This window comes from Labrys sp. KB_33_2 (genome assembly GCF_052114505.1).
Classification (GTDB): Bacteria; Pseudomonadota; Alphaproteobacteria; order Rhizobiales; family Labraceae; genus Labrys.
Window position 1 is genome coordinate 1 of the sequence record NZ_JBFREW010000011.1, and the last position, 57,671, is coordinate 57,671.

The window sequence follows — 57,671 nt, forward strand, 5'->3', positions numbered from 1 at the left end:
TCAGGGCGGCAGCCAGATCGGACGCCGGGAAGGGATAGGGGAACAGATATTCCACGCCCGCAAAGCCGTTGCGGGCGGCTGCCGCGAAGCGCTCCATGAACGGCACTTCATTGAACAGCATGGTCAGATTGGCGGCAAATTTAGGCATGAGGGTCCTTTCTACCCTCCCCTGGAGGGGGAGGGTCGGCCCGTAGGGCCGGGGTGGGGTGGCAGCCCGGCCGTTGATGAATGAGCCGAACTCCCCCTGGAATGGTTTTGGTTAGGGCAGCACTTCCCACCCCACCCCGACGCTTCGCGTCGACCCCAGATCATTCCAAGAGGAATGGTCGACCCCTCCAGGGGAGGGTAAAGAGCCTCATTCGGCCGCGACGGCTTCCGACCGGATGGGCAGGTCGAGGATGTCCTCGAACTCGGTCACCGCGTCGATCTCCGGGCCCATGGCGATGTTGGTGACACGCTCCAGGATGAACTCGACGACGACGGGCACCTGATAGTCGCGCATCCATTCGCGGGCCTTTTCAAAAGCCTGCCCGAACTCGTTGGGACTGCGGACCCGGATCGCCTTGCAACCGAGCCCCTCGGCGACGGCGACATGATCGACGCCATAGCTTTCGAGGTCCGGCGCGTTGATGTTCTCGAAGGAAAGCTGGACCTGAAAATCCATGTCGAAGCCGCGCTGGGCCTGGCGGATCAGGCCGAGATAGGCGTTGTTCACCACGACATGGATATAGGGCAGCTTGAACTGGGCCCCGACCGCCAGTTCCTCGATCAGGAACTGGAAGTCATAGTCGCCGGACAAGGCCACGATTTCCCGGTTGGGATCGGCCGCGCGCACGCCGAGGGCGGCGGGAATGGTCCAGCCCAGCGGGCCAGCCTGGCCGCAATTGATCCAGTGGCGCGGATGGTGCACACGCAGGAACTGGGCGCCGGCGATCTGTGACAGGCCGATGGTGGAGACGTAGCAGACGTCTCGGCCGAAGGCGGTGTTCATCTCCTCATAGACGCGCTGGGGCTTGAGCGGCACATTGTCGAAATGGCTGCGCCGGAGCAGGCTGCTTTTACGCCCGCGACATTCGGCGGCCCATTCGGAGCGGTCCCTGAGCCGGTCCTGCGCCTTGAGGTCGCGGGCAACCTCGAGGAAGAGGTCGAGGGCGGCGCCGGCATCGGAGACGATGCCGAGATCGGGATTGAAGACCCGGCCGATCTGGGTCGGCTCGATGTCGACATGCACGAATTTACGGCCCTTGGTGTAAATCTCCACCGAGCCGGTGTGGCGGTTGGCCCAGCGATTGCCGATGCCGAAGACGAAGTCGGAGGCGAGCAGCGTGGCGTTGCCATAGCGGTGGCTGGTCTGCAGACCGACCATGCCGGCCATCAAGGGATGGTCGTCGGGGATCGCACCCCACCCCATCAGGGTCGGGATGACAGGCACGCCCGTCAACTCGGCAAAGGCGACGAGCTTGTCACAGGCATCGGCATTGATGATGCCGCCGCCGGCCACGATCAGCGGGCGCTCGGCTTCTTGCAGCAGCGCGATGGCCTTCTCGGCCTGAAGCCGCGTCGCCTCCGGCTTGTAGACGGGCAGCGGAGCGTAGACCTCGTCGTCGAACTCGATCTCGCCCAACTGCACGTCGAGCGGCAGGTCGATCAGCACCGGGCCGGGGCGGCCCGAGCGCATCAGATGGAAGGCCTGCTGGAACACGCGCGGCACCAGAGCCGGCTCGCGCACGGTGACCGCCCATTTGGTGACGGGCTTGGCAATCGCCTCGATATCGACGGCCTGGAAGTCTTCCTTATAGAGGCGGGCGCGAGGGGCCTGGCCGGTGATGCACAGGATCGGAATGGAGTCGGCCGCCGCTGAATAGAGGCCGGTGATCATGTCGGTGCCGGCCGGGCCGGAGGTGCCGATGCACACGCCGATATTGCCGGCCTTGGCGCGCGTATAGCCCTCAGCCATGTGGGAGGCGCCCTCGACATGGCGGGCAAGGTAATGGTTGATCGAACCGCGCGCCTTCATGGCCGAGTAGAGTGGGTTGATCGCAGCGCCCGGCACCCCAAAGGCGCACACCACACCCTCGCGTTCCAGCACCCTGACGGCAGCGTCGATTGCGCGCATTCTGGCCATGGATGTTCCGCCCTCTTTGTGGTCTTCTGGTATACAAGATGCCAGCAAATGAGAGCGTGTCAACCGCTTTATGCAACCTGACCTTTGCGTTGGCCGCGGCCGATTGGCGCAAATCGCCCTCGAATCCGCTGGGCTGACGGAGCGAAGAGTCCCTTTCTGTTGATGGTTGATGGGGGCGTCGTATTAGTCCGATGCCCGCAGCTGAAAATTGTGAGAGGCTGCCCGTCCTTCGTGATCGCCATGCCTATCGAGGAGAATGACATGCGGCTGCCCAGCCTGATACGAACCATTTTGATGGGACTGGCAGTCCTCTCCGCGGCAGGACCGGCCCTTGCGGCCGGGGACTGCGCCAATGCACCAGACGAGGCTGCACTCAACCAATGCGCCGGCAAATCGTTGAAGGCGTCCGACGGCGAGCTCAACACGCTCTACAAGCAGATCCAGAAACGCCTGAACGACGATGCGGACAAGACGAAATTGCTGGTGGCGGCGCAAAGAGCCTGGGTCGCTTTTCGCGACGCCGAATGCAATTTCTCGAGCGCCGGGGTCACCGGCGGCACCCTCTATCCGTTGGCGGTGACGCAGTGCCGAGACGGCTTGACGAAGGATCGCATCAAGACCTTCAAGACCTATCTCAACTGCTCGGAAGGTGATTTGAGCTGTTCGGTGCCGGCGGCGAATTGAGCGCGCGCTCCATCCCTTCGCCTGTATTTCTGACATGATCCACGTCGATAGGTTTCCTGCAGCCGCTCTCTCGGAGCAGGTTCGTATTGTCTCATCCTCTCCCCGAGGATGTGCGCGGCCTGCGTTGATCACTGGCGGCTGGAACTTTATAAAGCCCCAGGATTCGACCGAAGAATCACACAAACGTCATGATGAGGAGACAGGAGTGTCGACATCAATGACGTAACGCTGTCGCTCTGACACTGAAACTGTCGTTCGATCAACTGATGCCGAACGTCTTATGGAGCGCAGGAAACTTATCGCAACGTATACGGATCATGCCATGTCCCGACCGACCCTAGCCGTCATCCTCGCTGCAGGTGAAGGCACCCGCATGAAATCATCGCTGCCGAAGGTGCTGCACGCCATCGCCGGCCGTTCCATGCTGGCCCATGTCCTAGCGAGCGTGAAGCAGGCCGGTATCACCGACGCGGCCGTCGTCGTCGGACCCGGCCGGGAGGACGTCGCCAGGCTCGCGCAGAAGGAACTGCCGGGCTGTGCCGTGTTCACCCAGGTCGAGCGCAGGGGCACCGGCCACGCCGTGCTGGCGGCGAAGGAGGCCCTGGCCGACGGCAAGGATATCATCGTCCTCTATGCTGACACGCCGCTGGTGCGCCCGCAGTCGATCGAGACGCTGAAGGCGGCCTTGGCGGATGGCGCCAGCGTGGCCGTGCTCGGTTTCCATGCCGCCGATCCCGCCGGCTATGGCCGCCTGATCATCGAGGGCGATGTGCTCACTGCCATCGTCGAGGAAAAGGACGCCACGCCCGAACAGAAGACCGTCGGTTTCTGCAATGGCGGCCTGATGGCCCTCAGCGGCGAGCACGGCCTTGCCTTGCTCGAAGCCATCGGCAATGACAATGCCAAGGGCGAATACTACCTCACCGACGCAGCCGAGATCGCGCATCGGCAGGGACTCCGGGCCGTTGCCCGCCCGATTGCCGAGGAAGAAGTGCAGGGGGTAAACGATCGCCTGCAGCTGGCAGCGGCGGAGGCCGTCATGCAGTCGCGTCTGCGCACCGTCGCCATGCGCGAAGGCGTGACCATGATCGCGCCCGAGACCGTCTTCCTGTCCCATGACACCCGCATCGGCAACGACGTGGTGATCGAACCCAATTGCTGGTTCGGCCCGGGCGTGACCATCGAAAGCGGCGCCGTGATCCATGCCTTTTCCCATCTGGAAGGTGCGCATGTCGGCAGCGACGCCTCAGTCGGCCCCTTCGCGCGGCTGCGGCCCGGAGCCAAGCTCGCCGAGGACGTCAAGGTCGGCAATTTCGTCGAGGTCAAGGCGGCCAGCGTCGAAAAGGGCGCCAAGATCAGCCATCTCAGCTATATCGGCGATGCCCGGGTGGGTGCGGAAGCCAATATCGGCGCGGGCACCATCACCTGCAATTATGACGGCTATCTCAAGCATCGCACCGATATCGGCGCGGGCGTGTTCGTCGGTTCCAATTCCGCCCTCGTGGCCCCGGTGACGATCGGAGACAACGCCAATATCGGCGCCGGCTCGGTGATTACCAGGGACGTGCCAGCCGATGCCCTGGCGGTGGCCCGCGGCCGGCAGGTTGGAATCGATGGCTGGGCCAAGGCCTATCGTGCCAAGAAGAAGGCGGAGAAGGAAGCCAAGTCCAAGGGATGAAGATACGCCGGGAGCGCGGACATCTCGCGACATGCTAGCATGTTGCGGTGTCCGCTGCTTCGGCCGTGAACGCCGGGCTTGGCATGCAAAAATGCGGACAGGATGTCCGCGGTCCGAGAACGTCCTCGGTAAACAATGAAAATAGCCGGCTAAAAGCCGGCTATTTTCATCAATGCATCCTTGAAACCATCTCAGATGGCAATCATCCCTCCGCCCGGAGCAGCACGACACCAGATCGCGGTTTGAGTTCGATCGGGCCGCTGACCGCCTGGCCGGACAGGTCGCGCCAGCTGCCCGCAGGTGGCTGGATCGTGGCCGATTCCCGGTCCGAGAAGTTCACGGCGGCGTAACCGCGCTGGTAGTTGCGCCAGGCGAGCGTGCCCTGAAGCTGTGAGGCGCCGACCGGAGGGCCGACGGGCGGATCGAGATTGGGATATTCGACCCAGCGCCCGGTGTCCTTCTGCGGCAGCACGGCGAGATAACTGCGATTGTTGCGGTTTACCAGGAAGCTGGCGACGATCCAGGACAGTTCGGCGTTGTCGGGGGGCGCGGGGGCGTTCGTGCAGGTGTAGTTGATCGAGACATAGGCCCGATCCTTGCGCTGCTGGATCAGCTCACGCTTGAGGCGCCAGGCATCGTCGGTGATGCGGCGCCGGCAACTGTCGCTGAAGCCGCCTTCATCGACCCAGATATCGGCAAGGTTGATCAGGGCCTTGGTCTCATCGGGTTGCTTGGGGTCGATCTTGGCATTCAATGCGATCAGGCCGCCGCGTTGATGGATCTCCTTGGCGAGCCAGCCGATATAATCGAGCTTCTGGGCGGTATGAGCCGGATCACGCGACTGCCCGCTGAAAAGTTGCACCCATTTGCCGTCGCGCCAGACACCGCAACGCTTGTCCGTGTTGGGCAGGGCGACATTGTCGAACGCGATGGAATGATAACCCTTGGCCAAAGCCGGCTCGATATAGGTCTTCAGGAGATATTGGCGCACCTCGGGATTGCTGGTGTCCAGCGGCGCATAGGCACCCCAGGAATAGGTGTAGCCGAAGGAGGGCGTCTGCTGGTCGCACTGATAGGTGATCCAGCTGGGATGATTGGCCTTGTACCATTCCGCCGTGTGGGCGCGGTTGAGATCGCGCTGATTGGGATAGTAAAAGCTGTCGATAACCTTGTTCGAACGCAGGGGTGTCTTGGAGCCCCAGACGAAGCCGACATTCGGCAGATTGCCGGGTGACTGCATGTGATTGTTGAAGATCTGGGCGCGCGGAATCCGGTCCACGGTCTCCGGATGCGCCACGCTTTGCTGCCCCAGGGCCGCGGTCGCAGCAACGAGGGAGACGGTGACGGCAATGCCGAAACTCAGATGTTTTTGCAGCATGGCTCTTCCGTTGATCTGTGTGCGTATGCGCCGCGTCCCGACCTCGCCGAGAAGTTGACAGCCCCCAGCGGAGCTGGAGGCTGACGCCTATTCCCGGCCCGGCAGGAGGTGATCCAAGAGAACCAGGGCGGTGGGATCCTCGTGGCGCAAAGCGAGGGCATCGAAGCAGGCGCCGATGGCGTTTTCGATATCCTGGCTGGCTCGGCAGGCACGCGCCAGCTGGACATAGTCGTCGGCCGTGGCAGCGCCTTGGGCGGAAACAGCCTGAAGCAGTGTCTTGGCCTGCGCATATTGCCGGTTGGCGATCAGGGCGCGCGCATGCAGGCTACGGGCGGCACCGTCCTCCGGATAGTCCTCGAGCAGGGCGGCCGTGTGCTTATGGCTGTCCGGCTCCTTGGCGACCAGCGCCTTGCGCGCTTCGGCCAGCCTGCGCGCCTTGATGCGCTCGGCGAGGTCGCCGGCCGCTGCATCCAGGCCGAGCCGGCTGCCCGCCTGCAGCCATGCATGGGCTTCCTGCCAGGCCTGGTCCCGGAAGGCTTGCCTGGCGCGGTTGCCGACATCGCGAGAGAGGGTTGCCGAGGCATCGGCCAAGGCGGCGGCATCGGCAACCAGCCCGGCATTGCGGGCGAACTCGCCGGCTTCTCCAGCGGCGGCGAGCAGGCGCAGGAAATCGATGCGAAGGGCGACGCTGTCCGGGGCGAGGGAGAGCGCCATTTCGAAGGCCGTCACCCGCTCCTGAGTCGGGTTCTGCTTTCGCAACGCCTGCTGGCGCAGCAGCGTGACGATGCGCGGCAGCACCTCGGAATCGCAGGACTGGATCCTGACCGGTGACACCGTCGCGACACGCGCGGCCGCCTGTACCTCGCCATGGCGCAGCAGGCCGCGGATGCCGGCTACGACCTCGTTGATCGAAGACGGCAGGAGATTGGTGAGGGCGGCGATGGTGCCTTCGATATCGCCCAGGCTCAGAGTGCTGCGCGCCAGGGTGCGCAGGGCAATATTGTCATCGGGCGTGATCGCCAGAGCGGTCCGTGCTTCCTCGGCAGCTTCGGCGAAGCGTTCAAGCTTGAAGAGTGCCACGCTGGCGCGTGTATGTGACTCCGCTGGAGAGGCTAGGGTCATCTTGACAACTCGGCGTTTGCCCCGGGTCGGGGGAGGTGGATCTGGCATCCGGCTCGTCGCGGAATTCCTTTGCGGCGAGCCGGGCCGGTGGCGTGCAATCGAGGTCGGAGCTCAGCTCAGACCCGGTAGTAGGAGCGGTACCATTCGACGAAGTTCCTGACGCCGACATCGATCGTCGTCGTGGGCTTGTAGTCGATCAGCTTCTCCAAGAGATCCGCAGCCGCGAAGGTCGCGGGAACGTCACCCTTCTGCATGTCGAGGAAATTCCGCTTCACCGGCATTCCCAGGCATTTTTCGACGGCGTCGACATAGTCGAGCAGGCCGACGGGCTGGCCGCCGCCGATATTGACGACACGATAGGGGCCGGCCGGTGACAGGGAATCGATGTCGCTGACGGGCTGGCCCTCGATGGGTGGCACCTGGGTGAGGCGCGCGATGGATTCGACCAGGTCGTCGACATAGGTGAAGTCGCGCTGCATCTTGCCATGGCCGTAGACGTCGATCGGCTCGCCGGCCAGCGTCGCCTTGACGAATTTGAACAGGGCCATGTCAGGCCGGCCCCAGGGGCCGTAGACCGTGAAGAAGCGGAAGGCCGTGGTCGGGATCTTCCACAGATGCGCATAGGAATGCGCCATGTCCTCGGTGGCCTTCTTGGTCGCCGCATAGAGCGTGAGCGGATGGTCGGTACGCTCGCGCTCGTTGAAGGGCATGTCCTTGTTGGCGCCGTAGACCGAACTCGTCGAGGCGAACAGGAAATGGCCGACGGAATGAGCCCGAGCCAGTTCCATCACGTTAAAGGTGCCGATCAGATTGGCGTCGACATAGGCGCGTGGATTTTCGAGGCTGTAGCGTACGCCGGCCTGGGCGGCGAGATGGACGATGACATCGGGCTTCTCGTCGGCGACGACCTTTTCGAGCGCGCTGAAATCCTCCAGCATGAGGATGTGTTCGCGGAACGCATTGGTCTTGGCCAGCATGGCGTGCCGGGCCTGCTTGAGCGTGACGTCGTAATAGGGCGTCATGCCGTCCACGCCCGCCACGAAGTGGCCGTCGGCCAACAGGCGGCGGGCAAGGTGGAAGCCGATGAAGCCAGCCGTGCCGGTAATCAGAAAGCGCATAAAGGGTCAGTCCTTTCATAGCGTTTTGCGATTTGGCGGTATCGCCGAGAATCGCAAAGACGCGTCACAATAAAGAGCTGGAGCAGAGCGGCGGTCGCACCAAAACGCGCTTTGCTCCGAGGTGGATAAAGCCGACGCGGCGGACCGTCAGGCCGCCAGGTCGGGAATGGCAGAAACATTCGGCTTGATCACGCGGTTGAGCAGATACCAGCCATACATTTGTTCGAAGCCCGGATCGTAATGGTCGAGATCGGCGCCCTGGCGTTCGAGGGCACGCGTGCGGCCGACGGCCTCGATCACGCCGCGCGGCTCGAAGACGGGAATGCCGAGTTCGGTGCCGACCTTCCTCACCCGGGTGATGAAGGCCTCGCGGCTCTGCAGGACGCGTCCGTCCTGGAGCGGCAGGCCGACATGCGACACCGCGGCCATCGGCTTGCCCCAGAGCTGCTTGAGCTCGATCAAGCCCTGGCGCAACGCATCTTCGTCGGCAAGTTCGCAATGGGCATCGCGCAGGATCCGGGCGTCTGCCTCGCCGAAGCCGGCCTCGGCGAACTGCTCGGAAGCGATGACTTTCTTGGCAGTCTCGGCCGAGATGCTGCGTTTCTGCAGCATTTCCTTCCACCACACTTTGCCCCCTTCGCCCAGGGGACTGAGCAAATGGCGGTGAAGATAGTTGAGCTGGAGATAGATGCCGTCGCAGATCAGCTCCTTCTCGGAAGCGACCTCCACGAGGAGGAAATCGGCCTTGGCCTGTTCCTTCTGGGCATTGGCAGAAAGCCTGGGCACCCGCTCCGTCGAGAAGACATAGGGCGCCATACCGTCGGGGATGACGCATTCGCCGCGCATCCAGCGCAGGCGCTGGACGGCTTCGCCGACCGAATGCAGATAGGCGCGTGAACCGCCGTCATAGTGGCTGCAACGGCCCGTGGCCGCGATCTCTTCCATCGGCCTGTGCAGACGGCAGGACCCCAGAACGAATACCTTCATCGCGCGTCACTCCTTGCATGAATGGGATAGCGGGAGAGTTGGAGAGTTGAACGGCCAAAGCCAAATTTCATCGCCAAACCTCATCGGCCTGAGATCGCGTTTCGGATCAGGCCGCCGGCCACCGAAGTGAGAAAGACCAGCGCCAGGCCCACCAGCAGGGAGGAGCCGAGAGCGGTCAGCTTCTGCGGGTAGGTCGGCGTATAATCGGCCTTGGGCTGGGCGATCGGCGAGACATAGCGCTGCTGGCGCAGGATTGCCACGCGCGCCTGGTCGAGGGACTGGCGGGCCGAGGCCAGATTGGTGTCGGCGAAGTCCTGCGCGATCTTCAGGCTTTCATAGGTGGAAAGCTGCTTGGCCACCGTCTCGCTGCCGCCACCCAGCCGCTGGCGGGTATCGTCGATCTCCTTGCGGAGGGTGACGATCCGCGTCTCCACGCTCTTGCGTCGCGGATTGTCGCCCTGCGTTACCTTGAGCTGACCGAGATCGGTCTGGGCTGCGGCCAGCTGGGCTTCGAGCTGCCCGATCAAATTGGTCAGCACGGTCAGATCGCCTGTCGGATCGACATTGGCGTTGCGGTTGCGCCAGTTTGCCACCCCCAGGCGGGCATCGGCTGCGCGCTGTTCGCTGCGCGAGACCTCCTCCTGGGCGACCTTGAGGGCATCGTTGAGGGCGCGCTGGTTCATGTTGTTGGCGAAGGTGTCGGAAAGATCGATTAGCGCATTGGAGATCTTGACGGAATCTTCCGGGGTGAAGGCCTCGACCTGCAGGACGACGATCTGCTCGATCATGTTGTAGCGCACGGTGATCAGCGATTTATAGGCTCGGTAGAGATCGTCGGGCGTCGGATCGTCTGGCAGGCGCACCAGTGGGTCGGCCGGATGCTCGGTGAGCATCTTGGTCAGGTCGATCTTCTTGGCGAGCCCGTCCATTGCTTCGCGAGACTGCAGGAAATCGCGAACCGCGTAGCCATCGACGAAGCCGGTGACACCCATGCCGGACGAGCCGGGGGTGAGCAGGCCGCCGACGCCGGCCTGTGGCTGGACATCGCCGCCCCGGATCGCAAACCGCGACTCCGCAGTATAAAGAGGCGTGGCGAGAACGAAGACATAGAGCGCCGTCAGCGCCAACGGTAGCAAAGCCAGCGTCAGTGCGATCAAGGAAAAACGCCGCCGCCGCCGCCGCACCTTGTGCTGGTAGCGCAGAAATGCCGCACTCTCCTCCGGAGCGATCTCGCTTTTAAGCGAATTGATCGTCGACAAGGGGCTCGGGTTGACCTCGTCCAGTGTCGTTGATGTCGGGACGGAGAGGGAATTTGCGGATGACTTCGTCAAGTTGGCTCTCTATTTCGATCAGACCCTGATTGAGGATGAGGGCGGTGTCACAGAACTCGTCGACTTCGGTTTTTCGGACGGTCGACAGGAGGAGCATCCGACCGGCAATGCGCTGCTCGAAAAGGGCTCTCCACAACAAGGTGAAGCGATCTTTCCGATAGGGGAATGTGCCGTCGACGACGTAAATTTCAAATGTCGGCAGGAGCGGCAAAATATACCCGAATTCCTGACGCGCTGTGGCCGGCCAATGCTCTACGAACTCGTCGAGATATTCCGGCAGAGTCAACATCGACTCGACGAGGTATATACAGAATCTATAGTCAAGATGATACAAACGGGAGATTAAGGCTACAATTTGTCTCCCGCTCAATTTACCGCGAACAAAACCCGCGCGGCCGATGGGCCAGGAGCAACTGCCACCGCGGACAACATGGCCGCTGCTGGGAGGGCGCAGGCCGGCGAGCAGGTCGATGGCGGGCTTGCGCGCGATCGGATCCGGCGAGACGACGGCATAGCGTGCTGTCGGCAGCGTCATGGTGATGTCGAGTGCCACCGGGTAGGGCGAGCCCCCCACCAGCGGTGTATCCACAACATGTTCGAGCGCAATCATGGTCCTCACACGGGTTGGATACGAGGCCGCGCGTGCTTTTCGGCCAGGAGGCCGATGCCCAACACGGCAATCAGACACAGAAAGAAATAGGTCGGGTTGGCGTCCGAGGAGGCATAGCCTGGAAAATAGGCCGCCCGCAGAAGCTGCATGCCATGAGAGGTCGGTGACCACAGCACATAGCCGCGATATTCCTCGGGCAGTTGCTCGGTCACGAAGAAGACCGACGAGAACAGCTGCAAGGCGCGTTCGAGCACCGAAGCCAGGCGCAGGAAGAATGGCCAATGCACGGCAATGGCGCCGAAGATGAGACCGATCGCCAGCCCGTAGAGCCACATATTCACGACATAGCTGATCACCAGGGGCACGTTGGCCGGCAGGGTGATCATGTTGACTAGTCTTCCGCAGGACAGCAGGATCATGAAGACGACGGCATAAATGATCAGATATTGGACCGCATAGGCGAGCGCCTGATGGATCGGCCGGACAGGCGGCAGATTGATGAAGACGCGGTTGTGCGCGACGGCGGTGCTCACCCGGAAGATCACCTGGCGGACCATGATCCAGGTCGTGCTTCCGACCAAAGCGAAGGTCGGGACGTCCATGTTCATGATGAACTGCGTCTGAAGAATGAAGTAGACCAGCGAGATCAGCGTCAGCAATACGGCGGGCTGAATCAGCATCCAGAGGATGCCGAAGCGGCTTTCGGAGGCGATGAGCTGGAACTGGACGATCAGAATGGCGCGGATCACGCCGATCGCGCCGGCGACCCGCGTGCCACGGCCGTTCTTCCCGCGGGCAGGATCGGCGAGAAACAACCCGTTGCTGAGATGGGCGATCAGCTCCAGATCCTGGCGGCTGGCGCGGCTGAGATAATCCTCCTGGACGCCGCCCTCGACCAGGCGTGCCTCCCGGGCGGCGGCGTCGCGCTTACGGGAGCGCCTGAGATCGCGCGCTTCGGCCAGCTTGATGGCGGCTTCGCGCAGATCCGACGGTGCATAGCCATCGTCGAAGACGTCGATATCGGCCCGGATGTCGTTTTCGAGAATCCGGATCGTCGTCCTCAGCAGACGATGGTGATAGTCGTGATCTTCGGCATCGGTCCCGCCGTCGTCTTCGTCAAAGATCTGCTTTTGGGTCTTTTCGGCATGATTGTAGACGGCCCGCCGCGTCTTGATGTTGTTGTCAGGCAGATCGCGTAGCGCATGGCGCAGGAGGGTGAGATATCCGTCCCAATCCTGTTGAAGAACGTTAGCGGAGGTCATCGGCCATGATCCTTCTGTCTGCCATGGGCCGGTGACGGCAGGAACCGCGAAGGAGCTGCGCACTCCTCGTCACGGCATCGACAGGGGCACAACGCCTCGACCCCGCGCCGGATCGGCGCAGGGAGAGGCAAAGGCCTGTGCCCGTCCCCCAAGCGGGGGACAGGCGAAGCGCCGAAGCGCCTATGGTCTGTTGGGCGTTCAAGGGCGCGAGGTCACAGCCGCCAGACTGTGACACCCTCCGGCGCGGTCGCGCGATCGAGCACACCCTTGACGTCCATGACCACGCCCGTGCCGTTGCGCAGGCGCGACTTGATCAGTGGCCAGCCCTTGGTGGCATATTCCTTGTGGGGAACGGCCAGGATGATGGCATCCGCTGGTTCGACGTCGTCCAGCTCGGAAAGCTCGACGCCATATTCGTGCAGCGCCTCCTCGTTGGAGGCCCAGGGATCGTGCACCGCGGTCTGGATGCCGAAACGGTTGAGCTCCTTGAGGATGCTTGCCGCCTTGGAGTTGCGCAGATCCGGCACGTCTTCCTTGAAGGTCAGACCGAGCTGCAACACGTTCTCGACCTTGCGGCCCTCCTGCAGCAGCAGGCGCACGCATTCGCGGGCGATGCGCTCGCCGACGGAGTCGTTGATGCGCCGGCCCGACAGGATGACCTGGGGATGGTAGCCGGCCTTCTCCGAACGATAGGTCAGGTAGTAGGGGTCGACGCCGATGCAATGGCCGCCGACCAGACCCGGCTTGAAGGGCAGGAAGTTCCATTTGGTGGAGGCCGCTTCGAGCACGTCGCTGGTATCGACATCGAGGAGCTGGAAGATGTGCGAGAGCTCGTTCATGAAGGCGATGTTGATGTCGCGCTGGGCGTTCTCGATCACTTTGGCGGCTTCGGCAACCTTGATGGTGGGAGCGACATGCACGCCGGCGGTGATGACGGAGCCATAGACGTCGGCGACGATGCCGCGGGTCTCCTCGTCCTGGCCGGACACCACCTTCTTGATCTTGGTGAAGGTGTGCTCCTTGTCGCCCGGATTGATGCGCTCGGGGGAATAGCCGACGGTGAAGTCGACACCGCTGGTGAGGCCGGAGGCCTTTTCCAGCACGGGTACGCATTCTTCCTCGGTCGCGCCGGGATAGACGGTGGATTCATAGACAACGATGTCGCCGCGCTTGAGGGCGCCGCCGACGGTGCGCGATGCTGCGCGCAGAGCGCCCAGATCGGGCTGGTTGGCGCTGTCGACCGGGGTCGGCACGGTAACGATGAAGAAATCGGCCTTGTTGAGGTCGGCCGGGTTCCAGGAGAAGATCGGCGGCGTTGCCTTCAGCTCTTCGCTGGAGATCTCACGCGTCCGATCCTCGCCGGACTGCAGTTCCTTGACGCGGGCCTGATCGATGTCGAAGCCGATCGTCTCATAGCCATGCTTGGCAAAGGCTACCGCGACCGGCAGGCCGACATAACCCAGCCCGATGACTGCGATCTTGCGTTTCTGACTCAAGACATAACTCCTTGCGGTTTGTCATTGCGACGCCCTAAGGGCGGTTGAGTGGGTCGATCGCCGAAGCCGGCGGATCGTCCGTACGTCACCGTCCTCCTGCGGGAGGCGGACAGGTTTTCGAAAAAGGCGAAAATGTATGGATCGGGACCATCAGCGGATGCCTCGCCAGATGCCGCCGCTGAGCCGAAGGTTTTCGGGGCCGCGCAGGATCTGCCGCTCGACTTCCCTGAAGAACGCGCCCTGATAGGCTTCGGCGAAGGCCGGGAATTCCTGGCCCTCCTGCTTGGCGGGCATGGCCTCGACGTGGAACTTCACCCGGCGCTCCTGCCAATAGGGAATGGTGATGAAGCTTGGAACGCCGAGGCGGTGGACGAGCCCGGCGGCGAACTGGGAATAGGTCACCTGCCGGCCTTCCCAGCCGACCCGAGGAGCCGAAGGGCTCATGGCACCGTCGATGGCGATAACAACCGCACTGCCCTGGCGCAGGGAGGTCATCACCTCGCGCGTCACCTCGAGTTCGGAGTGCTCACTGGTGGAAATCAGGGAGCCGACATGCGGGAAGGAGGCGATCTTGGGGGCAGAGGCGAGCCATTTCATCGGAATGTCCGCCATGTGCAGCGCCAGGGGCCCGGCATACATCGGTCCCATATGCGGGCTGATCAGCAAGGCGCCCTTGCCCTTGTCCAACCCCTCGCGGATGCTGGCCACGGCCGCGTCGATGCCATCGAGGATTTCAGCCACTTCGCCGGTCCGCTCGGGCGCGCATTCGAGCCAGTCGAGCAGCAGCAGGTCGGCGAGGCAGCCCCACCGCGCCCGATCGTCCCAGGCCTTGCGATCCCAGGCCTTGCAATGATTGGGCTCGCCGCCGGTAAGACGGGTTGCGAGCGACCAGGCAAAATCGAGCCTGCCCTTGGGGATGGGCGCGCTGGCCAAGTTCTCGTCGAGACGGGCCAGGGTATCGGCGAAGGAGTCCTTGAGATAGGCCCGCTTGCGGCCGACAAGGTCGGCATATTGCCCCTGGGCTTCTTCCTTCAGGCCCGCTTGCAGCAGCGTCGAGATGGTGTAGCGCTGCAGGGCCGGCGAATGAGGGTCTTCCTGAGCCAGCTTGCGCAGCAGCGTGGCCGCCTCGTCATAGTGGCGGGCCAGTCGCAGGGCACGCGCCAGCAGCATCTTGAGATTGCGCAGATCCGGTGCGAGCTCGCTGGCCTGCCGGAGGACGTCGACCGCCTCCTCGTTCTGCCGCAGCCTGAGCAAAGTCTCGCCGAGTGTGCGCAGCAGCAGCACGTCCTTGGCGGCCTTGTCGCGCGCCTGGCGCAGATGCTCGAGGATCTCAGCGTCGTTCCTGCCGAGCGACAGCATCGCATTGGCGACGACAAGATGCAGCCTCGGGGATTCCCCGCCCTGTTCAAGGGCCTTGCGGCCGATGGCCAGCGCCTGTTGGTGGCGCCCCGCCAGTTGCAGGACCTGGGCGACTTCGAGGGCGAGATCCGCCGTAAGGTCGGTCCGGTCCTGCAAGCGCTCGACGATGACGAGACTGGCATCGAGCTCACCCGCCCGCGTCAGGGCGATCAGGCAGAGCTGGGCCAGCCGCGCATGCTCCGGACTGCGCTCGGCATAACGGCGTGCGAAGTCGCGGGCGGCATCGAAATCGTTCGCCTGGACCAGGGCCTGCAGCCTTACCGCCGCGATAGCAAGATTGTCGGAGTCGAGTTCTCCGGCCCGTTCGATATGCGCCTGGCCGGCATCGCGCTGGCCTGAGCGCATCATCACGCTGCCGAGCGTGAGGAGGTCGTCGCTGGAAGAGGGATTGGCCTCGACCAGACGTTCCAGGAAGTTGCGGGCCGTGTCGAGTTCGCCGGCGCGCATGGCCGGCGCGACGACGAGGCGCCGGACCTGGTTGCGATTGCGCGGCACGGCGGCCACGGGCAATGTCAGCAGGGCGAGGGCGTCCTGCATCCGACCGCCCCCGGCCAGAGCGAGGACCTCGTCGATCGCCTGCCTCGAATCCGTGGCCTTGGTGTCTTGTTCGGTCATTCGCTTCATGCGCTGTCGCCTCGCGAATTAGCGGTCGAGATAAGCATCGACGGTCAGCTCCAGCATGCGGCGCATGGAAAAGCGCTCGCGGGACCATTGCGCCACATTGGTGGCGAGTTCCGCGCGCTCCTGCGGGTCGCGGCGCCAGGCCAGCACCTGGCTGGCGATGGCATCCGGTTCCAGATTGTCGATCGAGGGCAGGACGGTGCCGCTCACCTTGGGCACCAGCGTCTCGGCGGCGCCTCCGGCCGGCGTGGTGACGACCGGAACCCCGCTGAACTGCGCTTCGATCAGCACGTTGGGTAGGCCCTCGTGCCGGGACAGCAGCAGAAACACGTCCATATGCGATAGCCAATGGCCGACCCGAGGCGAGCGCCCGGTGAACAGCACGCGATCGGCAATGCCCAGCTCCTCGGCATAGGAGGTGGCCTTGCCGAGCAGGGGCCCATCACCCACCAGGATGAAGCGGGCATCGGGCACGCGTGCGGCCAGGCTCGCCGCGGTTTCCAGCCAGAGCAGCGGGCGCTTGTTGTCGTCGAAGCGCATGACCGAACCGATGGTGAAGCCGGCCTTGACGTCGAAGCTCTCGAGCTTCTGGGTCAGGGCCAAGGTCTTCTCGTCCGTCGCCGTGCTCAGGGGATCGAGCCCGTTGGGGATGATGCGCACCGATCCGCGCGGTAGCTTGAGCCAGGCCTCGTAGCGCTCGCCGGCGGCCTGCGAGTTCGCCACGATGGCAACGCCCCGAGCCGAGAGCAGCGAGCGATAGACCGCTTCATATTCCGGCTTGTTGCGTTCGAAGCGATCTTCGGGCGGCAGCGTGCGCACGCCGAGCAGGATGCGAGGCACGCCCGCCAGCAGGGCGGCCAGCCCAGTGGCGAGGACCGAGCCGTCCTGCCAGATATGCACGATGTCGGGGCTGATATATTTCAGTGCGTCGGTGAGCCGGATCACGCCTGTCCGCATCTGCGTCGGCAGGTGATCGAGGAAGCCGATCAGGTCCTTGACGCGGGAATAGCGCGGACGTCCGCCATATTCGGCAAACAGCGAATATTCGTGGATCGGCAAGCCCGCTTCCACAAATTGCGGCACGAAGAAATCGGCGCCGGCACGCGAATGCAGCGAGCTGCAGACCACATGGATGGGGCCCATGATGTCGGCATCGGCAATAGGGCTCGCCGCATGGATGGCGCGATTCAGGCCGAGCGCCGTGTTGGTGAACTGGCGTTCGGCACCGCCCGATCCCAGGCTGCCATTGATCAGCACGACCGGTCCGACGAAGCGGCGCGGCTCGAAGGTCGTGTTCGCCTCGCGCTGGGCGATAGCCATCTCGAACACGCGTTCGATCACCAGATTGGGCAGATGGTCGTCGCTGTTGGCGTGATCGGGCACGAGTTCGCTGAGACTGCGCAGATCCTGTTCGATCCGTGCCTGCGTCTGGGCGATGTGCTTGGTCTCACCGAACTTGTCGCGCGCAAATTCGATGATCTCGCGGGCCCGCATTGGCTGTCCCAACGAGACATAGAGACGTCCGAGCGCAACCAGCACCGATTCGGGCGTCGAGTCCATCTCGACGAGCTGGCCGAAGGCCGCCTCGGCGCCATCGAAATCCTTCAGCTCGATCAGGCCGCGCCCGTAGATCAGCAGCTGCGAGGGATCTTCCGGTTCTTCGGCGAAGCGATCGGAATGGAGCGTCCTGCCGGCATCGACGCCGTCGATGCGGATGGTCCAGCGCAGCACGCGAAAGAAGGCCTCGCGCGAGGTCGGAAAACGCTCGTCGATGCCGCGCCAGACCAGGAGGGCCCGTGGATCCTGCACGCGTTCCAGGGCCCGGGCGACCAGTGCCTGAAAGCGCTCCTCGCGTGGGTGCTTGATCACATAGGGAAGCAGCTTGTCGAGAGCTTCGGACAGTTCGGGCAGCCGGCGCATCGCGCCGGAGATGTCGCGGGCCTGGTTGACCTCGGCGGTGGTCACGCGTTGCGCGCCATTGCCTGCGCGCAGGCCGCTGGCTACCGCGGCCGAGACGATGTCACGGGCCGAGGTCTCGAGGGGAGGCGCCGGCGTGGCGTCGCTCGCCCCGGCGTCATCCACCGGCTGTACAGCAGACTGGGTGCGGAAAGCCATCATGACGATGAGACCGCCCGCGCCTTGCGAAGCCGTTCGACCAGGGCCCCTGCGGAGGACAGCGAGCGCCATTCCTCGGCGCGGCCGGCACTCTTTTCCTGCTGCGCGCTACGCTGCGAGGCGTCGCCGGCGAGCTGGTTGAGCGTTTCGACGAGACCATTCTCGCCTTCACCGATCCAGACCGCTGCGTTGCCCAGGATGGCGCGCGCCACCGGCCCATCGGATGCAACGATGGTCTTGCCATGCAGGAGCGCGTCGACGAGTTCGAACCGGGTCCGCTCGGTTCGGCTCGAACCTGCGAGCGTCGGGGTGACGAAGATGTCGATGGTCTTGTAGGCTTCGGCGATCGAGCCGACCTTGGGACGGCCGGGGAAGAGCACGCGCTCGCCATGGCCCATATGGCTCAGGCGCTCATGCAGCTTGAGGAAGCGGGAACCGACACCGAAAACCGCCAGTCCAACATCAATGCCATTGGCGACGAGCTTGTCGAAAGCATCCCCGATACCTTCCAGATCGAGGTCCTCATAGGGATCTCCGACATAGCCCAGGACCAGCCGGTTTCTGAGGGCGGGGTCGCTGCGCCAGGCGGGGGTCTTCTCATCCGCCTTGAAGGCGGGCACGCTCTCTCCGAGCATCAGCAGCTTGACCGGCGGCACCTTTCGGGCGGCCACGGCATCCGATGCGCCGGGCCAGCGGGTGAGGACGAGGCCCGCCTCCGCGATGAGAGCATCGTCAGCCTGGCGAAGCAGCGTTTCCTTGTCGTTCGCCGACGTGGTGTCGGTACCCGCCGCGACACGCTGGCAATCAAGCACCAGAGTGGCGCCCGACATCCGCGCCGCGATGGCGGCCGGATAAGCCGCCTCCAGATCGGTGGCCACCACAATGATATCGGCTTCGAGCGTCCTGGCAGTGCGCCCCAGTGCGACGCCGGCGTCGCGGCCGTATTGATCGATGATGGCCGGTGCGGTCTCGATCGGGGCCATACGGTGATAGGCGATGCCATCGACCATGTCAGGCCCGGATTTACGGGAAGCCCCGGTGTTGCGCACGGGATATCCGGGCTGGGTCACCACCCGCACCGAGCAGTCATGCTTGGCCAACTCCTGGGCCAGGGCATGCGTACGCATGCTGATGGAGGACCAGTGATAGGGCAGGGATTGCGGCACATAGAGCAGCACGTTGAGGCGTGCTCCTGGTGCCTTGCGCGAGACCTGTTTGGGCAGACGGATGCCTTGGTCCTTGAAGCGCTCCAGCGCCATCAGTTCCTCATAGCGTCGGATTTCCGTCGCATTGAGGGCCGCACCGGCGCGCAGGGCTTCCTGGAGAATGGCGCTGGCCTCATCGATCGAGCCGGTGTCCATGAGCGTGAAGGCCAGGAGCTTGACCCGTCCCTCGTTCGGATCGGCTTCGGCAGCGGCCTTGGCGAGCGCGACGGCGGTGGCCGGATCGGCGGCGCGGGCTTGCTTGGCGAGATCGAGCAGCACGCGCGACAGCACGCTGCCACGCGGGCGCTGGTCCTGGATCCAGCGTTCGGCCGCTGCCAGGCCATCCTTCTGCGCCTTGGCGAGGGCGATCTCGGACAGTTGCAGATATTCGGGGGCCGCGCCGGTCGGGATGAGATCGGCCGGCAGCGAGAGCGAATGGCGATAATCACGATACCATTCGGCGATGCGGGCCGGCAGGCGCATGCTGTCACGCCAGCTCGAAAATCCGGTCATCATCACCTGGCCAAGCCGGTAGGTATGGCCTTCGCGCAGCTTGGTGATGCGTTGCTCGGCATGCTTCCAGACACTGCGCGTGTCGAGCACGGCGAGTTCCGCACTGCGTTTGGCCTCGCGATAGACGTCGAGGTCACGTTCCAGCTGCTGCAGGCGGGTGGTGAGCGCCACCTTGTCCTCGGCCAGTGAGCGCTCGGCCAGTTCGGCTTCGAGCTCCCTGATGCGCCGTGTCGCAGCCGCTTCGCGGTCGAGCGCAGCCTGAAGCTCGGTACCGGAGGAAGCAGGCGGCGCGGAAACGGCAGCAAGCCTGGTTTTACGGCGGTCGGGGGAGTTGGAATCGTGCAAGCCGCCGTCCATGGTAATCGCCGCCCCTTCGAGCTGACGGTCGTCGAAGGGCGTCGTCCTGGGACTCACATGCTCCGCCGTTCCATCACCATTACGATGCAGCCTGGGCGCTTCGGTCACTCTGCTCACCTTGATCTCCGGCTCCTCGGAACAAGGCGCGTTCAGGCAGAACGCGCCTTTGCTCCAACTTTTCGTGCGGATGCGTCATGCGAAGCCTGGTGCGGACACCGGATCGCAAGACGTTTTGGGCTCAGCTCGCCAGCTTCAGGTTCAGCAAGCCTTCCAGGTTCTTGCTGGCGCTGTTGTCCGGGGCGAGTTCGCGGCTGCGGGCGACCGCGGATGAGGCCGTGGCAAGATCACCGGCCCGATGGCTCGCGCGAGCCAGATGCAGCCAATGGGTGGCTGAGTCAGGCTTGAGCTCGAGGACGCGCTGGTAGTAGTCGGCCGAGTCGGTGAAAGCGTGCGTCTGGTAGAGATGATGAGCCACCGCTGTCAGAGCCGGCACGTTCTCCGGATCGATCTGGAGCAGGAGATAAGCAATCTCGGCAGCCTCGGCAGGCCGCTTCTCGCGGCGATGGGCGCTCAACTCCTTGGAGAGGATGGCGGCGACCTTGCGGCGGAGCAGTTGCAGTTCGTCGTCATCCTGGCCAACCTTGGCCAGCAGCGCCAGGTGAAGCGCTGCCTGGCGGGCCTCGCCACCGCGCAGGGCAAGCTTGCTGGCACGGCGGACACGCTGGATCAGGCGGCCGACATAGTCGACCTCGGGTGAAGCCAAGCCGGCCTGATACAGGGTCACCAGACCCGTATATTCCAGTTCTGCTTGTCCGGCGGCCCGGGCGAGGCGCTTGGCGGCAACCTGATCGGTGGGATCGATATCGAGCAGGCGCGACCACAATTCCAGCGCTCGTTCCGGGGTGCCGGTGCGCTCGGCGGCGGTCGCCAGGCGCTTGGTCGCCGTAGGATGGCGGGGATCAACCTTCAGGACCTGTTCCCAAGCGGCCGCGAAACCGGCGGGATCCTGCTCGAGATCGGCCTGCTTGGCCTGGTCCACCACGTCGTTGCGCAGGGCGATGATGCGCTTGCGCAGGATCGGATCGGCGGGCGCCACCGCGTTGCCGAGGCGAAGCACGCGACGATAGCCGTCCTGGTCGCCAGCCCGATCGAGCTCGACGGCGGCCTTGGCGAGATTGCTGCCGACCCGCGCGATGATCTCCTCGAAACCTTCGATCGTGCCGGCGTCGGCATGGCGAATGGCGATCAGGACCTTGGCTGCGTCTTCAATCTGCTGGCCGCTCAGGAGCTTCTTGGCGGCCAGGAATGCGGTCGAGGGATGCGCTTCGGCTGCAGCGACGGCTGATTGCGCGACCTTGTCGAGCACGCCGGTATTCATGGCCGCTCTCAGACGCATCTTCAGCGCATTGGCGTGGCTGGGCGAAATCGCCAGTAGTTTGTCGGCTTCCGCGATCACCGCGTCCCAGTTCGAGGCCTGCCAGGCATCGCGCATGGTTTCGAGATGGCTGCGCAATTCCGGTGCCGAAGGCGACATACGCCGCTTTGGCTGGGTCCAGCTTGCGGGGCCGGGAATGACGCTATGGCCGAAGGAGGCGTTCGAGAGGGCGTCGTTCGCAATATCCATCTTCTATCTCACTCGTCATATTTGCCTGGGCAGGCACTCGGCGATCACCACATGTGATCAATTGATCTGATCACTCGGAGATGATCAGAAGCGTTCTGTAGGAATAAATGTGTATTTTTGATCTTGAAGCCAGTACAGCATCTGAATTTGGCGTTACGATGGCAATAATTAAATTTTAGTAAACTATATTATATTTCATATACTTAGGGATGTTGATCCTAATTATTACAACGAACGCATTTTACTGCAGATTTAATTTTTTATGGCTCGATCTCTGGTGCTATCAGGTCCCATGTCGTCGGTATCGTCGACAGCTCGCCTCCGGCTGTGGCGTTCAGCGGGCGCGGGCCCTCTTGTATTTCCGTGGTTGCTCGGCTGGAGGATCTGCCGCCGGCGGACTTGCCAATAAATCCACGGTTCGCTGCACCATCAGGGTGGTGGAGAAGCGTTCGGAAGCGATCTGCCGGATGCGATCCGCAAGGCTTGGATCGGAGCGCCGCCAGTCGACGACGTGGGCCACCTTGGCGCATAAGGCTTCGAGATCGACCGCCTCGACCGTGTCGGTGGCCAATCCCGTCACGCCCGGCGTGAAGGTTTCGCAGGCGCCGCCGGCCGGGGTGCTCACCACCGGAATGCCGGCGAGCTGGGCCTCGATGAGCACGTTGGGCAGGCCCTCGAAGCGCGACAGCAGCACGAAGGCATCCATCTTCGCCAGCCAATAGCCGACGCTGGCCGAACGGCCCACGAACAGGATTCGGTCTGCTATGCCGAGTTCGGCGGCACGTTGGCGCACCCGGGGCAGCAGCGGCCCGCTGCCGACCAGGACGAAGCGGGCGTTGGGCCGGGCCTCGTGATAGGCGCGGGCGAAATCGATCCAGAGTTCCGGGCGCTTGTCGACATCGATGCGGAACACGCCGCCGATCGTTTCGGTGGCATCCGCCGTACGGCGCTCGAATTTCTGCCAGCGTTCTTCATCGGTCTCGTTCGGGTCGGGCGGCAGATGCTCGACACCGTTATGAACGATGTTGAAGCGCTCCTGCGGCAGGCCGAGCCAATCGCAATAGGCCTTGGCGGCTGCATGGCTGTTGCTCATGAACTCCACGCCTGGAATTTGAGCCAGGGCCCGGTACATCGGCTCATATTCACCCCGGAACAGATGGGGGCGCAAAACCGGCGGCAGGCCGCGCGCATTGAGGACGATACGTGGAACACCGGCCACGAGCGCTGCCAGTGCGGCGAACAGCACGGCACCGTCCTGCCAGATATAGGCCACGTCGGTGTCATGGCGGCGGAAGTGCTCGACCAGGCGCTGGGCGCCGAAGGCGGCATGGGCCGGCACCAGGGGCAGCAAATGCCGAAGATCGCTGTCTTCCGCCACGAGGTCCACCGGGCGGGCCGGCGTCATGTTGTCGATCTGATAGGCCTCGACCTGCTCGCAGGCGATCATGGGCAGAAAGAAATCGTGATTGTTCTCGCGGCTGAGCGACTTGACCACGACCTGAATCGGACCGCGGATCTGCCGGCCGGAGATGCTGCCGCTTTCGCGCCGGGTGCGCTCCAGCCGCGCCGCCGTGCGGGCAAGCTGCCGTTCCGCGCCGCCGGTGCCGAGGCTGCCCGTGATCAGCGAGACGGAGCCGAGCCGGCCCGGCGCCACCGGACGCACGGATCGGTTGCGGAAGATGTCGATGGCCGTCCTCAGCACCACGATGCGTGCAGGTATGCCGCATGTCCGCCAGTCCGGTGCGTGCCGGTCGAGGACTTCCATGCCCTTGCGCAGTTCCTCGGCCATCACCGAGGCATTCTTGGGCGCCTGTTCGGTTGCCAGAAGCCGATCCAGGATCGCCAGGGCTTCGGTCAATTCCCCCCATTCGCGCAGCCGCTTGGCGTAGATGAGCGACGCGTTCTTGGAGTCCGGGAAATCGGCCAGGGTTGAGACGAACAGTGCCTTGGCAGGTGCGATTTCTCGCAGTTCGACGAGGAGTTCGGCCTTGTTGAGGCGCCGATCCGCGTCGGAGGGCACGCCGGGATAATGGCGCTCCAGGATTTCGAGGCCTTCGGTGGTGCGCTGATGCCGTGACAGCCAGCGCAACCGATATTGCAGGGCTCGGTAATTGTCGGGGAATTTTTCGTGGACGTCAGTCCATAGCTCCAGCATGCCCTCGCGGACACGGGTCATCTCGGCGACGAGTGCGTGGGAGAGATTGACGTCCAGCTCCCCCGGGAAGCGGGAAAGCAGATATTTCAGGCGCGGAAGCGCAACCTGGGCGGTTTCGACATTGTCGGCACGCTTGACCAGATCGGCGCATTCGGCGCGCACGGCTTGCGAATAGACGTCGACGGTAGAAAACCAAGCGTGTCCACCCTCATGGACCGAGAGTAAAGGCGCGTCGGCGGTCTCCGACGATGGAAATCTGTTAGGTTTCAATAGTGCCTATCCCGTGGTTGCCCATGTATAGATTCCATACTCAATCATTAATTCCATAAAGATCAGATAATCTTTACAAAAGAATGACGCAAGTAAGGCAACTATTTGGTTTTCAACTGATGATTTTCTAGGCGTCTACAGCAAGAAATGTGGGTCGCTTCTTTGAACGATTCCAATTTCTTTTGTTTTCCCCTCGGGCGGCGTCATGTCCGTTTCAAGCAGTCGGTTGCAGCGGGTGGCGGTGGACCGACATGCGCAATCACGCCGAACGTTCGCCCCACACGAGACCTGCGGATATTGCAATGCAGCAATGTCCGCGCAGCCGAACGGAGCGCCGGAGCTCTGGCGAATGGATGGGCAGCGTGAGCGAGTGGAACTGCTGCGCCCAGAAACATCGATAGCGCACAGGCCTCTTTCGCCATCCGTCCTCCGATTCAACCAATGCCCCATACGGCACGATTCATCAGTACCTATGGCATTGCCAACCTCAGCGAGTCGGCTTTTTAGACTCATCGAAAATGGATTGCAAGCTTATAATGTTTTCTGCTTGGTGAAGCCAATTTTGAATAACCATAAATAGGCTGATCAAACCCCATTTTGTTCATCAATATGAACGTGATGGGTATAACAGAAGAAATGTGCTGTATTTACACTGACCATATTCTGAACATATTGTGTATGTTGAGTTCACGGGGCTGACTGTAGATGAATCTTTTATGACCGGGGTGCGATCAGTTGCGAGGCAGGGAAGTATGGGGCGGTTCGATTTCGGGCCGCCATTCCGTGCGTTTTGGCGCTGTGTCCGGACCGGTCGCCGCAGGGTGGGCAATCCAACACCAGCCTGTCGCGGCAAGGGATTTCGACGGTTGACCGTCAATCTCATCACAACAAATCGGCAGGGGGTGGCGGGCGCCTTGTAAGGTGCCGGAAGCTTGCTCGAATGTCTGGCCAACCCCGTCATGCGGCTTTGCGCCGAGATGGGTGGCGGCCGCCTGCCGTTACAAAACATAGGGCATTTTGAATATGCCTACTATCCAGAGTTCCTTAATCGAAAACATCATTGTTTTGATTCGGACCAAGATAAGGTAGAGCACATGTGTGGTATTGTTTGTGTTCTTGGCAGCGAATCAGTGGCCATGCCGCTGGTGGATGCGCTGCGAAGACTGGAATATCGGGGGTATGATTCCGCCGGTATTGCAACCCTGGAGGGCGGAGCCATCGTCCGCCGGCGCGCCGAGGGCAAGCTGGTCAATCTGGAAGCCAAGCTCGGTCGGGCACCGCTTAGCGGTACCAGCGGTATCGGCCATACCCGTTGGGCGACTCACGGCAGGCCTACTGAAGACAATGCCCATCCGCATGCAACCGAGCGGGTGGCCGTCGTTCACAACGGCATCATCGAGAATTTCCGCGAATTGCGCGACGAATTAAGGGCCGATGGCGCCAGCTTCCAGTCGGAAACCGATTCCGAGGTCATCGCGCATTTCGTCACGCGAGAGCTGGAAAAGGGCCTTACGCCGATCGAGGCCGTGCAGGCATGCCTCAAGCGTATTCGCGGTGCCTTCTCGCTCGGATTCCTGTTCGCGGGGGAGGATGATCTCATCATCGGTGCCCGGCTTGGGCCGCCACTGGCGGTCGGCTATGGCAATGGGGCGATGTTCCTGGGATCGGACGCTATTGCTCTCGGTCCACTGACCAATACTTTCGCTTATCTTGAAGACGGCGATAGCGTCGTGATCACCCGCTCTACCGCGACTATCTACGATGCGGGGTTCAATCAAGTCGATCGCCCCATCCAGAAGGCAGAGATTTCGGCGGCCATCGTCGAAAAGGGCAATTATCGCCACTTCATGGCCAAGGAGATCCATGAGCAGCCGGAGGTGATTTCCCACACCCTGGCTTCGCTGATCGACATGACCAGCGAAACCGTTCGTCTGCCGGACCTGCCTTTCGATTGGAAGAACCTTAGCCGCCTTACCATCTCGGCTTGCGGCACGGCATCCTTCGCCGGACAGGTGGCGAAATACTGGTTCGAGCGCTATGCGCGCCTGCCGGTCGAGGTCGACATCGCTTCCGAGTTCCGCTACCGCGAAGCGCCGCTCGAAAAGGGCGGATTGTCGCTCTTCGTCTCGCAGTCGGGCGAGACGGCCGATACAATGGCAGCGCTGCGCTATTGCCAGGAGCATGGCCAGCACACGCTTGCCGTCGTCAACGTGCCGACCTCCACGATGTCGCGCGAGGCGGACGCCATGGTGCGCACGCTTGCCGGCCCTGAGATCGGCGTTGCCTCCACCAAGGCCTTCACCTGCCAGTTGGCGGTGCTTGCCTGCCTGGCGATCGGTGCGGGCAAGGCCCGCGGCACGCTGACCGTCGAGGCAGAAAAGGAGCTGGTGCGGGCGTTGATCGAAGCGCCGCGCCTGATGACGGAGGCGCTCCGGCTTGATCATGAGATCGAGGCCTGCGCGCGCGACCTCACCAAGGTCAAGGATGTGCTTTATCTCGGCCGTGGCACCAGTTACCCGCTCGCCCTGGAGGGTGCGCTGAAACTCAAGGAAATCAGCTACATCCATGCGGAAGGCTATGCCGCTGGTGAGCTCAAGCACGGCCCGATCGCCCTCATCGACGAGAGCATGCCCGTGGTGGTCATCGCTCCCTTCGATGCGATCTTCGAGAAGACCGTCTCGAACATGCAGGAGGTTGCCGCCCGTGGTGGTCGCATCATCCTGATCACCGATGAGAAAGGCGCCGAGGCCGCTTCGCTTTCCGGTGCAAGGACGATCGTGATGCCGGCAATGCCGGAAGTGGTTTCGCCCCTGGTCTATTCGGTGCCGATCCAGCTGCTCGCCTATCACACAGCGGCGCTCGTCGGGGCGGATGTCGATCAGCCGCGCAATCTCGCCAAGAGCGTGACGGTGGAATAGGCACCGGATCGCCGAAGCGCCCTGCGATTTGACGGCATTACCTGGAATCGCAAGGGCGCTTTAGCCAATCCGTTGGATTGGCTAGGAAACAAAGCGTTGGAGCAGACGGGCGTTCAGCCATGAACGCGCCTTGCTCTGTGAGATTGCAGCATCGGGCCGGAACCGAGCCTCAAGACGGCAACTGGGCCGGCCCGATGCTGGTGCAAGCGGCGCAAGTAACGCGGAAACAATAATTGAGGCTCTGCAGTCAGGATGCTGCAGCCATGCCTCGAAAGCTCGGGGTTATCACATGAGTCGCAAATATTTCGGCACGGACGGGATCCGTGGCCTGGCCAATAGTGTCATTACGCCAGAACTGGCGATGAAGGTCGGCATGGCGGCCGGCCTTGCCTTCCAGCGCGGCGAACATCGCCACCGGGTGGTGATCGGCAAGGATACCCGACTGTCGGGCTATATGATCGAGAACGCCCTGGTAACAGGCTTCACCGCCGTGGGCGTCGACGTGATGCTGCTGGGCCCGATGCCGACGCCCGCCGTGGCGATGCTCACCAATTCACTGCGGTGCGACATCGGCGTGATGATCTCGGCCTCGCACAATCCCTATGAAGATAATGGCATCAAGCTGTTCGGCCCCGACGGCTTCAAGCTGTCGGACGAGACCGAGCGCGCCATCGAGGCCCTGATCGATACCAATCTGTCGTCGCGGCTGGCCGGTTCGCGCGATCTCGGCCGCGCGCGGCGCATCGACGACGTGCATGCCCGCTACATTGAATTCGCCAAGCGCACCTTGCCGCGCGGGCTGCGTCTCGACGGCCTCAGGGTCGTGCTCGACTGCGCCAACGGCGCCGCCTACAAGGTCGCGCCCGAGGCACTTTGGGAACTCGGCGCAGATGTGATTACCATCGGTGTCGAGCCGGATGGTTTCAACATCAACCGCGATGTCGGCTCGACCGCTCCGAGGGCACTCGCCCAGAAAGTGCGGGATCTGCGTGCCGATATCGGCATCGCCCTCGATGGCGATGCCGACCGCGTCCTCATGGTCGACGAGAAGGGGCGGGTCATCGACGGCGACCAATTGATGGCGGTGGTTGCCTCCGACTGGAAGGAAGAAGGCAAGCTGACACAGCCCGGCATCGTCGCCACGGTGATGTCCAATCTCGGCCTGGAACGCTATCTCGGCGGGCTCGGCCTGCAACTCGAACGCACCGCGGTGGGCGATCGCTACGTGCTCGAACGCATGCGGGCGCAGGGCTACAATGTCGGAGGCGAGCAGTCGGGCCACATCATCCTGTCGGATTTCGCTACCACCGGCGATGGTCTGGTCGCCGCCCTGCAAGTGCTGGCGGTGCTCAAGAAGACCGATCGCCCGGTCAGCGAAGTCTGCCATCGCTTCGATCCGCTGCCCCAGATCCTCAAGAATGTACGGATCCGCCGCCGCAAGGTGCTGGATGATCCCAAGGTGGCCAGTGTGATCGAGGGCGCGCGCAAGCAGCTCGGGGATGGCGGCCGCCTGGTCATCCGCCCCTCCGGCACCGAACCGGTGATTCGCGTCATGGCCGAGGCCGACGACCGCGCCAACGTCGAAACGGCCGTGGACGAGGTGATCGACGCCATCACAAAGGCGGCGGCGTGAGGTTTTGGTGGCCGGGTCCCGGGACCCGACCACCAAAGATCGCGATCAGGTTGCACAGCGTGGCAATTCAACCTTGCATGAACGCAAAGCTGGATTGCTTCGTTGCTTCCGCAAGGACGGTCGCCATTCAACCTCTCAACCGGCGAATTTGCGGATGAGCGAGACGAGCTGCGGCTCGTCGATCAGCAAGGCGGCGTCTTCGGGCGAGAGCCATTTGCGCAGGCGTTGGGCTTCTTCGGGCCAGCTTTCAAGTTCGTTCTCGACCTTCAATGGATAGACGTCGACCTCGACCATGCCAAAATGGCTCTTGAAGCGCTTCCAATAGCGGTATTGGCCGATAGGCTTGCGCTTGATCTTGCCGAGGATCCCGGCTTCCTCCAGCGCTTCGCGCTCCGCCCATTTCCAGGTCTTGGGGCCTTCGGCCCAGCCCTTCGGGATGATGAAACGACGGGTCTGGCGCGAAGTGAGCACCAGCACCTCGATGCCGCCGCCCTTGCGCCGGCGAAAAGGCAGGGCCGCGACCTGACGGAGCGCAGCGCCGCTCGTCAGTGACTTCTGGTCCCTGGCCTTGATCTTCGCCATTGCCCGCCGTTCCCGCTCAGGCGCCGTGCTTGCGGATGGCGGCCGAGATCTGCGCCAGGCCTTGCTTCAGTTCTTCCTCGAGCGGATAGGCAAAGCCGATGCGCAGATGGTTGCGCGGCATCTCGAACCAGTGCCCGGGCCCGCCATAGGTTCCGAAGCTTTCCAGCAGGTCCTTGTAGAAGGCATCGAAGTCGAAACCGGGCGGATGGCGGAAGCGCGGAAAGCAGACCACGCCTCCCTTGGGTTCGACCCATTCGAGCTTGGGATCGCCCGCGATCCACTCGCGCATGATGGCAAGGCGATCGGCGATCAAGCCCGCCTGCTCCCTGAGGAAGGGGCCGCGCCGTTCGAGCACGCTGCCGGCGATCCATTCGTCCACCACGCTTCCGCAGATGCCGATCTGCTCCTTGGCGGCAAGGAAACGCTCCTGCAGTTCGGCGTCGCGCGTGATGATCCAGCCCACGCGAATGCCGGGCACGCCGTAGGCTTTGGAAAGCGAGGAGACGCTGATGGCGCTCGGGCTGAGCGAGGCCGCCACCGGCAGGACCCCACCATGACTGAGGTCGCGATAGGTTTCGTCGACCAGCAGCTTGCAGCCGGCCTGCTCGACCAGGGCGACCAGCCCGTCGAGATCGGCCCGGCTGAGCATGGTTCCGGTTGGATTATGCGGGCAGGTCACGCTGACATAGCGGGTTTCTGGCCTCATGGCCTCCGCAACCTTGACGAGATCGAGCGCGAAGCCGGTCTCGAAATCGAGATCGACACAGGTGATCGCGCAGCCGATGGCGCGGGGCGTCTCGATATTGGTGGCGTAATTGGGCCTGACCACCACGAGATGGTCGCTCGGCGACAGTAGCGTGGTGGCGATGATGAAGAGGGCGCCGGCCGCGCCCGCCGTCACAAGCACGTCGTCGGGCGAGAGGCCTTCATCCTGCGAGGCGATCAGCCGGCGCAGACGCTCCTCGCCACGATGTTCGCCGTAGAACAGCGTGAGATCGGGAATATCGAGGCCGAAATCGGAGAGTTTTCTGTCACGGACCGAGCTCTCGGAGAGGTTGTAGCGGATACGGTCATAGCCATATTCCTCCGGCGCCTCCTTCTCGATCACCATGCGGGCATATTTCATTGCTGTTTTTTCCCACTCAGGATTTCGACGCGAAGCGGGCGAGCGCATCGAGGGTGGCGTCGACTTCGGCCATGCTGGTGTAGTGCGACAGGCCGAGACGGGCGACGCCGCCGCTCTCGCGCAGGCCGAGGGCGCCCGACGCCTCATGGGCATAGAAATCACCGGCCCAGCCGAAGATGTTGCCGGCGGCGAGATGCGCCATGGTTGCCTGCGGTGTCCGGCCTTCCAGGCGAAAGCTGAAGGTCGGCACGCGGGCATCGAGCCGGTTGCGGCTGGCAACGCCGAAGAGCTTGAGTCCTTCGATATCGGCAAGGCCAGCCAGGAAACGGTCCATCAGCTCCGCCTCATAGGCGGTGGCGGCCTCCAGGCCGGCGACGATCCGGGTCCGGAGCGGCTCACTTGCCTGCGTCCCGCCGAAAGCCTCGCCGAGCCAGGCCATATGCTCGATGGCAGCCTGCGTGCCGGCGAGGGCCTCGAAGGAGGGCGTGCCCGGGGCGAGGCGCCAGGGCATGTCCATGGCGGCGGGTCGGACCTTGAGCGGGACCAGCCTGTCGCGCAGCTCGGCGCGCACATAGAGCACCCCGGCATGCGGACCGAAGAATTTGTAGGCCGAGCAGGCGAGCAGGTCGCAGCCGATCGCCTGCACGTCGACCGGAATGTGCGGGGCGGATTGCACTGCGTCGACCATGGTCACGGCGCCGACCGCCTTGCCGGCGGCGACGATGCGGGCGACGTCGTTGATGGTGCCGAACATGTTGCTGGCGTGGTTGCAAGCCACCAGCCGGGTGCGCGGCCCGATCAGCCGGTCGAGCGCCTCGTAGCGATATTCGAAGGTCTCGGGATCGAAATCGAGCCAGCGCACGGTGACGCCGCGCTCCTCGGCGGCGATCAGCCAGGGGCCGACATTGCCGTCATGGTCCATGCGGGTGAGGACGATTTCGTCGCCGGCTCGCCAGTCGCGTGCGATCATGCGTGAGAAATGGAAGAGCAATGAGGTGCTGTTCAGCCCGTACACGATCTCGTCGGCCGCCGCGCCGAGCAGGGCCGCGGCCGCTTGGTAGGCCCCTGCGAGGATGCGATCGCTGTCCTGCGAGGTGCGGAAGGGACCGCCTTCGTTGGCGCAGCTGTCGACCAGCACGCGCGTCATTGCGTCAACGACCCGGTGGGGGACCTGCGAGCCGCCGGGCGCGTCGAGATAGATGCGCGGCTTGCCGTCGTCGCGGAGGGAAAGCGCCGGGAAGGCGGAGCGAACGGCTTCGATGTCCCAAATGCTTGTGGTCATGGTCAAATCCTTTCCGGCCAACGTCAGCGGCTGGCGCGTAGGCTGGGCGTCTGCGTGGACAGGCAGGCGAGCACCTGCACATGCAGAGCGGGCGTGGCGCTGGCGGCGATGGCCTGGCGGCCGGAGCGGATGGTCAGTTCCTCGCCCTGCCAGGTGCTGATGGCGCCGCCGGCATTGCGGATGATCGGGGCAAGCGCGCAATAGTCGAAAGCGTCGAGCCCGCCATCGGTGCTGATGTCGAGCGCGCCATCGGCCACGCGGCCATAGGCATGGCAGCCGCCGCCATAGACGCACCAGCGGGTCTGGCCGCGCAGGTCCTGGAACGCGGCCTGTTCTGCCGTGTCGAAGGGCTCGGGATTGCCATTGGCCAGGATCGCGTTGTTCAACTCGGTGCAGGCGCGCGTGCGAATGGGCCTGCCGTTCAGCGTGCTGGGAACACCGTCGGCGCCGATCCAGCGTTCATGGGTGACGGGATTGTCGATCACGCCGAGCACCGGCACGCCGCGATAAGCGAGGGCGACCAGGGTGCCGAAAGTCGGGATGCCGGTGATGAAGGCCTTGGTGCCGTCGATGGGATCGATCACCCAGACCCATTCGGCGTCGAGGTCGGCCGATTCGAATTCCTCGCCGAGAATGCCGTGTCCAGGATAGTGCCGCGCGATCTGCTCGCGCAGCCGGGCCTCCACCCGGCGATCGATCTCGGTGACCGGGCTGGCATCGTCCTTGGTGAGGAATTCGCGCTGATTGGCGAGGGCCTCGCGGATGATGGCGCCGCTGGCATCGGCAAGAGAATCGGCAAAAGCGGCGAAGGCTTCGAGGTCAGGTCGTTGCATGGGAGCTTTCGGCAAGGTTGGTACGCGATTGGACGAGGGGGCGCCTATGCCGGCTCAGCCGGTGCTCGAGAGCACGCAGGGCCGAGGTGAGGACATAGGTGATGACGAGGTAGATCAATGCGGCGGTGATGAAGAGCTCATAAGGGGCGAAGGTGCGCGCCACGATGGTGTTGGCGACGCCGGTGAGCTCCATCACGGTGATGGTGCTGGCGAGGGAGGTAGACTTCAGCATGCTGACGACCTCGTTGCCATAGGCCGGCAAGGCAAGGCGGAAGGCATGCGGCAGGATGATGGTGCGATAGGCAAGGGCGGTCGACATGCCGCAGGCCCGTGCCGCCTCGATCTCGCCGGCCGGCACGGCCTGGATGGCGCCGCGCAAGATATAGGCGGTATAGGCCGCGGTGTTCAGGCTGAAGGTCAGAATGGCGCAGACCGAAGCCTGGCGCAGATAGGGCCAGAGGGCGCTGTCGCGCACCACATCGAACTGGGCGAGGCCGTAATAGACCAGGAAAATCTGGACCAGCAGCGGCGTGCCCCGGAAGAAATAAATGTAACAATGCAGGATCAGGCGCACCACGCCGTTGCCGTTGATGCGCAGGATCGCCACCGGAATGGCGATGAGCATGCCGCAGGCGAGGGAAGCGGCCAGGAGCTGCAGCGTGATTGCCGTGCCCTTGAGCAGGGCCGGCAAGCTTTCGAGCATGAGATCGAGGTTCATTGCGCGAGCTTCCTTTCGCCGCGCGCGGCCCAGCGCTCGAGGGCGTCCACCGCCGAGGTGTTGACAATGGTCAGGATGAGATAGGCGATGGCGGCGATCACGTAGAAGCGGAAGGGGTCGCCCGCCACGGAGGTCGCCATCGAACTGACGCGCATGATCTCCTCCAGGCCGACGATCGAGATCAGCGAGGTGTCCTTGATCAGCGAGATCCAGTTGTTGCCGAGACCCGGCAGGGCGTAGCGCCACATCAGGGGCAGGCGGATATGGATGAAACTGGTCAGGGACGACATGCCGAAGGCCTGGGCGGCCTCGACCTCGCCTTTCGGGAGGGCCAGGAAGGCACCGCGCAGCACCTCCGAGGCATAGCCGCCGAAGACGAGGCTGAGCGCGAAGACGCCCGCCGGCAAAGCCGGGATCTCGACATAGGCGGCATCGGGCCGAATGGTCTTCATCAGGGCCGTCAGCGCGACGGTGCCGCCGAAATAGACGATCAGGATGATCAGGAGTTCGGGTGTGCCGCGCACGACCACGGCAAAGCCCCGGCCGAGGCCGCGCAGGAAGGCGTTCGAGGACAGTTGCGCCAGCGCGCCCAGCATGGCCCAGACGAAGCCGAGCAGCAGCGAGAGCACGGCGACCTCGATGGTCACCAGCAAGCCGAAGGCGATCTGCGTCCCCCAGCCCAAGAAGAAGTCCATGGCCAACACGCTCCGACAGCGGGGTTGGAAGAGAAGCCAGCGCAGCTGACGGCGAGGCGTTTGGGGTTGCTCGCGGTTCGTGCCCCGTCATCCCCGGCGCCACCGGAGGTGGCCCCTTCCCACGGCCTATGGCCGTGCCGGGAATGACAGAACATGTGCCTGCCAGCGCTGCCCTACTGGGTTGCGGCCGGCAGCACGCTGAACGACCAGTATTTGTCGTTGATGGCCTTGAAGGCGCCGTCGGCGAACATGGCCTTCAGGGCGCCGTCCACCTCGTCTCGCAGCTTGGTATCGTCCTTCCTCAGGCCGATGCCGACACCGGGCCCGAAGAATTCCACGTCGTTGATCTCGGGCCCGACAAAGGCGTAGTCCTTGCCGCGCGGCTTATCGAGGAAGTCCTGGGCGAGCTTGATCGGCCCGGCAAACACCAGGTCGACGCGCTTGGAGGTGAGATCCAGCAGCATGTTGTCGACGGTGTCGTAGAGCACGATGTCCGCATCGGGAAACTTGTCGCGCATGTATTTCTCATAGGTCGAGGAGCGCTGGATGGCGATCGCCTTGCCCTTGATCCCGTCCGGATTGGCCTTGCCGTCAGCCGTCAGCGGCGCAAGGCTGGACCCCTTGGCCGCGATGAAGCGGGCGGTGGAGGAACGGTAGGGCAGGCTGAACTCGATGCTCTTCTTGCGCTCGTCGGTGATCGACATGCTGGCAGCCAGCATGTCGAACTTGCCGGCCATCAGCGCGGGGATCAGCGAGTCGAAAGGCTGGCAGACGAAACTGATATCCGCACCGACGCGCTTGCCCACTTCTTTGGCGACGTCGACATCAAAGCCCTGCAGGGTGCCGCTGGCGTCCTTGAAGTTGAAGGGCGGATAGGTGCACTCGCTGCCCACCCGCAACTCCCGGGCCTGGGCCATGGAAGTCAACGAGGCCAGGCAAGCCAGTGAGGTCACTGCACTGGCAGCCAGAAGGATGGCGATTTTCTTCATGGAATTCCCCTCCATTGTTCTTGAAGCTCTGGATTCACAGCACGCGCTGCAGAAAGGCGCGGCAGCGCTCGGATTTCGAAGCGCCGAACACCTGGGCCGGCGGGCCGCGTTCCTCGATCACGCCCTTGTGCAGGAAGACCACCTCGGCCGAGATCTCGCGGGCGAAGGCCATTTCGTGGGTGACCACGATCATGGTGCGGCCTTCCTCGGCCAGGGTACGCATGACGCCCAGCACCTCGCCGACCAGTTCGGGATCGAGGGCCGAGGTCGGTTCGTCAAACAGCATCAGCCTCGGCTCCATGGCGAGGGCCCGCGCGATGGCGACGCGCTGCTGCTGGCCGCCCGAAATATGGGCTGGGTAGTGCGAGCGCTTCTCCCATAGACCCACCTTGGCGAGATAGGCTTCGCCGCGCTCCTGGGCCTCGCGCCGGGACAGGCCGAGCACCTTGATCGGCGCGATGGTGACGTTCTCCAGCACCGTGAGCTGGCTCCAGAGATTGAAGTTCTGGAACACCATGCCCATACGGCTGCGCAGGCGGTTGATCTGCCTGGCATTCAGCTTGGTGCGGTCCCCGCGCCGGTCGAGCGTGATCTCCTCGCCCTCCACGGCGATGGAGCCGGCGCTTGGAATCTCCAGGAGGTTCATGCAGCGCAGGAAGGTGCTCTTGCCCGAACCGGAAGCGCCTATCATGCTGATGACGTCATGCGTACGAGCCGTCAGGTCGACGCCGCTCAGCACCTCAAGAGTGCCGAAACTCTTGCGAATACCCGTCGCGCGAAGCACGACTTGTTCTTGATTCCCCATGGAATTTCCCGTGCTGTGGCGCGGTGGTGTTTGCACGAGATTGGGCGACTAAGCGGTCGTGCCCAAGAGCCAATTTCCAGTGGTGATACAGTCCAATTCAACCGCGGGAGCGAAGCATCAGCCAAGCTCTTCGATGGCATGGGCGAGGATTTCGGCGTAGCGACGGATGCGCTTGACCGGATTGTTGCCGAAGCCGAGCACGAAACCCTGCCGCTTCAGCGCGCTGCGGCAATAGCGCGAGAGGGGCGGGCAATCCATCTCGTGATCGAGCAGTCGCTTCGAGACGGCGCGGTCGTCGAAGGGCCGATGGGAGCGGATGGTGAGGTGGAGTCCAGCCCTGACGTCGGGAACGATGAAATCGCCACCGAGCCGGTCGCGCAGGCCCTCCGCCAGCGCCCCCGCTCTTTCGCGATAGATCGCCCGCATGCGCCGCAGATGCGACGCCAGGTGGCCCGAGCTCATGAATTCGGCGACCAGGGCCTGGTCGGGCAGCGGGGCATAGAAGGAGAAAATGCGCTGGGCCAGCTTGAAGGCCTCGATCAACTCCGGCGGGGCAATCAGATAGGCAAGCCTCAGCCCTGGTGCCAGCACCCGGTTGAAGGAACTGGTATAGATCACACGGCCGGAATGGCCGGCATAGAGCGGTGGGACGGGAGCACCCGACCAGCGGATCTCGCTATTGAAATCATCCTCCAGGATCCAGCCGTCTTCAGCCACGGCCCAGTCGAGGAGAGCCTGTCGGCGCGGCGCGGACATGGTGCAGCCGAAGGGGAACTGCTCGACCGGCGAGACGATGGCAAGCCGCGCCGGCAGGCTGGAACTGGTGACGGCGGCGATGTCGAAGCCTTCGTCATCGACGGGGATGGGCTCGACCTTCAGGCCGCAGGCCGTCAGCGTCGCGAGCTGGGTGACGTGGCCGGGGTCTTCCAGCAGCACGCGGTCACCCTGGTTCAGCAGCACATGGGCGGCCATGGCGGCCGCCTGTACCGTGCTGGAGAAGATGACGACCTGCTCGGGGCGGCAGACGATGCCGCGTGTTTCCTCCAGATAGGCGGCGATCTGCCGGCCGAGCGGCAGCGTCGCCCGGGCATAGTCGTAGCCCGTATGCGAGGCGGCATGAGCGCGCCAGTGCTGCCCGGCAAGGCGTGCGAAAACCTCGTAGGGAAATTCGTTGAGGGCGGGAATACCAGGACTGAGGCCGAACCGCTCTCGGCGTTCGGGTGGCACGTCGAGGGCGAGCAGGGCTTCGGCATGGGCGGAGGGGCGGGCAGGGCGTCGCTTGCCGACAGGTTCCATGATCGGTGGGCGCGGCAGGTGATCTTCCGGAAAGACCTGTTCCACGAAGGTGCCGGAACCGACGCGCTTCTGCAGATAACCTTCCGTCGCCAGTTTCTCATAGGCCAACACCACCGTGCTGCGGGAGATGGCGAGTTCGTCCGACAGCATGCGGCTCGGCGGCAGGCGTGCGCCGCGGGGGATCCGTCCGTCGGCGATCAATCCACGCAACTGGGCGAAAAGCTGCTGGTAGAGGGGGATGGCGGAGCCGCGCTCGAAGGAAATCAGGTTCCAGGCAGGATAGTTGAAGACTTCCATCGGCTTCCCAGCGGCGTGATCGTCCGGCCGGCCAGGCGGCTGCCTCGCGACGGCAGCGATCGGGCGTCGCTTCCCGGCCCGTTCTTCGTCGCCATACCTGTGATTACACGTTCAGCGACGCCGCGGCCATATCGTTCATCCGATGCGTTGTCGCACTGCGTGTCTCACCAGGCGATCGGCCGTCCATCGAAGGCCTGGAAACTGCCACTGTCGGCCAATGTGGCCCGCTCAATCAGACCCTGCAGGGCCGCCGCGCTGTCCGATACCGGAATTTCGGCTTCGATGCCGCCCATATCGGTTCGTACCCAGCCGGGATGGAGGGCAAGTACGGTGATGCAATCGGGCTTGAGGTCGTGGGCCAGCTTGGCCGTCGCCATGTTGAGCGCTGCCTTGGAGCAGCGATAGGCATAGTCGCCGTCATCATCGCCGATCATGCCTTCGGCGATGGATCCGGCGCGGCTCGAAATATTGGCGATGATCCGGCCGCCTCCCGCCCGCAGGTTCGGCAGGAGCGCCCGCGCCACCAACAGGGGCGCGAGGGCATTGACACGCATCACCTCGATGAAATCGTCGGCGTCGAGCGTGGCGAGGCCATCGACGTCGCCGCGGATGCCGGCATTGTTGATCATGAGGTCGAGCGGGGTGCCGGCGAGGCCGGCGGCAAGCTCGGCTATCGAGGCCGGGCTGGCGACATCGAGCCGGCGCCATTCGAGGCCATTTTCGTCAGGGGGCGGCGTGTCGGCGCGGGTGCAGGCAATCACCCGCCAGCCCGCGCCGGCATAGTGCCGGGCCAAGGCCAACCCAAGGCCACGCGACGCGCCGGTAATCAGCACCGTGCCGGGCGTAGGGGTTCGTTCTGGTGTGCTGTCGAATTCACGCATCTTGATCATGCCGAGTGGAGCGCGGGAGTCCCTCCCCGGTTTCGGGGAGGGTGGACCGGCCAAGCCGGGCCGGGTGGGGTAGGGTGGCGCGACCATACTTTTTCCGGCCCGCCCGCATCGCGCGCCCCCTTCCGTCGCTGCACCGCATTGATGACAGGAACATCTTCGTCTTCGAAGATATTCCGGACTTCCCCGAAGTCGGGGAAGGATACCCGCGCTCTATCCCGACATCTTGCCGCATATGAATCAGGTCGCCGTCAGCCAAGTTGGGCGCTCCGCGCCGGCTGGACGACGCTCCGGGCCTGATCCGCGATCTGGGCATAGACCTCACCCGAATATTTGATCCGCCGCTCCTGCGTTGCAAGATCGACATGGGTGATGCCGAAGGGCGTGGTGTAGCCATAGGCCCACTCGAAATTGTCCATCAGTGTCCAGGCGAAATAGCCCTGCACCGGCACGCCCTCTGCCGCGGCCCTGGCGACCTCGGCGAGATGGTCGACATAATAGAGCGCGCGCTGGTCGTCCCAGATGCGGCCGTCGGCGGTCACGGTCTCGGGGGCCGTGGCCACGCCGTTCTCGGAAATGAAGATACGCCTGGGCCGGTAGTTGGCATGGACGTGGTGGAGGACGTCGTAGATGCAACGCGGCCAGATCTCGTAGTCGACGGCGGAATAGACGCCTTCGGGCTGGATGCGCCTGTAGTTGAGCGGCGTCAGCTCGCTGCCCTCGGCGATCACCGAGCGGCGGTAGATGTTGACGCCGAGATAGTCGACCGGGGCGGCGATGACGGCGTTGTCGCCGGGCCGGATTTCCGGCAGCATCGGGCCGTAGAGCGCCAGCATGTCCTCGGGATAGCTGCCCTTGAAGACGGCGTCGAGGAACCAGCGGTTCTGGGCGCCGTCGAAACGCCGGGCGGCGGCGGCATCGCGCGGATCGGCGCTGGCCGGCTCGACCACGTTGAGGTCGAAGACGATGCCGACGGAGGCTTCGGGCGCTTCTGCGCGCACGGCCGGCACGGCCAGGCCATGGCCGAGCAAAGCGTGATGGCTGGCGGCGACGCCGCCCTTGGCGCCGTCATGAAGGCCCGGCGCGTCCTCGCCAGTGGCATGGCCAGACCAGCAGAAGGTCCAGGGTTCGTTCAAGGTGGTCCAATGCTTGACGCGGTCGCCGAAGGCGCGCGCCACCACCGAGGCATAGGCGGCGAAATGTTCGGAGGTCTCGCGATTGTACCAGCCGCCGCGGTCCTGCAGGAGCTGAGGCAGGTCCCAGTGATAGAGGGTGAGATAGGGCTCGATACCGGCTTCCAGCAAGCCGTCGATCAGCCGGTCGTAGAAGGCGATCCCCTCGGTGTTCGGCGTGCCCGTCCCCTCGGGCAGGATGCGCGTCCAGGCCACGGAAAAGCGATAGGCGTCGAGGCCGAGTTGCTTCATCACCGCAATGTCCTTGCGCCACAGATGATAGTGGTCGCAGGCGACCTCGCCGCTGCTGGCATCGACGATCACGCCGGGCTTGCGGCAGAAGCGGTCCCAGATGCTCTCGCTCTTGCCGTCGAGGTCGTGGGCGCCCTCGATCTGGTAGGCGGCCGTGGCGGCGCCGAAGACGAAGCCCTTGGGGAAGACCAGGCTGCGGGCGCGCGTTTCCAGGGCTTGCCGGTCGTTAGCGATGCTTGACGTCATATTTTCTCTCGATGGTGTTGACCAGGCTCGCCGCGGCGAGGGTCAGGACGATGTAGAAGATGGCGGCGGAGTTGTAGGGCGCGAAGGGCAGGAAGCTCGCCGACTGGAACTCGCGCATGCGCTGGGTGATGTCGCGGATCGACAGGATGGAGAGCAGCGAGGTGTCCTTGAGGATGGCGATCAACTCGTTGCCGAGCGGGGGAATGATGATGCGGAAGGCCTGCGGCAGCACCACTAGCCGCGCTGTCTTCCAGCGTGACAGGCCGATGCTGCGGGCCGCCTCGATCTGCCCCATCGGGATGGCATTGATGCCGGAGCGGAAGATTTCGGCGAGATAGGCCGAATAGGCGAAGGCCATGGCGACGATGCCGCGCAGCAGGTTGGGCGGATCGACGGCGCCCTGGGTGGCGTCCTTGAGCGCGCCGCTGAGTGGCAGGCCGATATAGAGCACGATCACCAGCATCGGGATGCCGCGGATGGTGTCGACGATGAACTCCGAGCCGATGGCGAGCGGGTGGCGGAAATTGAGATGCCCGCCGAAGGTGAGCAGGCCGAGAATGATGGCGAGCACCGCGAAAGTGATGCCGGCTGAGCGGTCGCGATCGTTCAGGAGTTCGGTCTGCCAGAGCACCGGCAGGTCGCCGGGCCGGGCGGAGGCCGGGATGAGGGCAGCCGAGACGTCCTGTTTCCTGGCGATAGCGGCAAGAGCCTCGGGCGAGCCGGCGAAGCTGCGCACTGGCACCGGCGCGTTAGGCCCACCGGGAAAGTCACCCTCGCGTACCGAGGCGATCAGGCTGGATGGCGTATTGCCGACGACCGCCACCTTGCCTTCGAGCGTACCGGCCAGGACGTAGCTGTCGCGAGGCTGCATCAGGAACCAGCCCGCAGCCACGGCAAGCGCCAGGGTGAGGGCGACGAAGATCAGGCTGGCGCGCTCGCTGTAGCGCAATTGCAGGAGGCCGACCCAGACGAGGCCGAGCAGGGCAGCCAGGAGATAGGCGGCGACGGCGGCGCGGATGGTGGTGGCGACGCCGGCCGCGAAGGCGACATGCGCAAAGAAGAACAGGCCGACGGCGCCGACGCCATTGACAAGGCCGAGGATCCAGCGCCCGGCACGCCGCACTTGCGTTTCACGCTCCGCGTTCGGGCGCCCGCCGGCGAAGAAGAGGCCGAGGCCCAGCAGGGTCAGGCCGAGATAGGCAGGCAGCAGCCAGGCTTCGGCATGGCCCAGCATCATATCGGCGTCCGGGGTGAGCTGCCGCGGCGTGACGCCCTTCACCACCAGAGCCGAGGTGAAGGGGTCGACGGCATTGGCCAGGGCCGAGGCGAGATAGGGATGCGTGAAGCCGCCCAGCGCGATCGCCAGCGCGGCCGCGAGGGTGAGGCCGGCGGCGATGAGGGCGAGGCGCGGCCTGTAGGCATGGGCGCGTGAGAAGAACAGCACGGCGAGCCCGGCCGAAAAGGCGACGGCCAGGGCGGCGAAGCCGGGCACGAAGGCGGAAGAGCCGTTCTCGACGCCGAGGATCGCCCGCAGCGAGCGCTGATAGTCGCGCGATGTCGAGAAAAGATAGATGATGAAGGGCAGGGCCGTCAGAATGATCAGATTGCTGGGGCGGATGCGTCTGAGAGTGTTCATTCGGTCCTCCCCCAACGGGGCGATCGCGGTTTCGATGTGAGCCGACACTACCCTCCCCTGGAGGGGGAGGGTCGGCCTGAAGGGCCGGGGTGGGGTGAAGATGCTTGGGGTGTAATGGTAAAAGCGGCTCAGTCTTGCGGAGAGCTCAGCCCAACCCGACGCTGCGCGTCGACCCCAGGCCATTCCAAGGGGAATGGCCGACCCCTCCAGGGGAGGGGCGGGCGCTTTATTTGGCGCCCCAATATTTGGCGATCAGTTTGTCGAGCGTACCGTCGGCCTTGATCTGCTTGATGCCTTCGTTGAAGGCCGCGACATTGTCGTCGCCCTTGCGGAAAACGAGGCCGAGAGGGTCGGATTCCAGGCCCTTGATGCCGACCACGAGGTCTCCGGCGAATTCGCGGTCGTAGGCCGGGCCATTGGCGCCGTTGATGACGACGCCGTCGACATCCTTGTTTTTCAGGGCGATGACGGAAGCGCTGAAGCTGTCATAGGCCACGACATTGTCCTTGCCGACGATCTTCTCGGCGACCTGGGCGTCGGTGGTGTTGGCCTGGGCTGAGAGCTTCTTGGCCTTGCCCTTGAAGCCATCGAGCGAGGTGTCCTGGTCTGCCACGCGCACCAGGATCGCTTGGCTGTTGACGATATAGGGATCGGAGAAATCCATCGCCTTTTTGCGTTCGTCGGTGATGGACACGCCCGAGGCGACGAGGTCGAAGCTGCCCTGGTCGAGGGCGGCGAAGATGCCATCCCAGCCGGTGGTCACGAATTCGGCCTTGCAGTTGATCTTGACGCAGATCGCGTTGACCACGTCCACGTCGAAGCCGACGATCTGGTTGGTGGCGGGGTCGACGCTCTCCATCGGCGGCGAGGTGGTGTCGGAGCCGACCTTCAGGAGTTTGCCGCCGAGATCGGCAGCCTGCGCGCCGCCGGCGAAGACCGACAACAGCAAGGCGGCCGTGATCGCGTTCAGTTTTTTCATGGTTTCCTCCTCCATTGGTTTTGTTGGTTCTATGCGTCAGCTCTTGCGGCTGCCGAGATCGTCGGGCTGCCGGACCACCAGTTCGGGCCTGAACACCTGCTTCAGCGACTCGGGTGCGGTGCCGGCCATGCGCTGCAGCAGATATTGACCGAGGAACCGCCCGCAGATCTCGATGGGCTGGTAGAAGGTGGTGACCGGCGGGTTGAAATAGGCACTGACATTGATGTCGTCATAGGCGATGACGTCGACATCGGTGCCGATCTCGCGCCCGAGGCCGGACAGGCCCGAGAGCACGCCGAGCGTGGTGGATTCGTTGACGCAGACGAAGGCGGTCGGCGGGTCGGCGCGGCCGAGCAGCTCGATCGCGGCCTTGCGGCCGAATGCCGTCGAAAGGTCGCCTTCGACGATCAGATCTGTGGATGCGCAGAGGCCCGCCTCGGCGAAGGCGCGGGTGAAGCCATCGATCCTGTCCATGGCGTAAGACAGGCGCCGCCGCGGATTGACCAGGGCGATGCGCCGATGGCCGCCGGCGATCAGCCTGGCGGTAGCGGCATGGGCGGCCCACTCATTGTCGATATCGACGTAGGCATAGTCGAGCTCCCCGCGGCAGCGCCCGAGCGAGACGAAGGGGAAGTCCCGGGCCACCAGGAAATCGACGCGCGGGTCGTCGGCGAGAATCCCCGAGAAGATCAGGCCGTCGGCGAGGCCCTGCTCGACGATGCGGCGAGCAACCTCGCAGCCATCGGCCGCGTCGCGGATGACATGCACTGAGATGTTGTAGTCGCTGCCGTCGAGGGCCTGGCTGATGCCACTGAGGATCTGGGTATATTCGACGCCGTCCCACTCATAGTCGGGGGCGGCCGTCACCGGCATCAACACGGCGGCCTGGTAGGTCTTGCCGGTGCGCAGCGCCATGCCGCGCGTATTGGCCTGGTAACCGATCTCCTGGGCAGCCTTGAAGATTGCCTCCCGCGTCTCCGGGGCAACCACGGCATGGCCACGCAGGGCCTTGGAGATGGTGGCGATGGAATAGCCTGTCCTGTCCGCCAGCGTCTTGATGGTGGGCGGTGCGGGGCGCGACGGTTGCGAGGTTTTTCCGGCCATCCTCCCCTCTGGGTCTGACGATTGCAGGATTCTGATAACAGCGAATAAAAACGTTTTCAATAAAAATAAAAACGTTTTTATTGCTGATGAGAGAGCCTTGGAAAGGTTACCGAAAGATGCCGCGGCATTTAGCGCGGGGCTGCAACCGGCTCGAAACTCGACGGGGGAGGGCTGAGGTGGCTATGGTCGGCTCGATTCTGAGCGAAAGGCCTAGCCGATGAAAACCATCTCAACCTCGCGATCGCATGGCGGGACCCAGGGCGTCTATTCCCATGCCTCGTCGAGCTGCGATTGCGAGATGACCTTCGCGGTCTTCGTGCCGCCCCAGGCCGCGGAGCGTGCTTGCCCCGTGCTTTGGTATCTGTCAGGCCTGACCTGCACGCATCAGAACGTGATGGACAAGGGCGAATATCGCCGCCTCGCCGCCGAACTCGGCCTGATCGTGGTCTGCCCCGACACCAGCCCGCGCGGCGAAGGCGTGCCGGACGAGAAGGACAATTGGCAGTTCGGCTTTGGTGCCGGCTTCTATCTCGACGCCACGCAAGAGCCTTATGTCCGCAACTACCGGATGTATTCCTATCTTACCCAGGAACTGCCGGCCCTGATCGGCGAGCATTTCCCGGCCGACATGGCGCGCCAGTCGATCTTCGGCCATTCGATGGGTGGCCATGGCGCGCTGACCATCGCGCTCAAGAACCCGCAGCACTACAAGAGCTGTTCGGCCTTCGCGCCGATCGTGCAGCCAAGCACCGCAGGCTGGTCCAGGCCAGCCCTGGAGAAATATCTCGGCACCGATGAATCTGCCTGGCGTTCCTATGACGCCACGGCCCTGATCACCGACGGCCATCGCTTCGACGCCTTCCTGGTCGACCAGGGCACGGCGGACGGCTTCCTCAAGGAAGGACTGCGGCCCTGGCTCCTGGAAGAGGCCTGCGCCAAGGCTGGTATTACGCTGACCCTGCGCATGCAGGAGGGCTACGACCACTCCTACAATTTTATCTCCACCTTCATGGACGACCATCTCGCCTGGCATGCCGAACGCCTGAGCCGGTGAGGAAAGGTGGCGCCCGGCATGCTGCTCGGGCGTCTCCTCGCGGGTCGGTGTCGATGGCCGGCCTGGTCTGTCCAAACTGAAATCCGTCCTGCGCGCGGCGGCGTGCGCATCCGCGCTTTGCGGGCTGCGGGACTCTCCCGATAGAGAGTTGACGTGGTGCCTTCCTGAAACTATCATTCAATAGTTATATTGAATGATAGTTTCATCTATCCATTTTCGGATTGGAGGTGCCGATGCCACAATTGATTGGCGTGAATGCGAGTCATGCCGAGGACCTTGCCGTGGCCTTGTCACTGCTCGGAGCAGCCGAGGAAGGGCTCTGTCCGGACCGGCAGGGCTGGGGCATCGCCTTCCATGACGGGCGGGCCGCGCGCATCTACAAGGAAGCCGGGCCGGTCAATCACAACGCCATGCTGCGAATACTCAGGGAGAGAACCTTCACCGCCACCAGCATGGTAGGGCAATTTGGCGAGAAGGGGGTCGACGAGAGCCAGCCCGGCTTCAGCCAGCTTCGCCCCTTTGACCGGGAATTGGCCGGACGCTCCTGGGTCTTCGCCCATGCCGGCTCGCTGCCGGGCATCGGCGAGCCTGTGACGTCGAGGTTCCGTGCGCTCGGCGACAGCGATTCCGAACGCGCGTTCGTCCTGCTGCTCGAGACGCTGAGCGGCTGGAGCGGGGGTGGCGATGAGCTCGACACAATGCTGGATCGCTTCGCCGATACCGTCTCCGTCATCAACGTGCATGGCGCCTTCAATTTCCTGCTCGCCGATGGCGAGCATCTATTCGTGCATGCCCATACCAGCCTGCACGTGCTGGAGATCGAAGGCGAGCGGCCGATGCGGCTGATCGCCAGCTATCCATCAGAGGACGCGCGGGCCTGGGCCTGCCTGCGGCCCAACACGCTGGCGGTTTTCCGGCAAGGCCGGCTGCTCGGGCGGCGCGCCACGCGTGGCCAAGCCCCGGCCAGCGCGTGGCAAGACGATGCGGCCAGCTTCGAGGACATGGCCGCATGCCGGCGCAAGGCGACTGAAGAACGGGCACGCCAGGCCGCCCTTTATGGCGAAGGCTTCCAGTTCGAAAGCTGCTGAAGGCCGTCCGCGATTTCGGGATCGGCCCGCCATGGCCAGTCCGCCAATCCTTTTCATCATGGAGTATGCAATGTCGATCACCACCTTGACCAAAAGCAATTTCGAGGCGGAAGTCATCAAGAAGCCCGGTGTGAGCGTCGTCCGCTTCTGGGCGCCCTGGTGCGGCCCGTGTCGGATGATGGAGCCGCTCTATCAGGATCTGGCGCAGACGCTCGCCACCAAGGCCGCCTTCGGTGAGGTCGAGATCGATGCCGAACCCGAGATCGCCGGCGCCCTGGGGATCCGCAGCATCCCGACCGTGGTCGTCTTCAAGGACGGCCGCCCGGTCGACCAGATGGTCGGGCTCGGGCCGAAGAGCAATTATGTCAGCCTGATCGAGCGCCAATTGGCGGCCTGAATCCGGTCAAGCGGCTGTGGTGACTGCCTTCGTCTCCAGGCCCACCGCGCTCCAGGCCGGATAGCCGCCGTCGAGACGGCGCGCGCGCATGCCGTGCGCGCGCAGCATCGCGGTGGCGTCGAAGGACAACACGCAATAGGGGCCCCGGCAATAAGCGACGATCTCCTGGTCCGCCGGGAGCTCGCCCAGGCGCTGCTCAAGCTGCTCGGCCGGGATGTTGATGGCGCCCGGCAGATGGCCGAGCGCGTATTCATCCTCGGGGCGGACATCGAGAAGCACGACGACGCCTTCGCGCAGGCACGTAGCCAGTTCCTCCCGCGAGATCGCCTGCAGCTTGTCGCGCCGCTCGAAGCTGTCGGCGATCAGGGCGCGGATCTCGGCGCGGTTGTACTCGGCATAGGCCCTGAGGGCGGCGAGCAAGGGCTGGATCGGACCATTGCCGAGCCGGTAGAGCACATGCTTGCCCTCCCGCCGCGTCTGCACGAAGCCCGAACGGCGCAGCTGCTGCAAATGCTGGGAGGCATTGGCGATGGAGAGATTGGCCAGCTCGGCCAGGCGTTCCACCGGCCGTTCACCCTGGGCGATGTGCTCGAGCAGGATGAGGCGATGGGCATTGCCGAGGGTGCGGGCAAGCTCGGCGAATTCGCCGAGGATCTGCATCTGGGGATCTGAGTCGCTCATTGACGGAAGACTAGATGATCTCTAATAATCAATCAATTTATTGAATGATTTATTATCTTCTGCCCGCCGCGAAGACGAGTGGGGCCGGAAAGGAATGCTGCGATGGTGAGCGGGGTAGGGGAATTGCTGGTGTCGATGCTGCTGGTGGGCATCGGCGCCACCATTGTGATGGATCTGTGGGCACTGCTGCTCAAGCATGGATTCGCAATAGCCTCTCTCGATTATGCCATGGTCGGGCGCTGGATCGGGCATCTGCCGCGGGGTCGCCTCGTCCATGCCGGCATCGGCCGGACGGATGCGATTCCTGGCGAAAAAGCCATCGGCTGGCTTGCCCATTATGCCATCGGAGTCGTGTTTGCCGGCCTGCTTCTGACCGTGGTCGGGCCGGATTGGCTCCGGCATCCCACGCCGCTGCCGGCGCTGGTGTTCGGCGTCGTCAGCCTGGTGGCGCCCTTCTTCATCCTGCAACCTGGGCTGGGGGCAGGTATCGCGGCCCGCAAGACGCCGAACCCCGGCATTGCCCGTCTGCGCAGTCTGGCTGCCCATCTCGCCTTCGGCGCCGGTCTTTATGTGTCGGCGTTGCTGATCCGGGCGCTCGGCTGGGTGGCCTGACGGGACGTTCAGATCCAGGAATGTAGCGGCGGCTGCACGCCGTTGAGGTAGAACTGGCCGATGGCGTTGTATTTCCAGCGCACCGGATCGTGCAGCGTATGGGTGCGGGCGTCGCGCCAATAGCGGTCAAGCCCGTGCCGGGCCAGGGTCGAGCGCGTGCCGGCGAGTTCGAACAGCTTGTTGGCGGCGAGGATGGCGATCTCCGTGGTGAGCACCTTGGCTTCCGCCACGGCCACCTTGGCAAGGGCGATCGAGTGCTCGCTGGTATCGGCCAGGGTTGCATCGAGCTGCCGCCCGGCCCGCCAGAGCAATTCCTCGGCCGCGTGCAGGCGAATACGCAGATTGCCGATTTCGCCGATGACATAGGGATCCTCGCGGGCGGTGTCGCGACCGCTGTCGATCCAGGGACGGGCCTGCTCGCGCACGAAGTCGATGGTGGTGGTGAGAGCCCCGCGCGCGATGCCGGCATCAATAGCCGCATGGATCAGCTGGCTGCGCGGACCGGCCGCGCTCGGACGCTCATAGACCAGATGGGCCTGCAGGACGCGCTCCGCGGGAATGGCGACATTGTCGAGCACCACAGTGCCGCTGGCGGTGGTACGCTGGCCGAAGGCAGACCAGTCGTCGATCACCGAAAGACCTTCGGCGTCGCGGTCGGCAACGGCCACCACGATCCGCCCGTCCTCGTCGAGAGCGACGATGGGCACGAGATGGGCGAAGAGGGCACCGGTCGAATAGAATTTGCGGCCGTTGACCCGGAAATCGTCGCCGTCACGGCTGAGGCGCGTCTCGAAGCTCTCGACATTCTTGCCCTGGAATTCGGAGAAGGCATTGCCGAGGCGATGGCCTGATAGCACCAGGGCGAAGAGGTCTCGCTTCTGCGCCTCGCTGCCGGATCCTTCGATGACGTCGAGGATCTCGAACTGGTTCTGTGGGATCTGCGCGAGCGAGGGATCGGCCGCCGCCAGGATGGCGAAGACCCGGGCCACGGTGACCTGCGAAACCCCGGCGCCGCCATGGATCCTGGGAATGGTGATGCCACCGAGCCCGCTTTGGGACAGCCGGTCGAGCTCGGCCACCGGATGGCGACGCTCGCGATCGCGCTCTGCCGCTCCCGCGGCAAAACCGGGCGCGAGGCTTTCGGCAACCGCAATGGCCTCGGCATCGTCGGCGATGACGTGAGCCGGCGTGGCGGGACGGGCAGGGGAGGTGGAGGATGCGGTCACGGGGGGCTCCGGCAGGGGAAGGGGACGACAATCCGATTGGCGCGAGTTTGTTGGATTGAGGCGCGATCAATCCTTCCCCGGCTTCGGGGAAGGTGTCGCTGCCTAGCAGCGACGGAAGGGGGCGAGCGGCATAAGTCATGCTAGTTGCGCCACTCTCCCCCACCCGGCCTCGCTGCGCGAGGCCACCCTCCCCGGTTTCGGGGAGGGATTCCTGCGTGCGCGTTCAGAAGGCCGGGAAGATCTGGCCCTGATAGCGGGTCTTGATGAAGTCGCGCGTGGCATCGCTGTTGAGGGCCTTGGCCAGGATCTTGATGGCCGGCTTGTCCTTGTCGGCCGGGCGGGTCACCAGATATTCGCCCCAGATGTTGCGGCCGTCCTGGCCACGGTCGATATAGAGCGACTTGTTGACGTCGAGCTTGGCCTCCAGCACGTAATTGCCGTTCAGCGCGCCGAGATCGACCTGCGACAGCGCCCTCGGCAGCATGGCCGACTCAAGCTCGACGATCTTGAGATGCTTGGGGTTGTCCGTGATGTCCTTGAGGGTGGGTAGCGGATCCTCAGGCGTCTCCAGCTCCGGCTTGCCCTTCAGCTTCAGGAGGCCGACCTTCTGCAGCAACAACAGGCCCCGGCCGCCATTGACGGGATCGTTGGGGATGGCCACCGTCGCGCCGTCCTTGAGTTGGTCGATGGCGGTGATCTTGCTGGAGTAAGCCACGAAGGGCTCGACATGAACCGGCACGATCGGCACCAGGTCGGTGCCGCGCTGCTTGTTGTAGTCGTTCAGGAAGGGCCGGTACTGGTAGTAATTGGCGTCGAGCTGGCCCGAGACCAACTGGGCATTGGGCTGGATATAGTCGGAGAAGACCTTGATCTTGAGGTCGAGACCTTCCTTCGCCACGATCGGCTTGACGAATTCCAGGATCTCGGCGTGCGGCACGGCGGTGGCGCCGACGGTGAGTGTTTCCTGCGCCCGCGCCGAGGTGAAGCCGAGAGCGAGCAGGGAGGCGATGACGGGCAGCGCTTTGAAGATGCGCATGAGAGGTCCTTCCGAAGGGGTCATTTGCGGGAGAAATGGGCGACCAGCCGGTTGCCGCTGGCCTGGATGGCCTGGACGAGCAGCACCAGGATCAGGACGGTGACGACCATGATCTCGGTCTGGAAGCGCTGATAGCCGTAGCGGATGGCGAGATCGCCGATGCCGCCGCCGCCGATGGCGCCCGACATCGCCGTGTAGTCGATCAGGACGATGGCGGTGACGGTCATGGCGGCGATCAGGCCGGGAAGTGCTTCGGGCAGCAAGGCGCGCAACACGATCTGGCTATGGGAAGCGCCCATCGCCTGCGAGGCTTCGATGACGCCTCGGTCGACTTCGCGCAGGGCGGTCTCCACCAATCGCGCGAAGAAGGGGATGGTGCCGATTACCAAAGGCGGGATGACGCCGCGCACACCCAACGAGGTGCCCGAGATCAGCACGGTGACCGGCATCAGCACCACCAGCAGGATGATGAAGGGCACCGAACGCACGATGTTGAGCACGAAGGAGAGCACGCCATAGGCAAACGGCTGCTGCAGCAATTGGCGTCGCCCGGTGAGGAAGAGCAGCACGCCGAGCGGCAGGCCGACCAGGATGGTGAAGCCAAGCGCGCCTCCCAGCATCGACAGGGTATCGAGCAGTGCGGCCCAGATGTCGGCCCAGTCGATCGCTTCAAGCGACAGCATGGAGCGCCTCCCCGGCAGAGGCCTCGACGCCTTCACCGTTCAACCGCTCGACGTCGACGCCCGCTGCCGTCAGGCGGCCGATGGCAGCGGCGCTGTTGCCGCCGACGAGGGCGACCGTGAGCTGGGCATAGGGCGTCTGGCGGATGCGGCCGACACGCCCACCGAGGATGGCGTAGTCGACGCCCGTCTCGGCCGCGATGCGGCCGAGGATCGGCCGATGCGCGGTCTCGCCGAGGAAGGTGAGCCGGAAAAGCGGGCCTGTGCTGCCGCCGGTCAGGCCGGGATCGGTATCGCCGCCATCATGCTCGGCCTCACGGACAAGGCGTAGCGTGGCCGGGTGGCTCGGATGCAGGAAGACACGGGAGACGGGGCCTTCCTCGACGATCCGGCCCGCGTCGATCACGGCGACGCGGTCGCAGCTCTGGCGGATCACGTCCATCTCGTGGGTGATCAGCACGATGGTGAGGCCAAGTTCGCGGTTGATCTCCTGCAGGAGGTCGAGCACCGAACGGGTGGTCTGCGGGTCGAGTGCGCTGGTGGCTTCGTCGCAAAGCAGGATCTGCGGCGAGCAGGCAAGGGCGCGGGCGATGCCGACGCGCTGCTTCTGCCCGCCCGAGAGCTGGCGCGGATATTTGTCGGCATGGGCGGCAAGGCCCACGCGTTCGAGCAACGCATCCACGCGCGCCTTGATTGCCTTGCGGTCGAAACCGCCGGCGAGCTGCAGCGGGAAGGCGACATTGGCGGCGACGGTGCGGGCATTGAGCAGGTTGAAATGCTGGAAGACCATGCCGATCCGGCGGCGCAGATCGCGCAGATCCCGGCCCGCCAGGGCGGTCGTCCGCCGTTCGCCGATGAAGATCTCGCCGCTGGTCGGACGCTCCAGCAGGTTGATCAGACGTACCAGAGTGGACTTGCCGGCGCCCGAGGAGCCGATGATGCCCAGGATTTCGCCTGCGTGAACTTCGAGGTCGATGCCGTCCAGGGCGGGCACGGCGCGGCCGGCCACGCCATAATGTTTCGATATGCCCGTCAGTCTGATCATGCCGGCCTGCATAGGAAGCAAGCCGTCGCAGGACGGTTGCTGGAGGGGAGTGCAGCGGGGGCTTGGGCCAGATGCCGTGGCCCCATCGGCCACGGCACTAGGCATAGACGGGCGGATGCTTTGCCGTCAATGGAATTATATTAAATTTATAGACAATATAGATATTGGAATCGTGACACGGCGGCTACCGGCCGCAGGGCGACGGCCGACTTCGGCCGAAGACCAAGGCGAGGCACTGGTCGGAGCGATGATCGGGGACTGATGCCCACGCGTCTTCGCCGGGTGCCGTACGGCGTGATACTGCCGTGACGTGCCGAGGCTCGTCCCAACGAAATACGACAGCTGTCGTATGTGTTTCGGTGCCGGTCAGGCATAGTTCTCTCAGGCGAACGGCGCGAAGCTGCGCCCCTGCCTCGCAGGCCGTTCGGACCCGCTTGCGTCTCCGCGCCCGGTCATACCCATCGTTGAGGAACCGCCATGCCCATTCTGGAGCCTTGGATCCCCTTTGCCCTCGCCACCCTGGCCTTTGCCTGCATGCCGGGACCGGCGATCCTCTATATGACCGCGCAGACGCTCGCCCATGGCCGGCGCGCCGGCCTGATGGCCGCCCTCGGCGTCCATCTCGGCTGCTATGCCCATATCGCGGCGGCGGCCATCGGGCTGGCGGCGCTGCTCGAACACGCGCCGGCGCTCTTCGTCGCGATCCGCCTCGCCGGAGCGGCCTATCTTGCCTGGCTCGGCCTCACCATATTTTTGAGCCGGACCGCCGTCTGCGAAGCGACGGCGCGGCCCCAGCCCAATGTCCTGCGCGACAGCATCGTCGTCGAAGTCCTCAATCCCAAGACCGCCCTGTTCTTCCTGACCTTCCTGCCGCAATTCGTCGACCCGGCTGCCGCGACCCCGGTCTGGCTGCAGTTTCTCGTATTGGGGCTCGTCGTCAATTGCGCCTTTTCGATTGCCGATCTCGCGGCAGTCGGCCTTGCCTCGCTCAGCCTCGCCACGCTGGCGGCCAGTTCGGTGGGACGGCTGGTGCCCAAAGTGTCCGGCTCGATCCTGATAGCCCTCAGCGTCGCCTTGGTGGCGCATTACAATTGACGGTGTCGCGGGAGGGCAAGGAATGACCGATTGCTTGTCGCGTGATCAAATACTCGGCATCCATCTCGCGGCGGAGCTTTCATCTTGCGACGACGCTTTCCTGGCCGCATTGATGGGCCCATGGGCGAGACGCCCGCCATCCTATCCCCCGGAGCCGGGACCGTGACCCACTCGCAAGGCGACAGGCGCAAGGACGAGCGCCTGCAAGCCGCCCTGATCGATCTGCTCTACCGCCAGTCCCGCGCGGTGATGTTCGCCAATCTGATCATTCCCTGGCCGGTCGCCTATGTCCTTCGCCACGTGGTGCCGGGCGGCCAGCTCCTGGCCTGGGTCGCCTCGATCTACGTGCTGACCGGCGCGCGACTTTACTTGTCGCACCTCTATTTTCGCAGCCAGGGCAAGGGCAGGGTGCCGTTGGCTTGGGCCCGTTCTTTCACCCTCTTGTCGGTGGTGTCGAGCCTGTTGTGGGGCGTGGTCGGCTGGATCGGCTTCGTGCCGGCCGAACCGCATCTCATCGCCTTCGTCTGCATCGTGATCGTCGGCATGGCGGGCGGGGCAGTGCCTTCGCTGTCGGCCTATCCGCCGGCCTATGCCGGCTTGCTGATTGCGATGACCTTGCCTTTCGCTCTGCGCTGCCTCGGCATGGAAGGTACGATCTATTCGGTCTATCTCACTTTCCTGACCTGCCTGGTCGTCGTCTATCTCTATTACAGCCGCATCACCTATCTATCGCTGCGCGAGACGGTGGCGCTGCGCTTCGAGAATGTCGCCCTGGTCGCCGGGCTGGAGCGCGAGCGTGACCGCGCCACCGCAGCCGACCGGGCCAAGACCCGCTTCCTGGCCGCGGCCAGCCATGATCTGCGCCAGCCCATCCATGCACTCGGCCTGTTCACTGCGACGCTGGCGTCCATGGCCGGGAAGGGGGATGTGCGCGCGGAAGATGCGAGGCTTCTCGCCGACAAGCTGCGCTCGGGGATCTCAGCGCTTGGCGGATTGCTGCATGGGCTCATCGACGTTTCCCGCCTCGATGCCGGCCTCGTGCCCGTCGAGCCCCAGTCCCTGTCACTTTCCCAGCTCCTTTCCAGCCTGCGTGAGGAATATGCCGGCCAGGCACGAGAGCGGGGCATCGACCTGCGCATCGTCACCTGCAGCGCCTGGGTGCACAGCGATCCGGTACAGCTTAAGCGCATCCTCGACAATTTCCTGTCCAATGCGCTGCGCTATGCGCCGGCAGGCCGGGTGGTTGTCGGGGCTCGGCGGCGCGGAAAGACCCTGGATATCGTGGTCGCCGATGACGGCCCGGGCATTCCCGCCGATCAACAGGGACTGGTCTTCGAGGAATTCACCCAGATCGACAATCCCGAGCGCAGCCGGCATCAGGGACTGGGTCTCGGCCTTGCCATCGTCAGGCGCCTGGCGGAACTGCTTCAGCATCCATTGGGCTTGCGCTCCGCACCCGGCAGAGGCTCCGCCTTCTCGATCACGGTGCCTCGTGTTTCATCGCCTGCAGCCGAAACGAGCCGCATCACGGCGCAGGGGGACGAGCCAGGTGGCGGACAGGCGATCATGGTGCTGGACGACGATGCCGGCGTGCTCGACGGCATCACCACGCTGCTGGCGGCCTGGGGGTATCGCGTTCACGGCGGCGCCAATGTGGCGGAGCTTTGCCGCCACCATGCCGACGCTATCCGGCCGGGCCGGGTCGGCCTGATCATCGCCGATTATCGCCTGGCCGGCGGCGTGACCGGCAGCCAGGCGATCGAGCAGTTGATCGCGCATCTGGGCTATACGGTCCCGGCGCTGATCGTCACTGGCGACACCACGCCGCAACGATTGCGCGAACTTGCCGGGAGCGGGCACGAGGTCCTGCATAAGCCCCTGGCGCCCGATCTCCTGCAGAGCGCGATCTGCCGGGCCATTTCGGAAACCGAGGCGGTATAGCCCGATCCGGCAATCTTGGCGCTGGCTTTGCTTATGTTATGGTCTGCCATATTACTTTCATGATTCTTGAACAAATCCCGGATGCGGCCTGGGATCGATGATTTGAAGCCAAGAGTTTTTGGACTTCGAGGTTTTGAGTTAATAATTCGGTGCCGCCGATGACTTTCTGTACTGGAACGGTTCGATGGCAATATGGGCTTGCGCCAAAGCAAGGATGGCGTGATGGAGCGGGCGCTCAGGGTTCTGTTGGCCGATGACCATGCCATCGTCCGGGAGGGCGTGAAGGGACTGCTCGCCACGCTCGACAAGGTGGCGGTGGTCGGCGAAGCGGCCTCGGCGGAAGCCTTGCTGGCGCTGGTCCGCGAGACGCCGGCGGATCTCCTCCTCCTCGATCTGGGCATGCCCGGCGTTTCCGGCATCCAGGTCATCACAGAGGTGCAGCGCCTGGCTGCACGCCTGAAGGTGCTGGTGCTGACGGCCAATGTCGAGCCGCGAACGGTGAGGGCGGCCTTCGATGCCGGGGCTTGCGGCTATCTCACCAAGGATGGCGATCCCATGGAGCTTGCCGATGCTCTGCAGGCCGTCGCGGAGGGCGGTACCTATCTGGCTGCTTCCCTGCGCTTTGCCTTGGGCGATGGCGCGGGACGGGTGAAGCCGCCGGCGGCCGGCGGCATCGTATCGCCGATTCCGCTCACCCAGCGCGAACGCCAGATCCTGCTTCTGGCGGCACAAGGCCTTACCGCACGCGAAGTTGCCGGGCGGCTCGGCATTCAATATCTCACCGCTCGCAAGCATCGGGAAAATCTGATGCGCAAGCTCGACCTGCACAATGTGGCCGAACTGGCCGCCTATGCCGTGCGTCTAGGCTTGCCCGTCGGGTGAGCAGAGCGAAGGACGGCGTCAGTCGCCCGCCGGCGTCAACGCGCGATCGGTGGCGACCGCGTGCGTTGTAACCACGCCAATGGCGGCATCGTAATGCGCGGGGTCGAAACGCATGGCGATGAGCGCTGCGATCGCTACCCAGATGAGATGCATCTCCCAGCCTTGGACGAAGCTGCCGGTCCAGGCCTGCAGCAGGGCCATGGCGAGGGGGGCGAGCCCGGCGATAAGGAAGCCTCCGCCCTGCATGAGCGCCGCAAGGGCGCCGGCCTCCTCGGGGCGCGGCAGATGGTCGAGCGCCGTTACCAGCGACAGGGAGAAACAACCGCCGAGGCCGGCGCCGCCCAGCACGATCCATAGCACCGGCGCGGTATCGGACAGGAAGGCAAGGCCGCAGAAACCGGCCGCCTGCATGGCGAGCGTGAGATACAGCCAGGGTCGGCGATCGTGGCTGCGCGAGGCCAGGATCGGCAGGATCAGGGCGGCCACGGCCTGCGCCACGGCCATGATGGCGACCAGGCTGCCGCTTTGCGCCACGCCCCAGCCTCGCCCCTGCATATAGGGGGCGAGCCAGGCGACCATGGAGGAATAGCCGCCATTGACCAGGCCGAAGCAGGCCATCAACTGCCAGCTGCGCGGACGACCCAGCAGGCGCGAGACCAAGGCCTTGTCGGGCCGGGCTGTCTTGCCATCCGCCAGCACCCGCCAGGCCAAGAGCAGGGCTGCTGCCGTCGGCAGCGCCAGCCAGGCCAGTGCAAGCCGCCAATCCTGACCGCCATGGGCGAGGATCGGCGTCAATTGGGCGCCTACCGCGCCGCCCCCCATGATCATGGCCGAGTAAAGGCCGGTCACGGCGGCGACCTTGTGCGGGAAGCCCTGCTTGATGATGCCCGGGAAGGCCGCCTGGATGAAGGCCACGCCGGCGCCGCACAAGGCTGCCGTCAAGATCAGGGAGAGCCCACCCGGAGACCAGAGCCGGAGCAACGATCCCAGCAGGAGAAGGACAAGCGCCCACAGCATGCCCCGCCTGGTGCCGATCCTGGCCTGCAGCCCGGGCACCAGGAAAGCGCCGAGACCCATCAGCAGCATAGGCAGCAGCGTGAGCATGGCGATGCCGCCATAGCCCAGGCCCGTATCGGCCTCGATTTGGGCGATCAGGGGACCGGGGCCGGTCAGGAAGGGACGCAGATTGAGCCCGATCAGCACCACCAGGGACAGCAACACCAGGGGAGAGGTTTGGGGCGAGGATTGGGTGGAAGATTGCGGATTTGTTTCGGGCATGATCAGTCAGTCGCTGTCCCGATCAATGCGCGCCGGCGGCTTCGAGCAGGCCGGTGATTTCGCGATAGCGGCGCTGGCGTGCATGTTGCAGCGGCGTGACGCCGTCCTTGTCGGCCAGATCGGTTTTCGCGCCCGCTTCGATCAGAAGCTTGACGATCTCGACATGGCGCGGCCCGCCGTCGCTCAGGATGATGGCTTCCAGCAAAGCGGTCCAGCCGAGCCTGTTGACGTGATCGACGTCGACGCCCGCGGTGATCAGGGTGCGCACCGTCTCGACATGCCCCCGTTCGGAGGCCGGGATCAGAGCCGTGCCGCCATAGCGATTGGTGCTTTTGAGATCGGCGCCATGCGCGAGTGTCAGCCGCAGAATGTCGAGATAGCCGCGTGCGCCCGCCAACAGATAGGGACTATCCTCGATGGCGTCCTTGGCATTGACGTCGGCGCCGGCCTCAATGAGATGGCGGGCAACGGCGATGTGATTGCCCTGGACGGCAGCCAGCAGGGCCGTGCGGCGGTTGCCGTCCTGCTTCTCCAGCGAAGCGCCGGCGGCCATGGCGGCCTTCACTGCGGGCAGGTCACCCTGCTCGGCTGAAGAAATGAGCGGGGATGGCGCGGCATTCGCCGAGGCGCCTTGCGATGCGATGGACATGAAACTACCTCCCGCCAGGATGATCAGGACATTGCGTCTCGACAAGGGTCTGCACATGGCCGGCCTCCTACCAGTGCAGACCGATAGCTTCCCATCCGGCTATTTGGAAATTAAATGTCCCCATGGCGATCATTCAAAAAGCGAATGACACAACGCTATCGCTCGATCGGCGCACCGCATCTTCGCGCTCAATAACGTAGCGCCCTATTTCTCCACCAGGAGGTGGCGGATGAACTGATTGAACAGCTCCGTCTGGCTGGAGATGCCGAGCTTGGCATAGATGTTCTTGCGATGGATCTTGACGGTACCCTCCGCGATATCGAGCAGGCTGCCGATCGAGAGGCTGGAATGGCCGCGCAGCACCAGGCTGACGATGGTCTGCTCGCGTGGTGTCAGCAGGGTCGGCGCGAAACTAAGAAAGGCCTGTTCGATGGCATGTTCGCGTGGGGCGGGTGCGACCCCAGGGCCCCTTCCCTCCGCAAGGGCC

47 protein-coding genes and 1 pseudogene (1 of these 48 running past the window's edge) are annotated in these 57,671 nt (G+C 64.1%); 11 read left to right on the plus strand and 37 right to left on the minus strand.

Annotated features, from left to right (window positions below):
* Both AB4037_RS19555 and gcl read right to left on the minus strand, forming a co-directional pair.
* Nucleotides 1-148, minus strand: a pseudogene (locus AB4037_RS19555) (hydroxypyruvate isomerase); the annotation flags it as partial.
* Between the two features lie 207 nt (nt 149-355).
* Complete coding sequence (gene gcl, locus AB4037_RS19560; RefSeq protein ID WP_441772652.1) at nt 356-2,125, minus strand: glyoxylate carboligase; 1,770 nt, start codon at nt 2,123-2,125, stop codon at nt 356-358.
* A gap of 261 nt (nt 2,126-2,386) precedes the next feature.
* Here gcl and AB4037_RS19565 point away from each other — a divergent pair, with 261 nt between their 5' ends.
* Both AB4037_RS19565 and glmU read left to right on the plus strand, forming a co-directional pair.
* The gene (locus AB4037_RS19565; RefSeq protein WP_434955203.1) at nt 2,387-2,809 is read left to right on the plus strand and encodes a lysozyme inhibitor LprI family protein; all 423 of its coding nucleotides are present in this window, start codon (nt 2,387-2,389) and stop codon (nt 2,807-2,809) included.
* A gap of 322 nt (nt 2,810-3,131) precedes the next feature.
* On the plus strand, nt 3,132-4,487 hold the full coding sequence (gene glmU, locus AB4037_RS19570) for a bifunctional UDP-N-acetylglucosamine diphosphorylase/glucosamine-1-phosphate N-acetyltransferase GlmU (RefSeq protein WP_441772653.1): 1,356 nt from the start codon (nt 3,132-3,134) through the stop codon (nt 4,485-4,487).
* 202 nt (nt 4,488-4,689) lie between these two features.
* Here glmU and AB4037_RS19575 read toward each other — a convergent pair whose 3' ends face one another.
* The 13 genes from AB4037_RS19575 to AB4037_RS19635 form a co-directional block, all read right to left on the minus strand.
* Nucleotides 4,690-5,865, minus strand: a complete 1,176-nt coding sequence (locus tag AB4037_RS19575) for an endo alpha-1,4 polygalactosaminidase (protein ID WP_441772654.1) — start codon at nt 5,863-5,865, stop codon at nt 4,690-4,692.
* Nucleotides 5,866-5,952: 87 nt separating this feature from the next.
* Nucleotides 5,953-6,987 (minus strand): hypothetical protein, encoded by a 1,035-nt coding sequence (locus AB4037_RS19580; protein ID WP_441772655.1) that lies wholly within the window; start codon nt 6,985-6,987, stop codon nt 5,953-5,955.
* Nucleotides 6,988-7,103: 116 nt separating this feature from the next.
* On the minus strand, nt 7,104-8,105 hold the full coding sequence (locus AB4037_RS19585) for an NAD-dependent epimerase/dehydratase family protein (protein ID WP_434955207.1): 1,002 nt from the start codon (nt 8,103-8,105) through the stop codon (nt 7,104-7,106).
* Nucleotides 8,106-8,252: 147 nt separating this feature from the next.
* Nucleotides 8,253-9,092 (minus strand): hypothetical protein, encoded by an 840-nt coding sequence (locus AB4037_RS19590; RefSeq protein ID WP_441772656.1) that lies wholly within the window; start codon nt 9,090-9,092, stop codon nt 8,253-8,255.
* 80 nt (nt 9,093-9,172) lie between these two features.
* Complete coding sequence (locus AB4037_RS19595; RefSeq protein ID WP_434955209.1) at nt 9,173-10,351, minus strand: hypothetical protein; 1,179 nt, start codon at nt 10,349-10,351, stop codon at nt 9,173-9,175.
* Nucleotides 10,329-11,033 (minus strand): hypothetical protein, encoded by a 705-nt coding sequence (locus AB4037_RS19600; RefSeq protein WP_434955210.1) that lies wholly within the window; start codon nt 11,031-11,033, stop codon nt 10,329-10,331. The genes AB4037_RS19595 and AB4037_RS19600 overlap by 23 nt, the downstream gene beginning before the upstream one ends.
* 5 nt (nt 11,034-11,038) lie before the next feature.
* On the minus strand, nt 11,039-12,295 hold the full coding sequence (locus tag AB4037_RS19605; protein ID WP_441772657.1) for a hypothetical protein: 1,257 nt from the start codon (nt 12,293-12,295) through the stop codon (nt 11,039-11,041).
* Between the two features lie 212 nt (nt 12,296-12,507).
* Nucleotides 12,508-13,791 (minus strand): nucleotide sugar dehydrogenase, encoded by a 1,284-nt coding sequence (locus AB4037_RS19610; RefSeq protein ID WP_434955212.1) that lies wholly within the window; start codon nt 13,789-13,791, stop codon nt 12,508-12,510.
* 150 nt (nt 13,792-13,941) lie between these two features.
* Nucleotides 13,942-15,825, minus strand: coding sequence for a tetratricopeptide repeat protein (locus tag AB4037_RS19615; protein ID WP_441772658.1), 1,884 nt, complete (start codon nt 15,823-15,825; stop codon nt 13,942-13,944).
* Nucleotides 15,826-15,852: 27 nt separating this feature from the next.
* Nucleotides 15,853-17,949 (minus strand): glycosyltransferase, encoded by a 2,097-nt coding sequence (locus AB4037_RS19620; protein WP_441772659.1) that lies wholly within the window; start codon nt 17,947-17,949, stop codon nt 15,853-15,855.
* Entirely contained in the window at nt 17,946-20,138 is a 2,193-nt protein-coding gene (locus AB4037_RS19625) for a glycosyltransferase (RefSeq protein WP_441772660.1), read from the minus strand. Before AB4037_RS19625 ends, AB4037_RS19620 begins: the two co-directional genes overlap by 4 nt.
* Before the next feature lie 121 nt (nt 20,139-20,259).
* Nucleotides 20,260-21,645, minus strand: a complete 1,386-nt coding sequence (locus tag AB4037_RS19630) for a tetratricopeptide repeat protein (RefSeq protein WP_441772661.1) — start codon at nt 21,643-21,645, stop codon at nt 20,260-20,262.
* A 334-nt stretch (nt 21,646-21,979) separates the two neighbouring features.
* Nucleotides 21,980-24,070 (minus strand): glycosyltransferase, encoded by a 2,091-nt coding sequence (locus AB4037_RS19635; RefSeq protein WP_441772662.1) that lies wholly within the window; start codon nt 24,068-24,070, stop codon nt 21,980-21,982.
* 1,094 nt (nt 24,071-25,164) lie between these two features.
* Between AB4037_RS19635 and glmS the strand changes: the two genes are divergently transcribed.
* Together glmS and glmM are read left to right on the plus strand one after the other, a co-directional pair.
* Complete coding sequence (gene glmS / locus AB4037_RS19640) at nt 25,165-26,988, plus strand: glutamine--fructose-6-phosphate transaminase (isomerizing) (protein ID WP_434955218.1); 1,824 nt, start codon at nt 25,165-25,167, stop codon at nt 26,986-26,988.
* Nucleotides 26,989-27,277: 289 nt separating this feature from the next.
* A complete protein-coding gene (glmM, locus tag AB4037_RS19645) occupies nt 27,278-28,621 on the plus strand; it encodes a phosphoglucosamine mutase (protein WP_434955219.1) in 1,344 nt (447 codons plus the stop codon).
* Between the two features lie 135 nt (nt 28,622-28,756).
* Here glmM and AB4037_RS19650 read toward each other — a convergent pair whose 3' ends face one another.
* The 14 genes from AB4037_RS19650 to AB4037_RS19715 all read right to left on the minus strand — a co-directional run bounded on the left by AB4037_RS19650 (nt 28,757) and on the right by AB4037_RS19715 (nt 43,520).
* A complete protein-coding gene (locus tag AB4037_RS19650) occupies nt 28,757-29,203 on the minus strand; it encodes an NUDIX hydrolase (protein ID WP_441772663.1) in 447 nt (148 codons plus the stop codon).
* Nucleotides 29,204-29,219: 16 nt separating this feature from the next.
* Complete coding sequence (locus AB4037_RS19655) at nt 29,220-30,329, minus strand: aminotransferase class I/II-fold pyridoxal phosphate-dependent enzyme (protein WP_441772664.1); 1,110 nt, start codon at nt 30,327-30,329, stop codon at nt 29,220-29,222.
* 16 nt (nt 30,330-30,345) lie between these two features.
* Nucleotides 30,346-31,611: a cysteine desulfurase-like protein gene (locus AB4037_RS19660; RefSeq protein WP_441772665.1), complete on the minus strand. Its 1,266-nt coding sequence runs from the start codon at nt 31,609-31,611 to the stop codon at nt 30,346-30,348.
* 23 nt (nt 31,612-31,634) lie between these two features.
* Nucleotides 31,635-32,444 carry an inositol monophosphatase family protein gene (locus tag AB4037_RS19665; RefSeq protein WP_434955223.1) on the minus strand — a complete coding sequence of 270 codons (810 nt, stop codon included), beginning with the start codon at nt 32,442-32,444 and terminating at the stop codon, nt 31,635-31,637.
* Entirely contained in the window at nt 32,431-33,162 is a 732-nt protein-coding gene (locus AB4037_RS19670; RefSeq protein ID WP_434955224.1) for an ABC transporter permease, read from the minus strand. Before AB4037_RS19670 ends, AB4037_RS19665 begins: the two co-directional genes overlap by 14 nt.
* Entirely contained in the window at nt 33,159-33,857 is a 699-nt protein-coding gene (locus tag AB4037_RS19675) for an ABC transporter permease (protein ID WP_441772666.1), read from the minus strand. The genes AB4037_RS19670 and AB4037_RS19675 overlap by 4 nt, the downstream gene beginning before the upstream one ends.
* Nucleotides 33,858-34,030: 173 nt before the next feature.
* Nucleotides 34,031-34,846, minus strand: a complete 816-nt coding sequence (locus AB4037_RS19680; RefSeq protein ID WP_434955226.1) for a transporter substrate-binding domain-containing protein — start codon at nt 34,844-34,846, stop codon at nt 34,031-34,033.
* Nucleotides 34,847-34,880: 34 nt separating this feature from the next.
* Entirely contained in the window at nt 34,881-35,651 is a 771-nt protein-coding gene (locus tag AB4037_RS19685) for an ABC transporter ATP-binding protein (RefSeq protein ID WP_434955227.1), read from the minus strand.
* 117 nt (nt 35,652-35,768) lie between these two features.
* A complete protein-coding gene (pdxR, locus tag AB4037_RS19690) occupies nt 35,769-37,244 on the minus strand; it encodes a MocR-like pyridoxine biosynthesis transcription factor PdxR (RefSeq protein ID WP_441772667.1) in 1,476 nt (491 codons plus the stop codon).
* 164 nt (nt 37,245-37,408) lie between these two features.
* Nucleotides 37,409-38,077: an SDR family oxidoreductase gene (locus AB4037_RS19695; RefSeq protein ID WP_441772845.1), complete on the minus strand. Its 669-nt coding sequence runs from the start codon at nt 38,075-38,077 to the stop codon at nt 37,409-37,411.
* 305 nt (nt 38,078-38,382) lie between these two features.
* Entirely contained in the window at nt 38,383-39,801 is a 1,419-nt protein-coding gene (locus AB4037_RS19700; RefSeq protein ID WP_441772668.1) for a GH1 family beta-glucosidase, read from the minus strand.
* Nucleotides 39,782-41,437, minus strand: coding sequence for an amino acid ABC transporter permease (locus AB4037_RS19705; RefSeq protein WP_441772669.1), 1,656 nt, complete (start codon nt 41,435-41,437; stop codon nt 39,782-39,784). The genes AB4037_RS19700 and AB4037_RS19705 overlap by 20 nt, the downstream gene beginning before the upstream one ends.
* A 226-nt stretch (nt 41,438-41,663) precedes the next feature.
* Nucleotides 41,664-42,416: a transporter substrate-binding domain-containing protein gene (locus tag AB4037_RS19710; protein ID WP_441772670.1), complete on the minus strand. Its 753-nt coding sequence runs from the start codon at nt 42,414-42,416 to the stop codon at nt 41,664-41,666.
* A 36-nt stretch (nt 42,417-42,452) separates the two neighbouring features.
* Complete coding sequence (locus AB4037_RS19715; RefSeq protein WP_434955232.1) at nt 42,453-43,520, minus strand: LacI family DNA-binding transcriptional regulator; 1,068 nt, start codon at nt 43,518-43,520, stop codon at nt 42,453-42,455.
* Between the two features lie 217 nt (nt 43,521-43,737).
* Here AB4037_RS19715 and fghA point away from each other — a divergent pair, with 217 nt between their 5' ends.
* The 3 genes from fghA to trxA all read left to right on the plus strand — a co-directional run bounded on the left by fghA (nt 43,738) and on the right by trxA (nt 46,059).
* The gene (fghA, locus tag AB4037_RS19720) at nt 43,738-44,574 is read left to right on the plus strand and encodes an S-formylglutathione hydrolase (RefSeq protein ID WP_441772671.1); all 837 of its coding nucleotides are present in this window, start codon (nt 43,738-43,740) and stop codon (nt 44,572-44,574) included.
* A 233-nt stretch (nt 44,575-44,807) separates the two neighbouring features.
* A complete protein-coding gene (locus AB4037_RS19725; protein WP_441772672.1) occupies nt 44,808-45,662 on the plus strand; it encodes a class II glutamine amidotransferase in 855 nt (284 codons plus the stop codon).
* A 70-nt stretch (nt 45,663-45,732) separates the two neighbouring features.
* Nucleotides 45,733-46,059, plus strand: a complete 327-nt coding sequence (gene trxA, locus AB4037_RS19730; protein WP_441772673.1) for a thioredoxin — start codon at nt 45,733-45,735, stop codon at nt 46,057-46,059.
* A gap of 6 nt (nt 46,060-46,065) precedes the next feature.
* On the opposite strand, the gene AB4037_RS19735 is transcribed toward trxA, so the two are convergent.
* Entirely contained in the window at nt 46,066-46,740 is a 675-nt protein-coding gene (locus tag AB4037_RS19735; RefSeq protein WP_434955236.1) for an ArsR/SmtB family transcription factor, read from the minus strand.
* A gap of 102 nt (nt 46,741-46,842) precedes the next feature.
* On the opposite strand from AB4037_RS19735, the gene AB4037_RS19740 reads away from it, so the two are divergent.
* Nucleotides 46,843-47,352, plus strand: a complete 510-nt coding sequence (locus AB4037_RS19740; RefSeq protein WP_434955237.1) for a DUF2938 domain-containing protein — start codon at nt 46,843-46,845, stop codon at nt 47,350-47,352.
* Nucleotides 47,353-47,360: 8 nt separating this feature from the next.
* Here AB4037_RS19740 and AB4037_RS19745 read toward each other — a convergent pair whose 3' ends face one another.
* The 4 genes from AB4037_RS19745 to AB4037_RS19760 all read right to left on the minus strand — a co-directional run bounded on the left by AB4037_RS19745 (nt 47,361) and on the right by AB4037_RS19760 (nt 51,339).
* On the minus strand, nt 47,361-48,578 hold the full coding sequence (locus tag AB4037_RS19745; protein ID WP_441772674.1) for an SfnB family sulfur acquisition oxidoreductase: 1,218 nt from the start codon (nt 48,576-48,578) through the stop codon (nt 47,361-47,363).
* 223 nt (nt 48,579-48,801) lie between these two features.
* Nucleotides 48,802-49,614 carry a MetQ/NlpA family ABC transporter substrate-binding protein gene (locus tag AB4037_RS19750; protein ID WP_434955239.1) on the minus strand — a complete coding sequence of 271 codons (813 nt, stop codon included), beginning with the start codon at nt 49,612-49,614 and terminating at the stop codon, nt 48,802-48,804.
* A 20-nt stretch (nt 49,615-49,634) separates the two neighbouring features.
* Nucleotides 49,635-50,297, minus strand: a complete 663-nt coding sequence (locus AB4037_RS19755; RefSeq protein ID WP_441772675.1) for a methionine ABC transporter permease — start codon at nt 50,295-50,297, stop codon at nt 49,635-49,637.
* Nucleotides 50,284-51,339, minus strand: coding sequence for a methionine ABC transporter ATP-binding protein (locus AB4037_RS19760; protein WP_441772676.1), 1,056 nt, complete (start codon nt 51,337-51,339; stop codon nt 50,284-50,286). The genes AB4037_RS19755 and AB4037_RS19760 overlap by 14 nt, the downstream gene beginning before the upstream one ends.
* A 477-nt stretch (nt 51,340-51,816) precedes the next feature.
* Between AB4037_RS19760 and AB4037_RS19765 the strand changes: the two genes are divergently transcribed.
* From AB4037_RS19765 to AB4037_RS19775, 3 genes are all read left to right on the plus strand, one after another.
* Nucleotides 51,817-52,434, plus strand: coding sequence for a LysE family translocator (locus tag AB4037_RS19765; protein WP_441772677.1), 618 nt, complete (start codon nt 51,817-51,819; stop codon nt 52,432-52,434).
* A gap of 162 nt (nt 52,435-52,596) precedes the next feature.
* Nucleotides 52,597-54,375 carry an ATP-binding protein gene (locus AB4037_RS19770; protein WP_441772678.1) on the plus strand — a complete coding sequence of 593 codons (1,779 nt, stop codon included), beginning with the start codon at nt 52,597-52,599 and terminating at the stop codon, nt 54,373-54,375.
* A gap of 192 nt (nt 54,376-54,567) precedes the next feature.
* Nucleotides 54,568-55,257 carry a response regulator gene (locus AB4037_RS19775; protein ID WP_441772679.1) on the plus strand — a complete coding sequence of 230 codons (690 nt, stop codon included), beginning with the start codon at nt 54,568-54,570 and terminating at the stop codon, nt 55,255-55,257.
* An 18-nt stretch (nt 55,258-55,275) separates the two neighbouring features.
* On the opposite strand, the gene AB4037_RS19780 is transcribed toward AB4037_RS19775, so the two are convergent.
* The 3 genes from AB4037_RS19780 to AB4037_RS19790 form a co-directional block, all read right to left on the minus strand.
* Nucleotides 55,276-56,535 carry a cyanate transporter gene (locus tag AB4037_RS19780; protein WP_441772680.1) on the minus strand — a complete coding sequence of 420 codons (1,260 nt, stop codon included), beginning with the start codon at nt 56,533-56,535 and terminating at the stop codon, nt 55,276-55,278.
* 22 nt (nt 56,536-56,557) lie between these two features.
* Nucleotides 56,558-57,241, minus strand: coding sequence for an ankyrin repeat domain-containing protein (locus AB4037_RS19785; RefSeq protein ID WP_441772681.1), 684 nt, complete (start codon nt 57,239-57,241; stop codon nt 56,558-56,560).
* A gap of 147 nt (nt 57,242-57,388) precedes the next feature.
* Nucleotides 57,389-57,671, minus strand: the 3' portion of a protein-coding gene (locus AB4037_RS19790) for a response regulator transcription factor (protein WP_441772682.1). Its footprint extends 548 nt past the window's final position; the window shows 283 of its 831 coding nt (coding positions 549-831); its start codon lies off the right edge, out of view; its stop codon occupies nt 57,389-57,391.

Excerpts from the sequence above, each read along its gene's own strand:
- gcl (WP_441772652.1), bottom strand. The coding sequence starts at position 2,125 with ATGGCCAGAATGCGCGCAATCGACGCTGCCGTCAGGGTGCTGGAACGC.
- AB4037_RS19565 (WP_434955203.1), top strand. The coding sequence starts at position 2,387 with ATGCGGCTGCCCAGCCTGATACGAACCATTTTGATGGGACTGGCAGTC.
- glmU (WP_441772653.1), top strand. The coding sequence starts at position 3,132 with ATGTCCCGACCGACCCTAGCCGTCATCCTCGCTGCAGGTGAAGGCACC.
- AB4037_RS19575 (WP_441772654.1), bottom strand. The coding sequence starts at position 5,865 with ATGCTGCAAAAACATCTGAGTTTCGGCATTGCCGTCACCGTCTCCCTC.
- AB4037_RS19580 (WP_441772655.1), bottom strand. The coding sequence starts at position 6,987 with ATGACCCTAGCCTCTCCAGCGGAGTCACATACACGCGCCAGCGTGGCA.
- AB4037_RS19585 (WP_434955207.1), bottom strand. The coding sequence starts at position 8,105 with ATGCGCTTTCTGATTACCGGCACGGCTGGCTTCATCGGCTTCCACCTT.
- AB4037_RS19590 (WP_441772656.1), bottom strand. The coding sequence starts at position 9,092 with ATGAAGGTATTCGTTCTGGGGTCCTGCCGTCTGCACAGGCCGATGGAA.
- AB4037_RS19600 (WP_434955210.1), bottom strand. The coding sequence starts at position 11,033 with ATGATTGCGCTCGAACATGTTGTGGATACACCGCTGGTGGGGGGCTCG.
- AB4037_RS19605 (WP_441772657.1), bottom strand. The coding sequence starts at position 12,295 with ATGACCTCCGCTAACGTTCTTCAACAGGATTGGGACGGATATCTCACC.
- AB4037_RS19615 (WP_441772658.1), bottom strand. The coding sequence starts at position 15,825 with ATGACCGAACAAGACACCAAGGCCACGGATTCGAGGCAGGCGATCGAC.
- AB4037_RS19620 (WP_441772659.1), bottom strand. The coding sequence starts at position 17,949 with ATGATGGCTTTCCGCACCCAGTCTGCTGTACAGCCGGTGGATGACGCC.
- AB4037_RS19630 (WP_441772661.1), bottom strand. The coding sequence starts at position 21,645 with ATGGATATTGCGAACGACGCCCTCTCGAACGCCTCCTTCGGCCATAGC.
- glmS (WP_434955218.1), top strand. The coding sequence starts at position 25,165 with ATGTGTGGTATTGTTTGTGTTCTTGGCAGCGAATCAGTGGCCATGCCG.
- glmM (WP_434955219.1), top strand. The coding sequence starts at position 27,278 with ATGAGTCGCAAATATTTCGGCACGGACGGGATCCGTGGCCTGGCCAAT.
- AB4037_RS19650 (WP_441772663.1), bottom strand. The coding sequence starts at position 29,203 with ATGGCGAAGATCAAGGCCAGGGACCAGAAGTCACTGACGAGCGGCGCT.
- AB4037_RS19655 (WP_441772664.1), bottom strand. The coding sequence starts at position 30,329 with ATGAAATATGCCCGCATGGTGATCGAGAAGGAGGCGCCGGAGGAATAT.
- AB4037_RS19660 (WP_441772665.1), bottom strand. The coding sequence starts at position 31,611 with ATGACCACAAGCATTTGGGACATCGAAGCCGTTCGCTCCGCCTTCCCG.
- AB4037_RS19665 (WP_434955223.1), bottom strand. The coding sequence starts at position 32,444 with ATGCAACGACCTGACCTCGAAGCCTTCGCCGCTTTTGCCGATTCTCTT.
- AB4037_RS19670 (WP_434955224.1), bottom strand. The coding sequence starts at position 33,162 with ATGAACCTCGATCTCATGCTCGAAAGCTTGCCGGCCCTGCTCAAGGGC.
- AB4037_RS19675 (WP_441772666.1), bottom strand. The coding sequence starts at position 33,857 with ATGGACTTCTTCTTGGGCTGGGGGACGCAGATCGCCTTCGGCTTGCTG.
- AB4037_RS19680 (WP_434955226.1), bottom strand. The coding sequence starts at position 34,846 with ATGAAGAAAATCGCCATCCTTCTGGCTGCCAGTGCAGTGACCTCACTG.
- AB4037_RS19685 (WP_434955227.1), bottom strand. The coding sequence starts at position 35,651 with ATGGGGAATCAAGAACAAGTCGTGCTTCGCGCGACGGGTATTCGCAAG.
- pdxR (WP_441772667.1), bottom strand. The coding sequence starts at position 37,244 with ATGGAAGTCTTCAACTATCCTGCCTGGAACCTGATTTCCTTCGAGCGC.
- AB4037_RS19700 (WP_441772668.1), bottom strand. The coding sequence starts at position 39,801 with ATGACGTCAAGCATCGCTAACGACCGGCAAGCCCTGGAAACGCGCGCC.
- AB4037_RS19705 (WP_441772669.1), bottom strand. The coding sequence starts at position 41,437 with ATGAACACTCTCAGACGCATCCGCCCCAGCAATCTGATCATTCTGACG.
- AB4037_RS19710 (WP_441772670.1), bottom strand. The coding sequence starts at position 42,416 with ATGAAAAAACTGAACGCGATCACGGCCGCCTTGCTGTTGTCGGTCTTC.
- AB4037_RS19715 (WP_434955232.1), bottom strand. The coding sequence starts at position 43,520 with ATGGCCGGAAAAACCTCGCAACCGTCGCGCCCCGCACCGCCCACCATC.
- fghA (WP_441772671.1), top strand. The coding sequence starts at position 43,738 with ATGAAAACCATCTCAACCTCGCGATCGCATGGCGGGACCCAGGGCGTC.
- AB4037_RS19725 (WP_441772672.1), top strand. The coding sequence starts at position 44,808 with ATGCCACAATTGATTGGCGTGAATGCGAGTCATGCCGAGGACCTTGCC.
- trxA (WP_441772673.1), top strand. The coding sequence starts at position 45,733 with ATGTCGATCACCACCTTGACCAAAAGCAATTTCGAGGCGGAAGTCATC.
- AB4037_RS19735 (WP_434955236.1), bottom strand. The coding sequence starts at position 46,740 with ATGAGCGACTCAGATCCCCAGATGCAGATCCTCGGCGAATTCGCCGAG.
- AB4037_RS19740 (WP_434955237.1), top strand. The coding sequence starts at position 46,843 with ATGGTGAGCGGGGTAGGGGAATTGCTGGTGTCGATGCTGCTGGTGGGC.
- AB4037_RS19750 (WP_434955239.1), bottom strand. The coding sequence starts at position 49,614 with ATGCGCATCTTCAAAGCGCTGCCCGTCATCGCCTCCCTGCTCGCTCTC.
- AB4037_RS19755 (WP_441772675.1), bottom strand. The coding sequence starts at position 50,297 with ATGCTGTCGCTTGAAGCGATCGACTGGGCCGACATCTGGGCCGCACTG.
- AB4037_RS19760 (WP_441772676.1), bottom strand. The coding sequence starts at position 51,339 with ATGATCAGACTGACGGGCATATCGAAACATTATGGCGTGGCCGGCCGC.
- AB4037_RS19765 (WP_441772677.1), top strand. The coding sequence starts at position 51,817 with ATGCCCATTCTGGAGCCTTGGATCCCCTTTGCCCTCGCCACCCTGGCC.
- AB4037_RS19775 (WP_441772679.1), top strand. The coding sequence starts at position 54,568 with ATGGGCTTGCGCCAAAGCAAGGATGGCGTGATGGAGCGGGCGCTCAGG.
- AB4037_RS19780 (WP_441772680.1), bottom strand. The coding sequence starts at position 56,535 with ATGCCCGAAACAAATCCGCAATCTTCCACCCAATCCTCGCCCCAAACC.
- AB4037_RS19785 (WP_441772681.1), bottom strand. The coding sequence starts at position 57,241 with ATGTGCAGACCCTTGTCGAGACGCAATGTCCTGATCATCCTGGCGGGA.